Origin of the sequence: Parabacteroides chongii (genome assembly GCF_029581355.1) — a bacterium.
GTDB lineage: Bacteria > Bacteroidota > Bacteroidia > Bacteroidales > Tannerellaceae > Parabacteroides > Parabacteroides chongii.
In genome coordinates this window covers 1759963-1817633 of the sequence record NZ_CP120849.1, presented here as the reverse complement: position 1 = coordinate 1817633, position 57671 = coordinate 1759963, and the positions used below count along the sequence as shown (strand labels likewise).

Here is a 57671-nt window from a genome sequence, read left to right as displayed (position 1 = left end):
ACTGAGCTATGGTCCGCGCGTACCGAACACGCCGCTGTCATTTCCGCTGGTACAAAACACCTTGCCCTTCTTCAACTGCAAATCGTATCTGGACTGGCCTGAATGGGGTTACAAACGTGTCAAAGGATTCGGTCATGTGAAACGTGACGATATCGTCGTGTTCAACTTCCCGGCAGGCGACACGGTTGCCCTGAAACAACAGAATCCGAGTTACGACGAACTGGTCGCCATGTACGGACGCGACCGGATCTGGATGGATAAAAACACATTCGGAGAGGTGATCTACCGTCCCGTAGACAAACGCGAGAATTATGTAAAACGCTGTATCGGTTTACCCGGCGACACGATCGAATTACGAAATAACCAGGTATACATCGACGGCAAACCTGCCAAGAATCCGGAAAACCTGCAGTTCAACTACTTTGTTGAAACGGACGGTTCTCCCATCACGGAGGAACAGTTCCGCCTGATGGAGGTAAGTAAAGATGATCGCATACTGGCTACGAACAGTGGATTTTATCAGGACCTGATGTCTTTCCTCGGCTTTAAGCCGAATGAAAGCGGACAGTTCAACCCGGTTTACCACATGCCTCTGACCAAGAAAGCGCTTGCCATTGCCGAGAAACTACCGTCTGTGAAAAAGATCGTTATCGAACCGGATGCCTGGGCTGGAAATACGTATCCGGCATGGTACGAAACAGGCTGGTCACGCGATAATTTCGGTCCGCTGTGGATTCCGAAAAAAGGAGCGACCATCCCGCTGAACGAACGTAACATCGCCTTGTATGGCCGTTGCATCAAAAACTACGAGAACAACACACTGGAAGTAAAAGACGGAACCTATTATATCAACGGCAAGCCGGAAACAGACTATACATTCAAATATGATTACTATTGGATGATGGGGGACAACCGTCACAACAGTGCCGACAGTCGTTCGTGGGGATTCGTTCCGGAAGATCATATCGTCGGAAAACCGATCCTGATCTGGTTGTCACTGGATAAAGACCGCAGTCTGTTTGACGGTGGTATCCGCTGGAACCGTCTGTTCCGCATGGTACACCCTGATTAAAAGTTGACAGTTGACAAGGGACAGTTGAAAGTTTGATAAATTCGAAGCTCATCTGTCCCCCGTCAACTGTCATTTGTCAACTTGAATAATATGGCAAAACGCTCCTTTATATCTGCAGTAAGATGGCTGGCAACGATCGTGTTGCTGGCAGGAGGCGTTATGGCAGTCCGCCACTTTTGTGTGGAGTCTTTCCATGTTTCGACCAATTCTATGGAGACGGCGTTGCATAAAGGCGATTATATCCTGGTCAACAAGTTACCTCTGAAAGATAATCCCGGGCGCAACAGGGTGGTTTTATTTACCAGTCCGTTACTGAAAGATTCCGTTTCGACTCCTTTATTCCTGAGCCGTTGTATCGGTATGCCGGGCGATACGATCCGTGTCGCAAGCGACGGCTATCTGGTCAACGGAAAGCTCATCCCCCATTCGCCGCAATCACTTAACCGGTATATGGTGACAAAGGCAGGGCAGGACGAATTTTCGGCTATACAGAAGAAGCTGAACATCCCCGTCAGGGAAATGAAAGAGGAGGAATTTGGGCTCTCTCTCTATCTCACCTCTTTTGAAGAGTATCAGATCAGGGAGGAATTATCGGAAGAAGCCGATATCCGTTTTATAAAAGACCGGACAGACAGTTATGAGCTGATCGTTCCCCAAAAAGGAAGAGCTCATCGGCTCGATGCTGCCGCATTGACCGCCTGCCGTGAAGCGATCTTGGCCGAGGCTGGAGAAAAGGCTGTTTTCCGTAACGGAAAGCTATATTTAGACGGAAGGGAAACTACGTTTTTTTTCTTCAACCAGGATTATTACTGGATGCTTTCAGATAATACCAACGATGCGGTAGACTCCCGCCATCTCGGATTCATTCCGCACGACCATATCATAGGAAACGCCTGGTTCAGCTGGTACAGTCCGGACAGGCAACGAATCTTTAAACCCATAAACTGATCATGCAATCTGTATATATATCATCGGCCTATCTGGGTCCGGTACAACAGTACTGTAAACTTTTCCAATTTGAGAAAGTATGGATAGAGACAGCAGAGAACTATCTGAAACAAACCTACCGCAACCGCTGTACGATCGCAGCCGCCAACGGTCCGTTATCCCTCTCCGTCCCCATCGTCAAACCGGACACATTGAAATGCCCGACAAAAGATATCCGTATATCCGACCACGGGAACTGGCGCCATCTTCATTGGAATGCGCTGGTCTCGGCTTATAATATGAGTCCGTTCTTTGAATATTATGAGGAAGACTTCGCTCCGTTCTATGAAAAGAAATTTGAGTTCCTGTTCGATTTTAATGAGGAGCTACGCATGTTGGTTTGCCGGTTACTGGACTTGCAGCCGAACATTGCCTATACAGAAACTTATACACCGGAGGTAGAAAACGATTTCCGGGAGATCATCCGCCCGAAACACGAAGGGGAAGATCCTGACTTCATCCCGCAACCCTATTACCAGGTATTCCGGGATAAATTCGGATTCCTCCCCAACTTAAGTATTGTAGACTTGCTATTCAACACAGGACCGGAAGGAATACTCGTTCTGCGCGACTCCATCCGCCCTGCATAGCAGTTACTTGTTCAGATCTTCAAAAAGGAATTTACCGACGCTGAATTTCACACTCAGACGCTTCGGAATAATAACAACCTCTCCTGTCTTGGGGTTGCGGGCCGGACGACTATTTTGCTCTCTGGGAGAAAGAGTACCAAATCCTTTCAAGACTATCGGATCTCTTTGACGAAGTGCATCAGTCGCAACAGAACAAAATGCTTCGAGCATTGCATCTACATCTTTCTTACTACAACCACTTTCAGCAGCTATAGCTGCAATTAAATCTGACCGTTTCATTTGTTTTTATTAATTAAAGTACAACTTTGTAAAAAAATCTCTCTGATAAAAATTTCAGATTAGTTGAAAATTAACGGATACAAACGTAATCAAAATAATTTATTATACGCAGCTTTTATTTACTTATTTTACTCTCCGGACACAAAAAAGTAGACTTATTCCAGCCTTAATGGTAAAAAATAACCAAAGTGTGTATAAAACAACGCTTTTATTGATATAAACCGTTTTTTTTATTTAGTAAAGAGTATCTTTGCAAAACTGTATTTTAGGACCCAATAGCATTTACCTAACACTAGTATGCCTAAATTTATTTCAATATTATTACTTACTGTAATAACCGGTTTATCTTCCCGCCCACATTTGCAGGCACAAACAAACGATAGCCGGAAAGACAGCTTGCATACTATTTTGAAGAATATCAAAGAGCCATCAGAAAAGCTGCCGGTCTTACTCGAATTATCCCGTAGTTATTGGCAACAACCCGAAGAAGCTACGTTGTTGAAAGAACTTATCGATTTATCCGTACAACTCGATACTCTAAATTATATCGGTGAAAGCTACTCAAGATTATGCCGGTACTATTATAATGAATCTCAATTGGATAGTTTGATTTACTGGAAAAATCAACTGGATTCGATCTACCGCCGACATGCAATAACACCACCGGCTTTTTTCCAGACAAGACTATTGCTATGCAAATATTATCAGGGAATATTGAATTACGAACTAGCCATCAGTGAAGCTTTCAAACTGTTGAACGACGCTAAAAAGGCACAGGATGACTATGGCCTGATGCTGGCCAACCAATGTATCGGATTTGCATACCAAGGTATGGGGCGAAATAAAGAAGCGACCACTGCTTATAAGGAAGGTTTAATCTATCTGAAAAAGCTAAACTCCAACCCGGTTTATGAAATACAATATGTATCGGAAATTATTCCGTCATTCCTGGACGAGAACCTGCTAGATGAATCTCTCCAATTAATAAACAGATATAAAGAGCTGTATCAGATTGTATATAAAATTTACGCAGATAAAGGAGTTTCTTATCAGTCGATATGGCATAAATGGCTATTCAACAGTTATTATGCGGAATTGTACATGAAAAAAGGACAACTCGATAAAGCTGGAAAATATATTAAAGAGGCAGATAAATATATCGATCAGTCGACAGAAGAGAATATGAAATATCCATATTACCGCATAAAAGCCCTGTACTGCTATAAAAATAAAGACTACACTAATGCCCTCAAAGCCATTAATAGAGGACTGGATATCGAAGTTCAACCCCATTATTTAAAGCTGAAAATAGATATCCTGACAGCCGACGGACAAAAAGCAAAAGCCATTGCAACCTATGAAGAATTGTTTGCATTGAATAGCCGTATGAAAAAAGAAGCCTTCGAACGTCAGATACAACAACTCCGGTTACTGAATGATCTGAACGATCAGGAACGGCAGACTTACGAACTGCAGCGTCAAAACGATCAACTGGCCTTACGGACACAATGGGTAAGGATGGGATTAGGTATCTCTCTGTTATTACTCATATTGTTATTTATACGAATCCGTTATTATTTACGCTCCAATAAACTGAAAAATGCTTTGGAGTGTGAAAAGGAAGCATTGGTTAAATCAGAAAAAGAATCACGGCTGGCCAAAGAGAAAGCAGAAGAGGCCAACCGACAAAAGACTGATTTTATCGCAAAGATCAGTCATGAAATACGTACTCCATTAAATGCCATTGTCGGTTTTTCCAAACTATTAAGTGAGGATGAGGATTCATTCTCTGACGAAGAGAAAAAAGAATTTACAGACTTAATTAAAGAAAACTCCAAATTGCTGATGAATATCGTAAACAACATACTCGATCTTGCCCTGGTCGATGCCGGTAGGTTCAGCCTGAATATAAAAGCCTACGATGTGATAGCCTGTTGCCGGGAAGTCATCAGCGAAATCAACCCCTTTATGCAGCCAAATGTCAGACTAGTTTTTGAACCTCCGGTAGAAAAATACATGCTAAATACAGACCGGAACCGCTTCATGCAAGTCCTGAGGAATCTATTGGAAAATGCAGCTAAATTTACACGGGAAGGAGAAATAAATCTTACATTCGAAGAAGAAGAACATCTAATCCGAGTGTCGGTCACTGATACAGGATGTGGGATCTCCCCTGAAAAACAATCACATATATTCCATCGGTTTGAAAAGGTAAACGAGTTTGTCCAGGGTGTAGGTCTTGGATTAGCTATCAGCTCACATATCTCCGAACAATTTAAAGGGAGTTTATTTATAGATTCTGCTTATACAACAGGAGCCCGTTTTATTTTTACGCATTCAACGGAGCTGATAAACAACAAACAATCATGAAAAGACAGCATCTATCTTTTACATATCATGTCAGGATTTGGGCACTTATGATAAGGTTACTCCTACTTTTTCCCCTATCGGCACTGGCCATCAACTCACATATGGCAGAAATCGATAGTCTGAAAGCCATTTTGCCGGAGCAATCCGAACCACAGGAAAAAATTCCGGTATTATACCGTCTTTCTCTTCTCCATGAACAAAAACCAGAACAGATCGAATACCTGAAAAGATCGATAAAAGAAGCTGAAAAGATTGATTCTGTCCAAGCTGTTTATACAGCATTGTCGGACATTGCCACCTACTATTATAACCTGGATAAAAGTGACAGTCTGGCTTACTGGATGCACACGATCGACTCTATCGCCCGTGAACGCAATGAATATCCGGATGCCTTATTCAGGGCAAGAGCATTATACTGCCAGGATCTGTTATGGCACAGGAATTATGAAGAAGCAATGAACAATACTCATAATCTATACCAATTGGCTATAAACACGAAACAAAGTTACGGACTCTTGCGCAGTTCGGAATGCCTGGGCCAGATTTATCAAGCCATCCGTCGTGATAGCGATGCCGTGATCGCTTTCCAGGACGGACTCGACCGTCTGAAACAACAGGGAGGCGACAATGACACCGAATTACGTCTGATCGCTTACCAAATAGAGTCGAGCCTGCGGACCGATTCATATAAAAAGACCTTGGAAATGCTCGCGGATTATAAGCAGTTGATAGACAAATTAGATGGATTGAATAAAACACAAAACGGTTTATTCCCCGTCAACCGGGAATACTGGCTTTTATATTGTTTCTATACCGATCTGTATCTGAAAGAGAATGAATTGGACAAAGCCAGGGAATCCATCGAAATGGCCAGTCGCTTCGAAGGAAGTGAATTCGTAGAGGGAGACTATGCAGGAAAAGTATATCTGGCTGTCAAATCCCATTATTATGCCCGAACAGGTAATTTTACACTCGCTTTACATTACATTGACAAACTTTTAGAAAAACAGCGTTTACCGGAAGATTTACAATTAAAAGCCGATATACTGAAAAAACAAGGGAAAGAAAACGAAGTCCTGAAGCTTTATGAAGAGATCAGCGCCTATAATGACAAAAGTAACAACGAAATGTTTCTGCGTCAAGTGAACCAACTGCGTACATTACATGATATCAATTTCGATATCATGCAAAAAGACCAGATGAAGAATAACCAAAAGCAAATTATACAGAAACAAAATCAGTTGCTATTCTTCCTGTCTGTAATTATCATATTACTAATAACACTCTATATCCTATATATTTACAGCAACAGGACACAACGGTTGAAGAATTATTTACAACAGGAAAAAGAGGCTTTACTAAAATCAAAAGAAAAACTGATACTCGAAACGATACGAGCAGATGAAGCCAATCGCCTGCAAAGTTCTTTCATTGCAGATATGAGTCATGAAATACGTACTCCTCTGAATGCAATTGTCGGTTTTTCCGAGTTGCTGACAGAAAAGGGAACAACTCCAGAAGAGAAAAGAGAATATTCCGGAATCATTCAGAATAATACCGATTTGATGCTGACGTTAATAAATGATGTACTCAACCTGTCAATGATGAAAACGGGTGACATGAGCTTCAATTTGCAAAAAGTATTATTGAAAGATTGCTGCCGAAAAGCTCTCAACAGCATCCGGCAACATGTACGTGAAGGAGTGGTATTAACTTTTTCCCCTGCCTCAGAACAAGTGATTATCAATACAGACACTATACGCCTGCAACAATTACTAACCAACCTGCTAACCAATGCGGCCAAATTTACGGAAAAAGGAGAAATCAACCTGGCTTATACGTTGGAAGCAGATAAAAAGCACGTACGGATAACGGTCACCGATACCGGAACGGGTATTCCAAAAGAAAAGCAGGAAGAAATATTTAAACGTTTCGAAAAGTCGGACAACTACCAATCAGGCACAGGTCTCGGTCTCCATATATGCAGTTATATAGCAGAACATTTAAGCGGGCCGGACAGCATATTCCTGGATACATCATATACTGCCGGAGCCCGCTTTGTATTCATTCATCCTTGTGAGTCAGACAATGCCGTCAACGGATAGATGTCTGTTTGATCGCTTCCAGCAAATTCTCCATATCCTGAGGGAAAACATCCCCGATATTCCCGATACGGAAAGTGTCGGCATCCGAGATCTTTCCGGGATAAATCACAAAACCTTTTTGTTTCAGTGCTTCATAAAAAGCATGGAAATCAAAATCAGCATGAGGATACAGGAAAGATGTGATGATCGGACCCTGCGAAGCATCCGGCAATAACGTCTTGAATCCCAATGCACGCATGCCGTCTACCAATATACGGTGATTCTTCTTATAGCGTTCGTAGCGGGCTGCGATGCCACCTTCTTCATTCAGTTCCTTCATTGCCTGGTAGAAAGCGCGGACCACATGCGTAGGTGACGTAAAACGCCATTTACCTCCGCCTTTTTCCATCGTTTCCCATTGTGCATAGATATCCAGGGACAACGAACGGGCAACTCCTTTACAGGCCATCAGCTTTTCCTTCCTGGCGATGACGAAGCCAAAACCGGGAACTCCCTGAATACATTTATTGGCACTGCTCACCAAAAAATCGATATTCAGCTTCTTCACATCGATAGGCACGCCTCCAAAGCTGCTCATGGCATCTACGATAAACGTGATTCCCTTGCCACGGATCACTTCCGCCACTTCTTCGATCGGATTCAGCAGACCGGTCGTTGTTTCACTGTGCACCATAGAGAGATGGGTGATGCCCGGATTCGCTTCCAGTGCCTTGCGGGCAACTTCTCCTGTGATCAGCTCCGTTTCATGCAGAGAGACCAGCACATGATCGATATGATAATATTCAGCAATCTGCGCCATACGCTTACCGTATGCGCCATTGGCAAGGATAAGCAGTTTATCGGTCGGTTTCACGGCAGCTCCGATCGTTGCTTCCACGCAGTAAGTACCGCTTCCCTGCAAAAGTACGTCGGTATATTCGTTCTCATCCAGTCCGGCAATGGCCAGCAAGCCTTTACGGATCGGAGTTACAATTCCTTCGTTATAATCTTTATCCCAGGTGCACCAATCCTGAAGCATGGCCTCGCGTACTGTCTGTGAAGTACTTAACGGGCCGGGAGTCAGTAAAAGATAATTTCTCATTTCAATGGATATGTTATGTCTTTATTTTATCGGTTAATTTTCTCAATGCAAGCAGGCAGTTCGGTAATGTTATCCAATACGAAATGAGCACCTGCAGCCAGCATACGTTCGCGTACTTCGCGCTTCAGTTCAGCTAGTTCGTCGGCAGAGCGATGGTTGTATTCTTCTTCAGTAATTCCCATCTCGTTACTTCCCGTTACGATACCGATGCTCCAAACTTTCGCATTCAGGCCTTCTTTGATGTCGGCAATCGTATCGCCTACTTTCACAACATTATCTACAGACGGAATAGCCAAATCGATCATATTTTTATAGATCATATAAGGAGCAGGACGACCGGCAGGAACATCGTCGGGAGTGACCAGATTGTCGACCTCATAGCCTTTGGCAGCGGCATCGGGACGGACCACGTCCATCATAGCCTGTGTATAGCCGGTTGTAGAACCGATCTTTATGCCGTTCTCACGCAACAGTTTCATTGTTTCCAATACACCGGGTATCGGCGTGGTAAAGTTTTTCAGCGAGGCGAACAGATGTTTCTCAAAACTCTGATACATCTCGTTCACATCATCCATGTTCCAGTCGCGGCCATAACGGGCACGGAACTTATCACTGACTTCCGGCATATTCAGAATAGCCTTGATATGATCGATCTTGAGGAGTCCCATCGGCTCACGTGCCTGGCGGTACGTAATATCGATCCCTTTTTCTTCCGAGAAAACTTTCAGGAAAGCGTTCAATGGGGCAAAACAACCGAAATCGACAGCTGTTCCCGCCCAGTCCATAATTACACACGAAATCTTCTTCATAACTTCATTTATATACTGATTATTCTTTATATTCCGATATATCAAATTCAGGCAACGGTGATGGCATTCTGCGGAACGGCTTCAAGTGTCTCTTCCCTGGCGGCTGTCACACCTGTTTCTCTACGGAAACGCTGGTGCAAATATACAAAAGAACAAGCAAAAAGGATGCAACAAAAGATACCGACATAACCTGCCAGCTGGTTATAAAACAAAGCCCAATCGATATTGGGGTTGCAAAACTCCTTCAGGACAAGCACAACGACGGTTCCGGTATATCCCAGAAAGTCTGTCGTCACAATAAAGAAACCGACATTCCCGCGAATTCTGAAGCAAGCGATGAAACGGTCGAAAAAGATAGTCTGGAATGTCAGGTAGGTGATATACAGGCACAAACTCTGGATAAACAACCATGCAACAGGCGAAAGCCGGAACTGTTCCTGCCCGAAAGAGACGACCGACATCACCACCATTCCCGACATGATCAGGACAAACAATACAGACAGTGCCTTCAAATTGTCTTTCACGAAGACCATCAGACCGAATATCCCCAGGATAATCAATGTCACGATGCTGTCTATCTGGGCAAAGAGCCACGGCGAGTAACTGGATACATCTATTATATTCACCAGGAAGTCTTCCTTTATATCTCGCAAAACGACAATCGCGATATTGGCCACGAAAAGCATACTCAGAAAAGGCATATAGCTTTTGAAGAGCTCCCGCCGCTGTCTTCCGTTCAGGGTTTCGCGTTCGGACTTCATGGCGATATCCTCTTGGGTCGGCTTGGGAAGCCTGTTAAGTGCCCAACCCAGCAGGAGCAACAGGGGAAGTGCCACTGCACCGATCAGTGCAGGCATCCAAAACTCGCTTACATGCAGATGATTCATGACATACAATCCGACCGACTTCGCCGTCCCCGAACTGACCACCATACTGACACCCAGCAGACTCGCCAGAATATCCGTTACCCGCCGTCCTTCGATAAAGCTGAAAATCACTCCCCACATACATCCCAAAGAAAGACCGTTGAGGAACATCGCAGCCACATTGAACGGCGTTGAAAGCAATCCGAAAAGGATCAACGACGCTTCCGCCAGCAAGACGGATGTCAGAATAAACTTAAACCGCTCCTCCGCTTTCAACTCAGAGATCAGTTTGATACCGATAAACTTGGAGATCACATATCCCAGTATCTGGGAGATCGTCACCACCACCTTATAATCCAGGTCGAAAAATTCCGCATTCTCGAAAGAGGCTGCGGTGAACGGTTTACGGAGTGCATAAACCAAGGAATAAGAGAGCAAAGCGGCTCCTCCCGCCCAAAGGATAAAAAGGAAGTCGGAAAGGCGTTTCCGGGTCGTTTCATTTATCTGTAACAAATTGTTCATCTTTGTTGTCGTTTTATTTCCGGCAACAAAAATACCCTCGCGATATGACGAGGGTATTTCTATAATGTGACCAATCTGTTTAGATTTTGTTACAAATATGTTTCAGCCGACGATTGTATTTCATTCTTTCTGAAATTTACGGCTTACCTTGATCAGATTCGCGGTAAAAGATACGATATTCTGCGCCTCCTGTACCATGTTCAGGTAAACCATACTTACCTTGGTGCTGCCGCTTTGTCCCTGAATACGTTTCAGCTCGCCTTTCTTCAAAGCTGTAAGCTGGTTCGTCAAATCCACCGATTCGGCGATCACATCGTCCAAGCGATGATAATCGTTCTTCTCGATCATAGTCGCACAGCGTTTCAGATAAGTAACGATACTTTCCGTCATCTTACTGAAATCTTCTTTCTGGATATCGTTGAGCGGACTGAAGTTATTATCCACATGTTCCTTGCTCGGCTCCGTCATACGGCGGACACTGAATATGATCTCACTGGCGAAATCATTTCCCTGGTAATAATATAACCCCTTTTCAACGGCTATATCATGATCCAAATGAGTGACACCAAGAGTTCCGACTCGTTTTACCTGCTTCAGGTGGATTTTCTTTTCTTCCACGGCACTCAGGACCTTACGCAGTTCACGGAGATTCTCATTCATAAATCCGTGAACCGATCTATCCAGCATATCCGCAGTGAAGAGCAGGACAGATTCCAATTCTTCGCGACTATGTTCGCGGAACAAAGAAAGCGCTTCGCGTCCGTCGGTTGTTTCACGCAGTTTCGCAACCGTCGTATTGACTTCTTCTTTCAAAGCCTCTTTCTTCAGTTTCTTCTTATAGGCAATCTGATTACGGATCAGCATATAAACCGCTACACCGACCATGGCAACCATGGCGGCAATACCGCCGAAATAAATCAGCAAAGCAACCAGGAAACAAATGGTAAATGCTGCACCCGCCGTGATGAACCATCCTCCGATCACGGACAACACACCGGTAATACGGTAAACGGCACTCTCACGTCCCCAGGCACGGTCCGCCAGCGAACTACCCATTGCCACCATGAACGCAACATAAGTAGTAGACAGAGGCAATTTCAAAGAAGTACCCAGTGCAATCAACAAGCCGGACAACACAACATTGACCGAAGCTCTGACCAGGTCAAAACTGGCTTTATTTTCCAGGATGATCTCGTCATTATTGAAACGGCTGTCTATCCAGTCTTTTACGCGGGGAGGAACCACACTCAGCAGCGTACTGGCTGTGTTGTTGCATGTCCGGACCAGCACACGGGCAACAGGTGAAGTTCCGAAATTTTCATTTCCTTCCGTCTGACGGGACAAATCCAGCGAAGTCTTGATTACGCTCTGTGCCTTTTTGGATGTAGCCAATGCAATCACCATCACCAGCCCCGATCCTACCAGGAAATACCAGGGTGTCTGTGCCGGTTCGAGCAAGGAAGACATCAGGAACGTATCCGTCGTAGTCGTTCCCCCCTGTGCCATCAAATCTATATAAGAAGAATAGCCAGCCAAAGGAACACCGATAAAGTTCACCAAATCATTGCCCGCAAAAGCCAGCGCCAGGGCAAACGTACCCATCAACACCACTACTTTGAACACATTCACTTTCAGCCAGTGAAGAATCTGCATCAGGATCGTGAAACCGATAAAGGCACACCAGACAATCGTCTCCGTATTGCCATATACAGCTTCTTTCAATCCACTTGTCATGAAAGAACTTTCTTTCAATCCTTTTATCAGCATAAAATATAAAATGGAAGTAGCAGCCAGACCACCGAACAGAGCGATAAAGTATTTGGTATGTTTCTTATAATTAAAGGTAAAGATCAGACGAGAGATGTACTGCACTACGGAACCGAAGAAAAAGGCGATCGCGACGGACAGGAATATCGCCAGAATAACGGTAAATGCCTTATCCGTATTCAGCAGGTCTCCCAATTGCAAAGCCCCGTCGGAATGGGCTATTTTAATCAGAGCAAGTGCAACAGTACCTCCTAAGAGTTCAAATACAAGAGAAACAGTTGTAGAAGTCGGCATACCTAACGAGTTAAATACATCCAACAGAACAACATCCGTAAGCATAACGGCAAACAGAATGCACATTATTTCCGAAAAATAGAAGTGCTGGGGCTGATAGATCCCATGCCGGGCAATATCCATCATTCCGTTTGACAATGAAGCGCCGACAAAAATACCGATTGCGGCGATGACCATAATTACTTTAAATGATGCGGCCCTCGAACCGATTGCAGAATTAAGGAAGTTTACTGCGTCATTACTGACTCCGACCGACAGGTCGAACACCGCCAGCACAAAGAGGAAAATTACGAGGAACAGATAAAATGTTTCCATAAATGAGTGTTACATATTCGACGGCAAAGTTCTGAAACAAATATTTCACATGTGTTACACAGATGTTACAAACATGTTACAATCGTTAAAACACCCTCGTATTATTAAAAACCGTAAGAAAATAAAGTTATCACACTAAGGGTTTTTCCTTTCAAATACGACTATATTAATAAAGTTGTTAACTTTCAACTATTGAACGACTATAAAGAAGACATAGCAAAATGGATATGTGAAATGGCTTTGCACGATTCACAAATGGCCTTTAAATCGTTATACTTCACTTATTTTCGAAGGATGATGCGATTTACAACTCTTTATGTCTCCTCTGCGGTAGAAGCCGAAGAAATAGTATCAGATACTTTTCTCGCTGTATGGAACAACAGGAAATCTTTATTGAAAATAGCCAACTTTGATGCTTACATTTATTCTATAGCCAGACACAAAGCTATTAGTTATTACCGTACTATACATATGGAACAGATAGAACTAAATGAAATCTCAATCGATCTTTTCACATATACAGAAACAACTCCAGAGGATGACCTTATCTCTAAAGAGAGAATCAACCAACTAAATAAAGCCATCGATGCCCTTCCTGCTAAATGCAAAGCAGCTTTCAAACTGGTTCGTGAAGATAAACTTAAATATAAAGAAGTAGCAACTATATTAGACATATCCGTAAAAACACTAGAAGCCCATCTCTCTACTGCCATCAAAAAACTACGCGAATCACTCAAACAGGATAAATAAGTTACTAACTTCTCAAAAATAGTCTCAGACCGAAACTTATTATTCCAATTGGCACTCTTTTTAAAACGAGCAGCAATACAGAGTCTATTTTGTATCGGTCATAGAACTACAGATCGTAATCTAGAATGAAATTTGACTGGACACAGAATTAATTTGCTTGATTTACGAAACAAATCATCCTAACAAATCATATACATTTGTTACATAAAACTTATTGGGAAATAAGGGGGTCGGTTAAGTAAGAGAGGGGAAGAGCTGGAATTAAACCCAGACTTTCCCTTTCATTTTTTATATTTATCAGAACTAGAATATTTTCCTTTCTCCAATAGGGGTATTCACGGAATTCATGTCTTATTAATAAAAATACATACTTGGTCTATAACCAATATCTTTACAATATCACTTCAATTTTTTCCATTTTTTCGTACCTTTATAGTTTTATACTGTAAAGGTACGATTTTCATAATACATAATCCGGATCAACGATGAACAAGTATCCATTATCAGGAAAATGCAGAATCAGATACAATTTTTTACTATTCGCATAATATTTTTCCATCTGTAACTAAGGGTTTTTCTCCAAGGTTGCGACTATTTTAATAGAAGCAACAAAGATGGATAACAAAATAGATCATATTATAACAAAGGTTCTGACAGAAAATGCTTCAGCTGAAGATATTCTAGTCATCAGTAATTGGATAAATGAAAAAGAGGAGAATCGTCAAACATTCTATCTGCTGAAAAGTTATTGGAATGCAGATATTTCATCTAATCTATATGTAAATCCTTCTATTTCATTAGAGAAGTTGCAAGATAAAATAAATATACATCCAATTCCCAGGAAACAGTATTTACTATCAATCCTTCTCCCAATTGTAGCTTCTATTATTTTGATTATTGGCATTTCGTCTTTTTTTATTATAACCCATACAAATGAGAAAAATACGAAATATTATACTTATCTTACCAATAACAATAAATCAGAGTTCACCCTCAATGATGGTACAAAAGTCACATTAAATAAAAATAGTACACTCACTTATACAGACGCTTATGGTAAAGTTAACCGATCGGTTAAACTGGAAGGAGAAGCCCTTTTTGAAGTTACCAAAAACTCTGATAACCCATTTAAAGTTTCCTTTGAGGTAGGTAATCAACACAAAGGTACTATTAAAGTTTTAGGTACGGTGTTCAATGCTAAAATTGATACTGAATCAGAAAAAATCATTGCCACATTAATAGAAGGGGGGATATCTTTCGAAGGATCCGGACAAAAAGTTAAATTATATCCCAACCAACAACTGGCATTCGACTATTCAACCAGTAACATCGATGTATATGAAGTAGATATAGAAAAAGAAATTTCCTGGAAAGATGGCTTGATAAAATATAAAATGATCTCGTTCAGCAAATTAATAAAAGAACTTGAGAAGAAATACAATGTACAAATTATTATCGAAAACAAGCAATTAATGAAACCATCCATTACCATATCCGGTAGTTTTAGCGAAGAACAAACGCTAGATAAAATATTAGAAATAATTTCACGAAGCCTCCCTATAAAATGGAAAAAAAAGAATAATACATATTACATCAGATAAATCTTTATTAACGAAAACAGAAAGCCTATGGAGTATTAATAATGTTAACCTACAAAAACCGGCTATACTGATATAACCGGTTTATCGCAAAAATTTAATCCGCTTCAGTCGCTCCGCGACCAAACATTGTGACTGAAGCTATTATAAATCTTTTATCTACGCAAAATTATGGAAAATGTTTCTTACTACAGATCTTTTTTATCTAAAGATCTAAAAAAAATCATTCAGATTATGAAGATCACAGTCGTTCTACTATTTGTGACCCTGTTTCAGGCTGTTGCAATGGATTCTTATTCGCAGAATACGAAGGTTTCAGTTAATGCTGGACAAATCAAACTTTCCGAAGTTTTTTCTACAATTGAGAAACAAAGTGAATTCCTTTTCTTTTATGTTGACTCTGATATTAATGGCATTTATGTCAATGTCAATGCTCAGAATAAACAAATCAGTGATGTGTTAAATCAGGCACTAAAAGAGACAGATCTGACTTACACCATCAATGACCGCCACATAAACATAATGAAAAAACCACAAACTTCCCCAAAAACAAAACGAGTACGTGGGACAATTACAGATCAGAGTGGACAACCCGTAATTGGAGCCAATGTTCTTGAAAAAGGAACCGGTAATGGTACAATTACAGATATAGATGGAAAATACAGCCTGGATGTCGCGGAGTCAGCCATAATCGTCATTTCATTTATCGGCTATAACTCACAGGAAATACCAGTCGCAAATAAAAACAATATTGATAACTATTAGAAGATACTCAAGCTCTGGATGAAGTTGTAGTAGTCGGATATGGAGTACAGAAAAAGGTAAACTTGACAGGGGCTGTAGCACAAGTCACTGCCAAAGAATTAGAAAACCGTCCGGTATCAAACGCAACTCAGATCCTGCAAGGAACAATGCCAAACGTTAATATCACCTTCTCCACTGGTGAACCAGGAGCCGGAGGTTCTATTAATGTGCGTGGACAAGCTTCCATAAACGGAGGGGAACCACTGGTTCTCATCGACGGAGTTCCGGGAGATATAAACCGCGTAAACCCCAGAGATATTGAATCTGTATCCGTTTTAAAAGATGCTGCAGCATCTGCCATCTATGGAGCACGAGGTGCATTCGGGGTAATTTTGGTAACCACTAAAAATGCAAAGGCTGGGAAAATGAGTATCACATACGGGACCTTCTTCGCATCTTCGAAACCTACTGTACGAACTGATTTCATGACCACCGGATACGATGCCGTCATGTTGAACGACGAAGCATTCCGCAGAGCAACAGGAAACACCTACACCCGATATACAGATGAGGATATGGAAGAACTGAAAGCACGCCGCTACGACAATACTGAAAATCCGGAACGCCCTTGGGTTGTTGTTAAAAACGTGAACGGAAAAGACATTTATAACTATTACGGAAACTACGACTGGTGGAAGACCGTATTTAACGACCACCAGCCATCACAATCACATAGTATTAATTTATCGGGAGGAACCGAAAAAGTAAATTTCCTTCTATCCGGTAATTTTTATACTAAAGATGGCATCATGAAAATTAATACGGATAAATTTACATCTTTCAATTTCCGCAGTAAAATCAATGCCCAGTTATTCCCATTCCTGAAGGTCTCCAACAACACTTCTTATTATGATAAAAGTTACAAATACTATGGAAGAGAAGGAGGAGGAAATCCAAACTTCGTATATGTAACCGTACATGCATTACCATGTTATGCCCCTATCAATCCAGACGGAACTGCAACTTACAATACTCTAAAAAATAACTACTCAATCGGAGATGGACTTTATGCCATGTTACTTGATGGAGGTTCGCGTGGTCAAAAAGGGATACATGAATTCACGACAACAACCAGTATGGCATTAGATATAACCAAGAATATAAAATTAAATGCAGATTATACTTATTCATTTTACATTGCAGATGACTGGTACCGTTCGACAGTAGCACATTATTCTATTGAACCAGGCATTATACAAGAAGTCCCCAACTACAATACAGACCAGTTTAAAAAGACAATGTGGTTCGATCCGATGCATGTAGCAAACATTTATGCTAATTATAATCAAACATTTAGCAAACATACCGTCGGATTAACGGCCGGTATAAATTATGAAAATAAAAAACATTCACGGATGATGGCTTCCCGTAAAAATCTTATATCAGAATCTCTAAATGACTTGAATTTGGGCACAGGAGACATGTTGGTTGAGGGCGGAGCTTATGATTATGCTTTATTTGGAGCATTTTTCCGTGCAAACTACGATTTCAACGACAGATATCTCATTGAAGTGAACGGCCGATACGATGGAACATCCCGTTTCAAAAAAGGAATGCGTTATGGTTTCTTTCCTTCCGTATCGGGAGGATGGAGATTAAGCGAAGAAGCCTTTTTCGATAAAGCAAAAGAAGTCGTAAACAATCTGAAGATCCGTGCATCTTATGGTTCACTGGGGAATCAGGCAGTCAACAGTAAAAGTCCTAATTATTATCCATATATCTCTACGATGGGAATGGAACTTTCTAATTGGTTGATCGATGGACAAAAAACTCAGAATGTAAGTTCTCCCAACCCGATCATAGATAACCTGACATGGGAAAAAGCAACAACAATCAATGCTGGTATTGACCTGGGATTCCTAGATAACAGATTAAATATATCTGCTGATGCATATGTACGTAATACTACAGATATGCTTGTGCCAGGAAAAACATTACCTGCCGTATTCGGAGCCGCTTCTCCACAGCAAAATGCAGGAGACTTAAGAACCAAAGGTTATGAAATCGTAATAAACTGGAAAGATGAATTTTCTTTGAAAGGAAAGCCTTTTAATTATGGAGTATCTTTCGTTCTCGGAGATGCCGTATCCGAAATAACCAGATATGACAATCCTAATAAATTACTTGCAAACCATTATGTAGGTGAACGTTTCGGAGAAATATGGGGTTACAGACTAGATGGATTCTTTCAAACAGACGAAGAGGCTGCCAACTGGAAAATAGACCAAAAGCTGGTGAATACTCAAATCCAAAAAGCACCCGGTGAATGGGGAAAACTACGTGCTGGAGACCTGAAATTCAGAGATCTGAATAATGACGGAATAATCAGTCCAGGGAAAAAGACCGCTGATGATCCCGGAGATATGGAAATCATAGGAAACTCCGAACCCCGTTACAATTACGGCATAAATTTGAATGCTAACTGGAATGGTCTTGACTTATCTGTATTCTTTCAGGGAATTGGTCGCAGAGACTGGTATCCTAGTAATAATGCAGACAAGTTTTGGGGACCTTATTCACGTCCATATTTCTCTTTTACTCCAAAGAATTTCAATGACCTAGTCTGGACAGAAGATAACCCAAATGCCTATTTTCCGGTATTACGAGGTTACACAGCCTTAAACAGCGGCGGTTGTTTAAGAGACCCCAATGATAAGTATATACAGAATATAGGTTATTTACGACTCAAAAATCTGGTAATAGGATATACTCTTCCGGAAAAATGGATGAAAAAGATTGCAGTTCAACACTGTCGTCTCTATCTTAGTGGAGAAAACCTAATAACATGGACACCTTTTGTAACGGATTATATCGATCCGGAACAACCTGTAGCCGATTCCAACGGACGAAGTTATCCGTTATCAAAAACTTTCTCTATTGGATTGGATATCACATTCTAATTAATCATTTAAAGGAATTATCGTTATGAAAAATATCATTTACATATTAATCGCAAGTTGCTGTTTTTCTGCTTGTGAAATGGAAAAATATCCATTGGATGCTATCTCTCCAAACACATTCTTTAATACAGGAAACGACCTCAGGCTTTACACAAATTCTTTCTATAAAACACTACCTAATGCAGAAGGTGTATATAATGAAGCGGTAGACAATATTATAAAGATGGACTTAGCCGATGAATTAAGAGGTACACGCATCGTTCCGACCAGCGGTGGAAACTGGGTTTGGGAAGATTTGAGAAACATTAATTTCTATCTGGAGAACTCTGTTAAATGTAGTGATGAGAAATCGCGGTTACGTTATGATGCTATTGCTTATTTCTTCCGTGCTTTCTTCTATTTTGATAAAGTAAAGCGTTTTGGAGATGTTCCTTGGTATGATAAAGTCATTAATGATCAGGATACGGAAGCATTGGAAAAAGCCAGGAGTCCCCGTACGGAAATCATGGAACATATATTGGAAGACATCAACAAAGCTATTGAACATTTACCAACAGAAAAAACAGTGAACGAATTGTCTAAATGGACAGCATTGGCTTTAAAAGCACGTATATGTCTTCATGAAGGTACTTTCCGCAAATATCATACAGAATTTAACTTGCCGGATGCCGATAAATTCTTAAAAGAGGCAGTAAATGCTTCTGAAGAATTGATCTCGCAAAGCGGATATAAAATTTATTCTACGGGTAACCCGGATAAAGATTATCTCAATTTCTTTGCATCCCATGAAGCCATTCCTGCCGAGGTGATACTTGCAAGAGGGTATAGTGATGAATTTCAGGTATATCACAACCTGAATTATTATACAATGACAGCTTCCTACGGACGCCCGGGACTTGAAAAAAGATTGGTAAACAGCTATCTGATGAGAGATGGAAAACGTTTTACAGATATACCAGGGCATGAAACCATGTTTTTTACCGATGAAACTAAAAACAGAGATCCTCGCCTAAGCCAAACCATACGTACACCGGGGTATACTCGTATTGATGAGACAGAAACTCTTGTACAGGAATTCGGCTCTACAGTAACAGGTTACCAATTGATAAAATTTGTAACAGAGAGAAAGTGGGATACAAATCAGAAGGATATTAACGACATGCCCATTTTCCGTTTTGCAGAAGCACTTTTAATCTATGCTGAAGCAAAAGCCGAATTAGGGATTCTTACTCAAAATGATCTTGATATCTCCATCAAACCAATCAGAGACCGGGTTGGAATGCCTAATATAGATCTGACAAAAGCCAACTCAAATCCGGATCCATACTTAGAAAAGCAATACCCACATGTATCAGGTTCCAATAAAGGTGTCATTCTGGAAATAAGAAGAGAGAGACGTATAGAACTTGTTATGGAAAGTTTCCGCTGGGATGATATGATGCGCTGGAAAGAAGGGGCTACATTCACAGAACAGTTTAAAGGAATGTATTTTCCAAGCATAGGTTCTTTCGATCTGGATGGAGATGGGAATATCGATATACATATTTACAAAGACTCAAAACCATCATTAGATGGTAAATCAATTCAATATCTAAAACTGAATAGTGATATTACGTTGGAAAACGGAGAAAGTGGATGTATTGTTGTTAATCCCCATCTCAAAAAAGTATGGGATGAAAATAAAGACTATTTATATCCTATACCAATTCAGGAACGCTTATTAAATACGAATCTGACTCAAAATCCAGGTTGGAACGATGGGTTATAATTATTTTCATACAGCCATGAAGAAATATTTTTTACTAATCACCGGCTTGTTGCTGGGGCTAGCCGTTCATGCTCGAAATGACATAGAACCGAAAGAAGAAAACTCGTTACGTATAATGAGTTACAATGTACGAAACTGCCGAGGGATGGATGATATTATAAATTACCAAAGAGTTGCCGATATTATCAATCGAGTAAATCCGGATGTGGTAGCTGTACAGGAACTCGATAGTGTAACGGAGAGGAACCAAGGTGTATTTGCATTAAAAGAGTTGTCAGAAAGGACACTCATGCATTACGTTTATGGTGCTTCCATAGACTATCAAGGGGGGAAATATGGTATTGGTATTCTTTCTAAAGAAAAACCTTTAAATTACAAGACAGTAAAACTACCCGGACGTGAAGAAAATCGGTTGCTACTAATAACAGAATTTGAAAAATATATTCTTTGTTGCAGCCATTTCTCTTTGACCAAGGAAGATCAAATCTTGTCAGTCCCTATAATCTTTGAAGAATTAAAAGGTATAACAAAACCATTATTTCTTGCGGGAGATATGAATTCTGTCCAGGGATCACCGACACAAGTCGCCTTGCAAGAAAAGTTTATACCGTTGAATAATTATAAGGTAAACACTATTCCGGTGGTTAATCCAAACAGATGTATTGATTTTATATATGGATATAATAATGGGAACTCATACAGTGTTTTACAGCGTCAAGTACTTCAGGAAGAACAAACAGCTTCCGATCATCTGCCTTTATTCGTCGATGTACGTCTAAAAGCAAATGTTATTGACATTTTTCGGACAAAACCATATTTACAGAACCCAACAGGAAACGGTATCACCGTTTCCTGGCTGACCCATGTTCCGGTTCACAGTTGGGTCGAATATGGTACAGATCTGAATCTGAGAAACCGGGAAGAAAACATTGTTGACGGACAGATTATATGCAATAATAAGCATCATAAAATAAGGCTGGCTAATTTACAGCCTGGAAAAATCTACTATTATCGTGTATGTTCGCAAGAAATCACTTTATATGAAGCTTACAAAAAAGAATTTGGCAATACTGCTTATTCTGATATTTACTCTTTCACTGTTCCTGCAAAAGATACATCTGATTTCACGGCAATCATCTTAAATGATCTTCACAAAAACAACCAAGTTTTAGAAATGCTAACAGAACAAGTAAAAGATATAAACTATGACTTCGTTCTATTTAACGGAGACTGCATTGATGATCCGTATAACGAAGAACAAGCGGTTCGTTTTTTGTCCTATTTAAATGAAAAGGTGGGCGCAGAAAATACTCCGGTCTTTTATTTACGAGGTAATCACGAAATACGTAATGCCTATTCCATACAACTACGCGAACTATTCGACTATGTGGGAGATAAAACTTATGGAGCCTTCAACTGGGGAGATACACGTTTCATAATGTTGGACTGCGGTGAAGATAAACCTGACACAACATGGGTATATTATAATCTGAATAATTTTGATAAGTTACGCTCTGAACAAATCAATTTCCTAAAAAACGAACTAAAAGGAAAAGAGTTCAAGAAAGCCTCAAAAAAAGTTCTGATCCATCATATACCATTATATGGAATGCCCGAAAAAGCCTATCTTCCTTGTCGGGAGTTATGGGAAAATCTTCTTTCAAATGCATCTTTTGATATATGTATCAATGCACATATACATCGCTTTGCATATTACCCTAAAAATAGTAAGGAGAATAATTTCCCGGTAATTATCGGTGGAGGAAACAAACCGGAAAATGCAACAATCATGATCCTGGCTAAAAAAGGGAAAGAAATGCTTCTTACTGTTTTAGATACTAAAGGACAAATAATTAAAAAAATCAATCTATAAAATATCTCAAATACAAAGCAACATAATAAAAACTGACTCCAAAGATACTTAAAAAAGATCGAGACTAGCAATCATACAACAGCACTGGTCTTTTTAGTTACTTATTTAGTAAAGAATGTAAGCTCGGTCTATAACCAATATCTTTACAATATCACTTCAATTTTTTCCATTTTTTTGTACCTTTACGGTTTCATACTGTAAAGGTACATTTTTCATGAAACATATAGCAACCTTATTTCTGATTCTACTTATAACTTTACCTGTTTTCGCAACGCCCGACTCCTCTCCTATCAACTGGAAGCTATCCGGACGTTTACTTTTGGATGGCGGTGTCTATATTCATTCGCCTGAAGCATTGCACGCAGGTGCACATATTTCGGATGTACGACTAGCGGCAAAAGTCCGTATCTATTCCTGCTGGTATACCAAGATCGATGTCGGTTTTGCTAACAATAAGGTCACCTTGAAAGATGCCTTTACCGAATACGGGAAAGACGGAAACTACTTTCGTGCCGGCTATATGCTCGGTTATTACAGCATAGACCAATCGACCAGCACGAACGATCTTATCTTCAACACAGCCTCCAACGTATCCGAAACGTTCTACCCGGACCGCCGGATCGGTGTATCCTATACGCGTTCCCTCCCTTCATATTATTTATCTGCAGGCGCATTCTGCGGCGACGGCCTCAGCTTCACCGAAACAACCAAACCCGGTTACAACTTCTCAGGGCGTATCGTATGGCGGCCGATCAATTCGTCCGGACAATTATTTCATATCGGAACCGGTGCCTTATTCAAAGTACCGGACGAAGATACGGAAACACAGGCTCAACAAATCCGGTTAAAAAGTAAAGGTGTCACCTATATCCCTTCCCCGCGGACGTTAGAGCTGACTGTCGGAGAGGCGAGAAACCAGGTCCAGTCTAACGTGGAATGCCTGTTCTTCCGCCATAAATGGCTGCTTCAGACCGAGTTTTTATATACGAATATCCACCGTAAGAACCATAAGCCCTCCTATTCCGCTCATGGCGGCTATATTATGGGAGGTTTCCTGCTGAAAGGCACAAAGTACGCTTACGACACCCTCGATGCCGTACCGGTCATGCCGGAAGAACCCCACTCGATCCTGCTCGCCTGCCGCTATAATTACACCAATCTGAATGACTTCAGCAGCAACATGACAGGAGGAAGCCAGCACGACCTGTCGATCGGCATCAACTACTATTTCAACAAGTACATTTCCTCCCGCCTGAATTACGCACATCTCTGGATGGATAAATACTCGACATTAGGAAAATGCGAAATTAACATGATGCAACTGCGGCTACAGGTCCGGTTCTGATTGATTACTTCCTCCTATTGCAAGGCAAATACGTCTTTTACATCGCAATCCTACATAAAGTTTTAGAAAAGTATCTGCCATCTGTCACCCATCTTTGTAATAATCAGACATCCAGCAGATAAAGGCGTTGCAGATACTTTTTTTATCTGCAACAGAGTCTGTCATCTGTCACAGTAACCCTAACAAACTATCTGTTAAAAGGCAGACAACTACCTGTTAAGTCCCTACAAACTAACACAAAAGTCCCGACCTGCTAAAACCACCCTGTACAGGGTAGCCGACCAGGGTGTAGAGGCTGCCCGCACAGGGTGTACAGGGTAATCCGGCAGGGTGTAGAGGGTAGCAACAAAAGGTAAAGATTTAACACATAGTATCTCCCTGATTAACAATTAAGAGGTACAAGGGCTTCTTTTAATTCATTCTTTGACATACGGAAGGAGTCCGACTGTTTTTACATAATAACCGGCAACTCCCCAAAATATAACGTTTGCATACTTTTATTGCCTAAGTAAGCATAAAGATATTAAATAAAAAACTACTTTTGCGCCCGATTTGGTGATGCCGGTTCATTCTGTACCTGCATAAAAGGGAATTCGGTGACAATCCGAAGCAGTGCCCGCTACTGTAATACCCGTATCCGAAGAAAAGTTTCTTATGCCACTGTTTCGTTTATAAGAAATGGGAAGGTGCTTTTCAGGGTTAAGCCAGGAAACCTGCCAGATCAGACAAATAATCAAGCTTTCCCGGGCCAGGAAAGTGAATTATTAATTCTTATACAAACAATTTCGATGAAAAAGAAATGTTTACTCACAGCTGCTATCAGTTGGATAGTAGTATCTATGTTCGCTCAAACCGCCCTGAAAGGGAAAGTCGTAAACGCTGAAACCAACGAACCTGTCGTAGGAGCCAATATCCGCATAGACCATAGCCTGGCAGGATGCACAACCAATGGTAAAGGAGAATTCAATATCAGCAACCTGCCGGAAGGTGAACATACGCTGAGTGTAACACATGTTAGTTTCCTTCCCCAGAAATATACCGCAGACAGCCAGGATGAAAATATCCTGATCAAGATGAACGAAAGCTATATCAACCTGGGACAAGTCGTTATAACCGGTACGGGAACCCACCGCCGCATGACCAACTCTCCTGTCCCCATACAGGTGATCACAGCCAAAGACCTGGGAAATGCCAACGTAACCAACCTGGAAGATGCCCTGGTCAAACTGACTCCGAATGTAACAACCATGACAAACGGAATGGGAACGACACTGAGCCTGAACGGCATGAACGAAGACTATATGCTACTGCTGGAAAACGGTAAACGCCTGACCGGTGACGACCGTTATACACGTATCAATATCGCCAATATAAAGCGTATCGAAATCCTGAGCGGGGCAGCTTCCGCCCTTTACGGCAGCGATGCAATCGGCGGCGTTATCAATATTATTACAGATGATACCAAGAATGCAGTGAATGTATCCAACTACACCCATTATACCAGTAAAGGACGGTTCAGCGAAAATATAAATGTAGACGTAAATGCCGGTAAATTTTCATCTTATACTTCATACCAGCGTAGGGAAGCGGATAACTGGCAAGTGAATGATCTCGACGAAAACGGTTATAAAACAGGCCGCCCGATGTCTACCGGATTCCTCTCCGACAATATCAGCCAACGTTTTGCTTACAATGCAACCGACCGCTTATCTTTCTACGTACGTGGTAATTACTATGACTATAACACACGCCGACCGGAAACAGCTACGTATTTTAAGAAAGGAAAAAAGAAAGACGAAAACGGCAACCCGATCTATGAAGAGACACAGGCCTATACCTATAACATGGCGCATGAAACCTACACCTATGGTGCCGGTGCCAAATATATGATCAACAAATCCGCTTACATCGATGCCGACTTCTTTGCCGACAATTACACCTCAAAATATGACTATTTCCTCAAAACCGGTGATTTCAAGCGAGGCGATAAAGAAACCCGTAAAGAAACGACTTATTACGATGCAACCGTAAAAGGTATTTTCAAACCTAACACGTGGAATAAAGTATCCACAGGTATCGAGTATATCAATGAAAACTTCAGAAGCCAATCGGATAACATCAGCTTCAAGAGCATGTACACGATTGCACTTTTTGCACAGGATGAAATTACGATACTAAGAAACCTACAGGCAGTCTTGGGCGTGCGCTATCTCTACAATGAGAATTTTAAAAACTATGCCACTCCGAATGTCGCCCTTATGTACAAACTCAAAGGATTTAATTTCCGTGCATCGTACGCAACAGGCTTCCGTTCGCCTACATTGTCCCAACTATACGCAACGGACGAGTCGAAAACTTCAAACCGTTATACGGTTGGAAACCCCGACCTGAAACCGGAAAAGAGTAATTTCTTTTCACTGAACGGCGAATATACATGCTCACGTTTTTCAATATCGGCCACCGGATTCTACAACGATATTAAAGACATGATCGATTACCGCGTATTAAGCGATGAAGAGATTCACCAGATGGGACTGGATGAGCTGCATGAGAAATTCTCTACCATCCGCCAGCGCGACAATGTGAACCGGGCTAAAATCAAAGGGATCAGTGTAAACGCAAATATCTACGCAGGAGCCGGATTCACCGTAGGCGGAGGTTATATCTACACAGACAGCGAAGCAAAGACATTGGAACACGACAGCAAAACCGGAGCTGATATTGTCGTAATTACCCCTGTCGATAAAAGCGTAAAGAATGCTGCCAATATACATGCGCGTTGGGATCATGACTGGAACAACTACCACCTGAATGTAAACCTGAGCGGACATATCCAGGGCGAACGCTATTCCAGCACATACGGCTACGCCCCAAAATACCAGCAATGGGATTTGAACACCCGCCACTCATTCAACCTGGACGCATTTATCCTGGAACCGGGAATCGGTATCGAAAACTTATTTAACAACCGCGACGACCGCCCCTGGAACAGTAATTTCTCCACGATAAACCCCGGACGGGCTGTTTACATTAGTCTGGCTGTGAAATTTAAAAAGTAAAACAAATAGAAATCAAGGACATAGATACTACATTTTTTTAGTAAAAGAATCATATAATAAAATAATGTAGTATCTTTGCACTCGTGATTTAGTAATCGGTTTGTTTCGCAGACTGATTCAAGGGAATCCGGTGTAAATCCGGAGCTGTACCTGCAGCTGTAAATCCTCATTATGTTGGTTAGAAGTTCTAATGCCACTGTTTCAATAATCGAAATGGGAAGGTTTCTAACCAGAGGAAAGCCAGAATACCTGCTAAATTTATTTATAATAAACACCAAGCTTCCAGGTTCAGAAGTCTGTGTCCATTCGATTATACGTTCACCCACGTAAAAGCTTTTGTGACATTTCTTTTAAAAAAGAGAAACTTGATGTTTTATTTATTAAACTAAATAAAACACGATATGAAGTATCTGCTATCGGCTTTCATTCTACTATGTAGCATGCAATCTGCCTATGCGCAAAGTATCCTGAGTAAAGACGGGAAAGAACTGACGGTACAGTTGGACGAAGTCGTCATAACCGGTACCGGCACCGAGCATTATCTGAAAGATGCCCCCGTACAGACAGAGGTCATTACCAGCAAAGCGCTGGAACAATACCAGGCCCGCAGCATGGAAGACCTGCTGGGCGGCCTTTGCCCTTCGCTAACCTTCAATGAAGGCGATATGGGCGGACACTTGCAGATGAATGGTCTTGACAACGACTATATTCTGATCCTTATAAACGGAAAACGCATGAACGGGGATGTAGGCGGCCAGAAGGATCTGAACCGGATCAATATTGCCGACATCGAACGCGTCGAGATTGTAAAAGGGGCCTCTTCTTCTTTATATGGAAGCGACGCCATCGCAGGTGTCATCAACATTATCACCAAACGAAACAGGGAAGCGGTGAACGTCTCCAACACAACCCGTGTCGGTGAATATGGAGACATCCGCCAGAACAATACGGTCGGCATTCAAATCGGCAAGCTAAATTCGACTACTTCTTTCAGCTACAAGCATACGGACGGATGGAGAAACACAGACAAGGAATGGGACCAGCACCAGCTCAAGTCCGGTTCAGTCAGCAAGACAGTCAACCGTTCCGATAATTATACAATCAACGAATTTCTGTCATATAAGGTCAACGACAAACTGGAACTGACAGCTGAAGGTTCACATTACGAACGTTGGATGTACCGTACGTTCGGAGCCTATAAATATTATCCTTACAATTATTATTATCGAAACTATACATTCGCAGGAGGAGCCAAATGGAATATGAAAGGACGGAACTATCTGGCTTTTGATGTCGATTACGGCCGGTTCGGCTATTTCTACGACTACACGCACAATGCTTATACCGACTATTTCATCGACGGTAAGCGCGTGACCTTCTACGCCGGACAACGCCTCAAACAAAAGATACAAAAGCAACTGACCGGACAGGCAAAAGGCGTTTTCTATTTCGGTGATAACCATACGTTGAATACCGGTTTGGAATATCTGTGGGAAAACCTCGAATCGCCGCATCATATGGACAACCGCACCTCAGCCTCCGTCTATACGCTTTCTGCCTATGCACAAGACGAATGGCTCCTGACAGACCGCTTCATCGTGACAGCCGGCCTGCGAGGAGTATATCATAAAGAGTTCGCAGCCAAGCTAACCCCCAAAGTGTCCGCTCTCTATAAACTGAACGACTTCAACCTGCGCGGAACCTGGTCGCTCGGCTTCAAAGCCCCCACCACGCAGGAGCTATATTACGACTATATCGGCACCATGATGGGCAAATTAAAAGCCTATTACGGCAACAGCGACCTGAAGCCGCAGACCTCGCAATATGTTTCGCTGGGTGCTGAATACATCATCAATAAGTTTCAAATCAGCGTTACGGGTTATCATAACGCAATCCGTAACATGATTGCCCTGACTACAGTCCCGACCTCTGCCGAAAACAAGCTACAGGAAGTAGAGGAAACAAAGCAATACAAGAACCTGTCGAAAGCCAGAGTGTACGGCGCCGACATCTCATTTACCTACAACATCACCAAGGCTCTTTCCCTGGGTGGCGGATACAGCTACACCGACGCAAAGGCATTGTATGTAGAAGATGAATACGACACGCGCTACATGCAATATATCCCCATCGACGCCACTTCCCATCACAATGCTACGCTCAACGCGACCTGGAAGCATACCTGGAAGCGTTATCGACTGGGCATCGGGGTATACGGAAAATATCAGTCCAAGCGCTTCTATATGTCGGACAATAATGCAGACGGATACAACATCTGGCGCATCAACACAAGCCACTCTTTCCTGAAACTCAAACATTGGGACCTGACGGGAAATGTCGGTGTAGACAATATCTTCAATTATATCGACCGCACTCCTTTCGGACGCAATCGTGGAACGACCAGCCCCGGACGCAATTTCTATGCATCCATCACGGTGAAATTCCACAACAAGAACAAATAGGTCAACATCTTTTTAAATTTTATAAGTATGAACAAGTTTAAGTATTGCCTTATGGCAGCCGCTTTAATGACGGCAACAAGCGTAGGATTCACTTCTTGTAGTGACGACGACGATGTGGAAAGCACACAGAACCCCGCCGAAGAGTATGTAAAATCAGTAAAAAGCAAGGATACAGCTATCCTTCTCTGCTCTTTCGGAAGTACCTACAACGAAGCAACTCACATCTACGACGATATTGTTGATGAATTTAAGGCCGCTTTCCCCGATGCAGACGTTTATCTGTCTTTCTCTTCAAACACTTGCATCGGCCGTCTGGAAGCTACACGCGACAGCGCTTTCTACCACGTAGATACTTGGTTGAATGCCTTCGCCGAAGCCGGATACCCGAAAATTGCCGTACAGTCTCTGCACGTTATCCCGGGTGAAGAATATCTTGCCGTTATGAACGGTACTGTAAAAAAGGACTTCATGATACGCGACTATCCCAGTGTAAACGTCCTGAGAAGCGCCAACCTGCTTTCTACTGACGATGACACGGAGGCAGTTGCAACGACTTTGTACAACCATTACAAAACATCATTAGCAGACAAGCATAATGTCTTATTATTGATGGGACATGGTAATCCGGACGACAACTACAATGCCAACCAAAAATATGTTGACACCGAAGAAGCCATGCAGGCCAAAACGGAATTTGACAACGTATTCGTAGGTACTGTTGACTATGGTAAGATGTTGTTCTGGCCGTTGAACGAAGAAACTGGACAGCCTTTGGATACTCCCAACCCGGAATGTATCTACTCTAAGTTGATGAACTATTGCAAAACAAACAATCTGAAACCGGAAGAAGTAACCGTATTCCTGGCTCCGTTCATGTCTATCGCCGGTGACCACGCTCACAACGACCTTTGGGGTCTGGAAGAAGGTGAAGACTCAAGCAATGCCGCTCCTCAGTCGGACAGCTGCTGGCGTCTGAAACTGCAAAACATGGGCTTCAAGGTAGACCAGACTGAAACGCACCCGAGTGATCAGGCTGATGCCGACCACGGTATCGAAAACGGATGTAACATCAAAGCTCTGGGTGACTTCCCCGAAATCCGTCAGATCTGGATCAACCACCTGAAAGAAAACTGGAACAATCCGGATGCATGGCAAAACGGTGAAGATTATCAACCGGAATAAAGACAAAAACGAAAAGCAGGATAATTATTCCTGCTTTTCGTTTTTATAATATATATCTATGCCCCTTCTGCTCCTTACTTACAATAGTTCAGCACCTCTACATTCTTAATCGTACTCTTGAAATCACCTGTTTTCTCTAAAGGAAAGACCAATGTCCGTACATAACTCATAGAATCTTTTCCACCATTAAAGAAACGTTTCTGAATATTCAGTTCTTCTTTCAGGTCTCCGTTAATATACAAACGTGTTGTTTTTTCATCACCACTGATTGCTACGGATGCTTCCTCTTCGGGATAGAACTGATAATTGAATGTATTCAGATAACCGTCACGGGCAAAACCTAATTTACCGCTGACTGGATCGGACAAATAAAATACGGCATCGGGAGAACGGAATAGTTCTGTTCCGGGTTCCTCTTTAACGGACTGGACATCAAATGAAACTGTATAATGATAACCGATCTCTTTCAGCCCCGTCTTTGTATTCGGTTTTAAAACATCCTGGTTGTAGACAGCACGAGGCTTGTTTCCCATGCGTCCGGCAATATTTACACCGGGACCTTCGCCCAATGCGGTACGCTTCGTATTAAAGGTCTCGTAAGGAACCTTACAGTCTTTGCCCGTCCACATCTTAACAGCCAATGTCTGCATCGCCGGGAATACACGGTAGTGAATATCTTTCGTACTGATTCCGTTGCCTGCATGGTCGTTCCACACGGCAAACATTCCACCTTTGATCTGTTTGTGTCTCTCAGGGAAAACTTCTTTACCGATATGTGCCGGTGTCCAGTCTTTATATAATTTCTCCGTATTCAGATAATCGTAATAATAACCGGCAGCCGGAACGATATACAAATAACCGTCGGGAACACTGACCAGGTCATATCCCTGTTTGATCATCTCCTTCGGATCTGCATAGCCGTTATACCAGGCACTCATCAAAACGTTTTCAGACTTAACGGGAGTATCGCCGTTTGCATGGGTCAAAGCTCCCCAGACACAGGCCTGCTTGCCGAAGCCTTCTACAAAACGGATATAATGATCGGTGAATTCACGGAATTTCTCTACTACATCTTTCTTTTTATTCGAATATTCATCGGTTCCGATATGTACTCGTTTTCCGATAAAGACCGGATTTCGTCCTTCCAGATATTCACGGAACAGGCTATCGACAAACTGGTAGGTTTCCGGTTTGAACAAATCCAGGTGATCCATACCATATTCTTCGCTACCGATCTCCGGACGATACTGCGTCAGTGCCAATGAATGGGCGGGAACATCTATTTCCGGAATGATCTCGACTCCGAGGCTATCGGCCATCAGCTGAAAATCAATAAATTCTTTCTTTGTATAATAACCGTCACGGGCAGTCAGTCCAGGGAAAAATTCACTTTCCAGGCGGAATGCGGCATAGGTTTTATTCCAGTCATGTTCGAAATACTGTTTAAATGCATTGTCGTTCAGATGGATCTGAAAAGTATTCATCTTATAATAAGCCATCATCTTTACATAATCGCGCAGAAAATCCATCGGAATGAATTTTCGTCCGCAATCCATCATAAAGCCACGGATCGCATAGTCGGGATAATCGCGCATCGAACCTTTAGGCAATGCCTGATCACTGTTTTGTTCGGTCATTTGCAGGAGTGTACGGGTCGCCCAGTATAAACCTTTTGCTTTAGGAGCGGATACGTTTACACGGTCTGCAATCCGGACAGCATATCCTTCTTCACCCAATTGCCGGTCGCCGGACAAAGAAAAAACAAAATCACCGGCAGAAGCTCTGCCCTGTACAACAGTCAGTTTACGCCCGAACATCGTCTCATAATCTTCTGCAAACTGATTGGCTACACGGGCTACAGCCGAATCTTTCCCCTGCCAAACGATACGGGAAGTTGCCGAGGGTGTAAACATTCCCTGAGCACCTCTCCATTCCTGTAATTCCGGTATCACGAACGGTTTCTCATTATTGGCAGCAAAACTTTTCCCTAAAAAGAGAGTACATGCTGCAAAAAGCATCAAATAGCGTCTTATCTTCATCGTATTTTAAATTTAAGCGCACAATATTACTGCTTTTTAATCATCCGGACAAGCCTAAAATAAAGGAATAGTTAAAAGATGACTAATAAAAAGGCGGTTTCTGATTGATTTATTACTTTTGTGCTCAAAAACATATTAATGAGTTACAATTGGAACACACGGACGGAACTTTTACTCGGTGCCGAACGGATGGAGTACTTATCACATTGCCATGTGCTGGTTGTAGGATTGGGAGGTGTCGGAGCGTATGCAGCCGAGCAGATCTGCCGGGCCGGAATCGGACATATGACCATTGTCGATGCGGATACGGTAAATGAAAGCAATATCAACCGGCAATTGCCTGCTTTGCATTCTACATTGGGGATGCAGAAAGCTGAAGTCGTCGGCCGACGTCTACTCGATATCAATCCCAGGTTAAAGCTGACAATACTCAATGAATTCCTGCGCGACGAACGGACGGATGAAGTTCTTTCTTCTCAAAAATACGATTTCATCGTGGATGCCATCGATTCGCTCAGCCCGAAAGTGTACCTGTTGGCTTATGCCAACAAACATGATATTCCAATTGTTTCCTCTATGGGAGCCGGTGCCAAGCTCGATCCGTCGCAGGTGAAGATAGCCGATATTTCCAAGAGCTACAACTGCACATTGGCAAGGGCGGTACGCAAACGTCTTCACCATTTGGGTGTGAACAAAGGCATTCCGGTCGTCTTCTCTACCGAGTTCGCCGATCCGAACGCAATCGTAGAGGTGGAAAACGAACAATGCAAGCGGACAACCACCGGAACGGTCGCATATATGCCCGCCATTTTCGGTTGTTATCTGGCTTCCTATGTAATAAGAAATATCTAATATGATACAGACACAAGGCATTACCAAAAGTTTCGGGAATTTACAGGTGCTGAAAGGCATTGACCTGACCATTAATAAGAGTGAGGTTGTAGCGATTGTCGGTCCCAGCGGAGCGGGAAAAACAACGCTGCTTCAGATTATCGGTACGCTGGATACACCGGATAACGGACAATTGTTCATCAACGGGACCGAAACCGGCAAATTATCTGAAAAAGAACTGGCTTCTTTCCGCAATAAGAATATCGGTTTTGTTTTTCAGTTCCATCAGCTATTACCAGAGTTCACGGCACTGGAAAATGTCATGATCCCTGCTCTGATTGCACATGAAAAGGCTTCCGATGCAGAAAGAAGGGCGAAAGAGATTCTTGATTTCATGAAACTATCAGACCGTATGACTCACAAGCCGGCAGAATTATCCGGAGGAGAAAAACAGCGGGTTGCCGTAGCACGTGCGTTGATCAATAACCCGTCAGTGATCCTGGCAGACGAACCTTCCGGTAGTTTGGATACCAAAAATAAAGAAGAATTACACAGCCTTTTCTTTGAGCTACGTGACCAGATGCATCAGACATTTGTCATCGTAACCCACGATGAACAACTGGCGGCAAACACAGACCGCGTGATACATATCAAAGACGGGGTCGTTTTACAATAAAAAGAAAGAGTATAAATCAGTTATGGCAAATAAAGAGAGAGTCACTTTTGGTAGCAAAATCGGAGTAATATTAGCAACCGTCGGATGCGCAGTAGGTTTAGGGAGCATCTGGCGTTTCCCTTATATGGTAGGATCGAATGGCGGAGGTGCTTTCCTGTTGGTTTTCATGATATGTACTGTCTTGCTCGGACTTCCCATCATGATTACTGAATTTTTTATCGGCCGGCATTCACGCAGAAATGCAGCCGGAGCTTTCAAGGAGCTGGCACCGGGTACAAAATGGTCGCTGATCGGTTATAACGGTGTCCTGGCGGCTTTTCTTATATTAGGTTTTTATGCGGTGGTTTCCGGCTGGACGCTGGAATATATATGGCAGGCGATGACCGGTTCGCTGTCAGGAAAGACAACGGCAGAGTTTACATCAGACTTCGAGGCGTTTTCGTCAAGTGCCCTGCGACCCATTATGTGGACGATTGTCTTTATCGGACTGACGCATTTCATCATTGTTTCGGGTGTAGAAAAAGGGATTGAAAGGGCTTCCAAGATTATGATGCCAGCCTTGTTTATCATATTATTGGTCTTGTGTATCCGTTCTGTCACCTTACCGGGAGTGGATGAAGGATTGGCATTCCTGTTCAAGCCTGACTTCGACAAGATCACCTCTTCCGTCGTTCTGAGTGCGATGGGACAAACTTTCTTTTCACTGAGTATCGGTATGGGGTGTCTGATTACCTATTCTTCTTATTTCGGGAAAGAGACCAATCTGCAATTAACGGCGGTGCAGGTAACTGTTCTGAATACTTTCGTAGCATTGCTGGCAGGTATTATGGTATTTCCTGCCGTGTTCAGTTTCGGTATCGAACCGACTGCAGGTCCGGAGCTGGTATTCATCACTCTGCCCAATATTTTCGAACAACTGCCGTTTGGAAATATCTGGTCACTCATTTTCTTTATTTTACTGGCTTTGGCAGCATTGACCTCTACGATTTCTTTACACGAGGTCGCTACCGCTTATGTACATGAAGAATATCACATGACCCGAAAAAAAGCCGCCTGGATTGTCTCCATAGGGGTTGCCGTCATCGGCGCTTTGAGTTCATTATCTTTCGGCCTGCTTAAAGAATACACGATCGGAGGCATGATCCTTTTCGATGCACTGGATTATCTGACAGCCAAAATAATGATGCCTATCGGAGGTATGATGATCTGTATCTTCGTCGGCCTGCGGATTGAAAAGAAAGTTCTGAAAGAGGAATTGACAAACAAAGGGACAATCACTTTTTATTTCTTCAACACATATGCTTTCTTTATCAAATACATCGCTCCTGCAGCGATCGGACTTATTTTCCTGAACGAATTGGGACTGGTCAAAAAGATAACCGTTTTGTTTTGAAAAATAAACGATATAAGTTACTTGTTTATTGGCAGTAACTTATATCTTTGCAACAGAAACAGACGAAATATCAAACCATAATCTTTATAAACTATGAACTGGCGGGATTTACTTTATTTTTCAAAAGGGGAACGCAGGGCCCTTACTCTCCTACTCTGCCTGATCTCTATATCCTGGATCATTTTGTTGCTGACAGACAACAAACCTGCATATTTTGCCGATGAAAATAAAAAGGCAGCGGAACTGGTCCCAATGACTTCAGATACAACTGTAAACAGACCTGATTCCGGGAAGCGGCAAATACCCTCATCCGATAGTAAAAATAATTTCTCCCGAGAGAAAAAAGAATTTCATCCGAGAGAAACTAAAAATACATCCGAAAGGAAGTATTTTCCCCCAACAGAAAAATATCCCGTCGGAACTATCGTCGAGCTCAATACCGCCGATACGACAATTCTAAAAAAAGTACCCGGCATCGGAAGCACATTCGCCCGCCGGATTGTTAAATACAGAGAATTGTTAGGAGGCTTCTATTCCGTATCCCAACTTTGTGAAGTATATGGGATCGACGAGGAACGATATAATGCGATGAAATCGTGGTTTTCGGTAGACAAGTCAGCTATTTGTAAATTATTTGTAAACCGAGTTTACATCCAAGACCTCTACAGACATCCTTATATAAACAAGCAGCAAGCCCGCATTATCGAACAATTACGAAAACAAAAGGGGAAACTGACCGGTTGGGAGAATTTTCAGTTACTGGAAGAATTTACCGATACCGACAAGGAAAGGCTGACACCCTATCTGTCGTTTGAATAAGCAAAGAAGTTTATATACATTTGTAAAAAAGAAAGCTATGATTTACCTCAAACAAGTAAAACTGACCAATCCGGCAGAAGTGGAAGGACCGGTAGAAGACTTAAAATACCCGTTCCGCGCTGCAGCCGTACGCTATATCGAATCAATCGTTTTCCGTAAACCGGTTACTTTTCTGGTCGGTGAAAACGGTGCAGGCAAATCGACCCTGCTGGAAGGTATCATGTTCAAATATGAAGAACGCGACGAAGATCAACAAGGAATGCTTTATGACGGTGTTGAAGCATGGAAATCATACTCAAACGTTCTGCCACAGTGCATTCGCCTGATTGAAGAGCGGAAACCTTTCGACCACTTCTTTTTCCGCGCTGAATCCTTTTTCGATCATGCTGCCGAAATCGATGCCAAGTCGATGAAAGACATTCTGAAGTATGGACGTGATTATTCGATGGGAGCCTACGGCGGACGACGCTTACTGGAACAATCGCACGGGGAAAGCTTTCTCAGCACTTTCCTGAATTACGCAGGAAGAAACACTCTCTTTATCCTCGATGAACCGGAGGCGGCCCTCTCCCCTCAACGCCAACTGGCTTTGCTGGTACGCATCCATGAACTCGTCGCACAAGGCTGTCAGTTGATCATTTCTACCCACTCGCCGATCATCATGGCTTACCCGGATGCAGACATCTACTCGATCGACGAAGACGGGGCAAAAATTACTCCGTATGAGGAAACACAACATTATCAATTGACGAAGTATTTCTTAACTCATACGGAGCAAATGCTTAGGGAACTCGGATTAAGGTAAAATCACTTTTCCCAGGCATTCAGTATTTCTGCCACATATACATTATGCGGATTACCTGCCATCGCGCTATACCATTTTTCATACAAAGCCGGATCGACAAAGCAATTCTTATCCATCTTTGTCACATAGAGCGTCTTACACTCAAGTGTCAACCGCGACTCTTCAAAACAGGGGTTTCCTTGCTCAGTAAAATAGGGAGTCAACCCGGTTGCGGCAACTTTGTCAATATCACGTCCGGATTTAGAACCACAGATTTTATGTGCCGCTTTGTGTTCTTCTCCCAGGAAAGAGAGCGTAAAACATCCCTTTTCATCGACAAATTCACGGGTATATCGTTCCGGACGGATGAATACGAATACGACAGGTTTATTCCAAAGAAAACCTACGCCTCCCCAACTGGCCGTCATCATGTTAAACTTCTCCTTGTCGCCGGCACTTACCAGCATCCACTCTTTACCGATCATCTCAATAAAGTTGTCCTTGATCAGACTGGGTTCAATTGCTTTCATACATTATACGCTTTAATTTTTTTCAAAGGTACAAAGAATATCATTTACCCGTACTCATTACACCGGAGTCGTTATCTGCATTGTTCAGACGTTTCTGACCAGCCTTATAAGTTCGACCGAATGAGAAATTATAAGTCAATGAGACAACGAACAGACGCGAGCTTTCTTTGATATACATCGCTTTTTTATAAGATGCATACTGGTTCCAATTTTCTGTCTTCACCTTATAATTATCAGAGAACGGGTTAATTGCCCCTACTCCCAGCGACAGATTCTTATGACTGTAGCGCACCATTAACATCTGAATATTCTCACCGCCTTCCAAAGTTTCACCCCAAAACCAGTTCCAGTTCGTATTCATCTGATACATCAGCATGAACTTTTTCCAGGTGAGAGATGCCTGTGCTTCACAATACCAGTTCGTATAGCGGTGGGAATAAGTGTTTCCGTTGCTGATATAATGATTCACACCACCAGTAAACGAGAACTGCAGAATGTCTTTGATCGGTCCGATACGGAACATAGCCGAACCGGTCAGGCGTTGCCAGTTCTTTTGGTTATTCCAGGTCTGGATGATCTTATTGCCTTCCTGATATTTCTCGTCCATAATAGAATTGGGAAGATATTCATAGGCTCCGTCCAAATTGGTATAAAAGATACCTTTCTGATATTCATAAGTTAGTGCCAGGCGATAGCGCATATAAGCCTCCAGTTGCGGATTACCGCGTTGCAGCTGCAAAGAATCGATTACCTGCTCGATAGCACTCAAATTCCCCAATGAAGGAGAAGAATTACCGACAAAACCTCTCAAACGGATAAACGATTGTCCGGGTAAAGCATATTGTAATGTAAAACGAGGATTGAACGTATAATATTGGTAAGAATCATCTGTTCCATCCTGTTTGTAATAGGAACGCGACACACCAACCCCTAGCGTATAATCCAGCTTCCGGGCTTTTCCTTTGAATTCTCCGTAGAGATAACTTTCTGACTGATTCATACGAGTATTATAATCGTGCCCGTTGCGATATTCATTATTGGAAAACGACTGTGTATGGCGAATACCGGTACTCAAACGGTTCCCATTCTCCAGCTTTTTCTCATAAATACCTTCACCGATCACCGAATATTTATTTCCCGAAACACGATTATCGATATCCGTCAGCAGATCCTCACCACGACTTTCCTGATAAAAACGATGGGAAGAAGTACGGTTGTAGGTTCCAACCACATTAAAAACCAGCGTCTGATCGTTTTTCAAATTACGCTGATAATATAAGTCTAATGCAGGAACCTGATTATCTGAACTATTCAGGTCTACCATATTTACATAGTCCGACAAATTTTCCTGATTGGATAAAACACCGCGGTAATCCCAATGCGGTTGATGGTTATTCCAATAGCGGAATGTAGCATTGAATAAATACTTCTCGGGATCCTGTACGCTATAATTCAGGTTCAGATTATGCATGAACATACGGCCATGAGCCGGTTCACCTTCTTCTTTCCGGTGCAAAACCGTTCCGTCACCCAAATGAAAGATTTCTTCATTATCCCTGGAAAGACCATAAAAATCGCGCGGACCGATCCGATAGGAAGCACCGAACTCCGATTTCTTATGATTGATCTTCCCGGAAACCCGATGTTCTCCCCATAGGGCATTTACTCCCTGACTCATATCCACGCTGAAACTTCCCCCCGTCTCCGGACGACGAACAATATAATCGAGTACCACTTCCGCATTACCGTAACGTAATCCGGGATTATCATGATATTCAATACGGATGATATCAGAAGGCAACAACGATTTGATTTCATCCAGCTCCACTTTCACCCCGTTTATACGAAGCTGAACTTCACCGTTTCCCGGCACTTTAATTTCGCTTGACAACGGATTCACCTGTATCTTCGGCAGCATCAGTTGTTGCAACAGATCCATACCGTTGGTTGAAGCCTTTACCTGCCGATCGGACGGAAAAACCAGTTTCCGGTCGGAACGGCTGCTCGTATTGGATGCACTGACTGTAACACCATCCAAAGAGACCGCCGCATCCTCCATCGGAATATCACCCAACGTCACACTTTTATTAAATCCTTTTAAAGAAACATACTGCGTCTCATATCCCAAGCTGGAGATAGCCAGCAGATAATCACCGGATTTCACTTTATCTAAAACAAAATACCCCTTTCCATCGGTAGTTGTTCCAGTAATAAACGTAGAATCCATCGTTTGCAGAACGACATTGGCAAACTCAAGAGGTTCTTTGTTCCGACCATCTTTCACCAAACCTTTTATCCCTAAATTTTGAGCAAAAACTCCCTGTACCATGCAGCCAAGCAGCATGATCCCGAATATTATCCGTTTCATAAGTTTATTGTTTATTTCAATCTGCAGGGTGGCCTTCCCCGCTTTCTTGTTTGTTTCTGTTAGTAAGACGAAGCAACTCGAAAAAAGGTTACACAGAAGAAGCAAAAAAATAAAAACTCGGCAGAGAGCCCAAATCTCGTTTTTTCGTTTATAAACATATCCCACACGAAAATTCAAGAAAACCTGTATCTTTGAAACAAAACGAACAAAACACATGGATATATTAAACTCCTGGATCAGCGCCATCAACGATGTTTTATGGTCTTATATATTAATAATCATGCTATTGGGTTGTGCGATATGGTTTACCTTCAAAACCCGCTTCGTACAGTTCCGTATGATTAAAGAAATGATAAAATTGCTTGGCGACTCCACCGAAAAAACTAAAAACGGTGAAAAACATATCTCCTCCTTTCAGGCTTTTGCCGTATCATTAGCCAGTCGCGTAGGGACGGGTAATCTGGCCGGAGTAGCTACTGCCATCGCAGTCGGTGGTCCGGGTGCCGTATTCTGGATGTGGATAATTGCTCTGCTGGGAGCTTCCAGTGCCTTTGTAGAATCCACATTGGCGCAATTATATAAAAGAAGAGGGAAAGACTCTTTTATCGGAGGTCCTGCCTATTACATGGAACGTGGACTTGGATTACGGTGGATGGGAGTATTTTTTGCCGTATTGATCTCTATTACCTTCGGTTTTGCTTTCAATTCCGTACAAAGTAATACGATTTGTGCTGCGTGGGAAGGGGCATTCGGATTCGATCACAGGATTATTGGCGGGATATTGACCGTATTGACCATTCTGATCATTTTCGGAGGCATTCAGCGGATCGCCAAAGTAAGTAGTATCATTGTTCCGGTCATGGCTCTCGGATATGTAGCACTGGCATTGGGCATCGTACTTTTCAATATCGGGAAACTTCCTGCCGTATTGGAGTTGATCATTAATAATGCCTTCGGATGGGAACAAGCCATTGGCGGCAGCATCGGCGCAGCTCTGATGCAAGGTATCAAGCGAGGATTGTTCAGCAATGAGGCCGGTATGGGTTCCGCTCCGAATGTAGCCGCCACGGCTGATGTTTCTCACCCGGTAAAACAAGGTTTGATCCAGACACTAGGCGTTTTCACCGATACATTGATTATATGTACCTGTACAGCTTTCATTATTCTTTTTAGTGGTGCACCGCTCGACGGGTCAGTTAACGGCGTACAGCTTACGCAACATGCACTAACCAATGAAGTAGGAAGCGTGGGAAGTATCTTTGTCGCCATAGCAATTCTGTTGTTTGCTTTCAGCAGTATCATCGGTAACTATTATTATGGCGAAGCAAACATACGGTTTGTTACCCAAAAGAGGAGCGTATTGTTTACATACCGCCTGTTAGTCGGTGGAATGGTGATGTTCGGTGCATTGGCAAGCCTTGACCTGGCATGGAGCCTGGCTGATATAACCATGGGACTGATGACCATTTGCAACCTGATTGCCATCTCCCTGCTCAGTCGCCAGGCATTCCTTTTACTGAAAGATTATATTGCCCAGAAGCAAAAAGGAATAATAAGTCCTGTTTTCGATAAAAACAGTATCCCGGAACTTACCGACAAAGCAGAATGTTGGTAAAAGCATCATACATTTTGTATGATACAAAATGTATGATGAAAATATTAAATAGCCCGAAAACTGTTATTGATAAATCAAACTAAACAACCGTTCCGGAGCAAAAACCTCGTTTGCTACTTCCTGAATATCTTTTATGGTAAGGGCTTCAATACGGGCAAAAACCTCCGGAAGCGTGTCATAACGGTTATAATGCAGGAAGCTCTTCCCCAATCCCAGGAAAAGCCCTTCCTTATTATCACCGGAAACACCTAACTGCCCGATCACCTGTTTCTTGGCTGCTGCCAGCTGCGTTGCGGATAAACTATTATCCCGCAATTTATCCAGCTCTTTATAAACCAGGCGTAAAGCTTTCTCCATATTTTTCGGGTCTGTTCCGAAATAAATACTGGCCAATCCGGTATCCGTATAAGAAGTGACATTCGATTCGACATTATAGACCAACCCGTGCTTTTCCCGAAGCGAGACATTCAAACGGTTGTTCATACCCGGTCCGCCCAACATATTATTAAGCAGGAACAAAGGTATTCGTTTTTCATCATGCATGCTATAAGCACGGCTACCAATCAATACATGTGCCTGATGTGTATCCTTATGAACCTTCCTAACACAAGGTTCAATTGCACTGGGAACAATACGGTTACGCGGAGCTACCGGAAAAGCAATATCCGACAAAAAACCTTCGGCCATCTTCACGATCTTATTGAAATCAATCCGCCCCATCGAAAAGAATACCATATTCTCCGGTGCATAAAAACGACGCATGAAAGAACGACCAGACTCAGAGTTAAATGTCAGAAGAGAGGCTTCATCCCCCAAGATATTATGTCCCAAAGCGTGCCCGTCATAAAGTAAATTCTCGAATTCATCGAAGATAAGTTCAGATGGACTATCCTCATACGAATTGATTTCATCCAGAATGACATCCACTTCTTTCTCTATTTCCTGCTGCGGAAATTGAGAATGGAAGATTAGGTCAGTCAACAATTCCAGGGCACGCTGATAGTGCTCTTCCATGAAGATGGAATAAACAAAAGTCTCTTCTTTGGTCGTATAGGCATTCAACTCGCCGCCAACATTCTCCATCCGGTTCAGTATATGCCATGCTTTCCGTTTTTCTGTACCTTTAAACATCATGTGCTCCACGAAATGTGCCAGGCCAAACTCGTTCGCCTCTTCATCACGCGTTCCGGCATTCACCGCAAAACCACAGTACGAAACCGGTGATTCCATCGGCAAGTGTACCATACGAAGACCATTGGGTAAAATATGTGAGAAGTAATGCATTGTTTTCTTTTTACGTTACAAACGCACAAAGGTAAAACAAAATACCCGCTTTGGTTAATCACCTGAGTCAGATTTTTCAAATTTCAGACAAAGATCAAGGATTTAGGATAGATTTATATTGATAAGTATTATTTCTTCGTACTCTAACCCTCAACAAAAAATATCCCTATCTGTTTATCAAAACTTCTTTTTACCCCATTCTCTTCTCAAAGAGATATATCCTGACAAACATACACACAGACCTGATCCTATAAATGCCATATCACCTTTAGAGAATGGATCCTCTAGCAAATTATTAGCAGCTATAATCATAATGACCAACTCTATGATCATAATCACTCCCCAAGCAATCATTGAAAGAGTCAGATTCCACCTTGTCAAATTATTTCTCATATCATAAAGCATTTAATCTTCCGTCCTATCAATAAGACGATATTTCTGTAATTCACCAAACCTGACAGTCATTTTCATAAGTAAAAATCCTCCCTTCTTTTCCACAAGCATGGTTATGAAGTAAAAGTAATGAATTTTCCGGAACATTATCACATGTCAGCCAATAATTTTCAGAGAGTTTCTTCCCCTAATGACTTCCAGCCGCCATTCCTGTAAAATTTTTCCTTCACCACCTCTTCACCAGTAAACGATTAGGTCCGCCATTTAAATGTCCCATAAACCTTTTCCAAAAACACTGCCTCTGTATAATATTTCCATTCGATCATTCATTCGTTTGACATATATCAAACGAATAAAGCATATATGTGTTCTTTTCATTTGATAATTATGCTTCTTTCATTCGATAACAATAAAACGATACTTTGTATGGGAGAAAAATAGAATCTCCAACTATCAAAATATAATTACCCTACCCGTATTTTAGATTTCTATACCGGGTGTTGGATGGGAGAAGACCAGGAAAACAATATATTAATAGGAATACCTATCTAACCAACCGATTAAAATAGTATTTTTGCAAACTGTTAGAGATAATTGTATAAATAATAAAGTAGCTATGTCACACGAAGTAATCGCGAGCATCCTGCAACAGGAAGCTGAAGCAGTCCTGAATATCCCGGTAACCTCCGGCTATGAAGATGCAGTAACTCTTATTGTCAAATATGTCCATGAACTCGGCGGAAAGCTGATCACCAGCGGAATGGGGAAAGCCGGTCAGATCGCGATGAATATTGCTACCACATTCAGTTCTACCGGAACGCCTGCTTTCTTCCTGCATCCCAGCGAAGCACAACACGGCGACCTGGGTATCGTACGTGACAACGATATCATGCTCCTGATCTCCAATTCCGGAAAGACCCGTGAACTGCTGGAACTGGTCGACCTGACACGCGGACTGGTGCCCGATATGAAATTTATCGTTATCACCAGCAATTCGGAAAGCTCATTGGCTAAAGATGCTGATGTATGCCTGCTTACCGGAGCACCGAACGAGGTCTGTCCGCTCGGTCTCACACCGACTACATCCACTACGGTGATGACCGTTATCGGAGATATCCTGGTTGTCGGTACGATGAAAAGGATCAATTTCAACAATAAAGACTATGCCAAACGGCATCATGGCGGTTATCTCGGATCAAAAAGCCGCGAGCAGAGCAAGAACGAATAGATTATAAACAGACCATTTATATATGAGAAAAGTTATTGGCATCGGAGAAACCATTCTCGACATCATCTTTAAGGACAACCAGCCCCATGCAGCCGTACCGGGCGGATCAGTATTCAACGGATTGGTGTCGCTCGGCCGTCTGGACGTTCCGGTTTCTTTCATCAGCGAGGTTGGAAACGACCGCGTAGGCGATATTATCCGCAAATTCATGGAAGAGAATCATATTTCCACGGAACTGGTAGACCGTTTCCCCGATGGGAAAAGTCCCATATCGCTGGCTTTCCTCGACAATGAGAACAATGCCAATTACATCTTTTATAAAGATTACCCCAAACAACGGTTGGAAGTACCGATGCCGGTCATCAATCAGGACGATATCCTCATATTCGGTTCCTATTATTCACTGAACCCAGCCTTGCGGGAACGAATGGTCGAGTTCCTGGAGTATGCCAAAGAACGGAAAGCGATCATCTATTATGACCCTAATTTCCGGAAAGCACATGCACATGAGGCGATATACCTCACTCCCACGATCCTGGAGAACCTGGAATATGCAGATATCGTACGCGGATCGGACGAAGATTTTCTCAATATCTTTGGAAAGACAGACGTAAACAGGGTCTATTCCGATCATATCAAGTTCTATTGCGAACGGTTCATCTCCACACACGGAGCAAACGGAGTCAATCTATACACAAATAAATTATCCGAACATTTCGATACGGACCCGATCGATCCCGTCAGCACCATTGGGGCCGGCGACAATTTCAATGCCGGCATCATTTACGGACTGCTTAAATACAATATCGGATATCATGATCTTCCTACCTTAAGCAAAGAGACATGGGAAAAGATCATCCGTTGCGGCATGGATCTGGCATCTGAGGTATGCCAAAGCTATGATAATTACATTTCTAAAGAATTTGCGGCTTCATATCGCAAGTAGTCTTAAATATCATTAACTCCCGTACGATAAAGAACAGGATTTATTATCTTTGTGATGTATGTATGCTAGAAAAACAATGTTAGTAAAGATTTTCTCTCTGTTTGCTTGTGTTGCACTATTCACGGGTTGTTCTTCCAACAATCCTGAAATACGGGCGATATGTCTGCGCGATGATATAGGTAATTATATCCTGAAATGGGAGACGGAACCACAAATAGAAGGTATACTTAAAATGTATGTTTCCGACAATCCCGAAACATTCAACAAATCCCTGCCCGCAGGATACGCCAACATCAAAGACGGCGTGACGACTTATATCACCAACGACAACATGTCGCGTAAATATTTTTTGTTGTCTTTCAACGATAAATATTTTAAGACGCTCGGAGCCCGCTCCGTAGCCATGGACAGCATACAGAACGTACGTGAAATCGGGGGCTACGGCACTTCCCATAACCATCAGACCACCCGCTGGGGAAAGGTATTCCGCTCCGGACAACTCAGTTCGCTGAGCGAATGGGATTCGATCCGCCTGAACAATCTGCATATCAAAACAGTTATAGACCTGCGCGGGAATGATGAACTGGCAGTTAGTCCGCTACGTTATTCCAATGCAAATATTATACATATCCCTATTCCGATCAAGAATATGGACAATGTAGTCGCCCGGATACAGGAAGACCGGATGCGCAAAGGAGACGGACTCCTGTTCATGCAGGATACCTATCTGCAATACGTGACCGATTACAGCGAACAGTTTGCCAAAGCGCTCGATGTTTTTCTAGAAGAGGATAACTATCCGATCCTGATCAACTGCTCGATGGGAAAAGACCGTACAGGTTATCTGACAGCCATGCTGTTGTTTGCCCTCGGCATACCGGAAGAAACTATTGTAAGAGATTACATGGCTTCCAATGAAAACATCAATATCGGACACCTGGCCTATATGGCGCGCGACCTGAGCACGAATGCACAGGAAACGATCACCACGCTGGTCACTGTCAACGAAGGGTTGATCGACCTGGTTCTGAAACGGATCCGGAAAGATTACGGCTCGGTAGACAAATATCTGTCAAAAGGCTTAGGACTGACAGAAAAGAAACGGAACGCGTTAAAAGATATTTTGTTATATTAATGTGAATCCGAATTATTTATCTACCTTTGTACCCTCTGAATTTATTATATATACACATATCACATTTTGAAAACATTTGAAGAATTAGGAGTTGCCGCCCCCATATTGAAGGCAATCCAGGAAATGGGTTACGAATCGCCCATGCCGGTACAGGAAGAAGTGATTCCTTTCTTACTGGGAGAAGACAACGACGTAATTGCATTGGCACAAACAGGAACAGGAAAAACAGCCGCTTTCGGGCTGCCCATCCTGCAGAAGATCGATGTGACAAGATATCAGCCTCAAGCACTCATACTTTGTCCCACCAGGGAACTTTGCCTGCAAATTGCAGACGACCTGAATGATTACTCCAAATATATCGACAACCTGAAGGTGCTGCCGGTATACGGAGGTTCGAGCATTGAAAGTCAGATCAAGACACTGAAACGCGGTGTACACGTAGTAGTCGCTACACCGGGCCGTCTGTTGGACTTGATGAACCGTAAGACAGTCGATCTGAGTACGGTAAAGAACGTGATCCTCGACGAAGCGGACGAAATGCTGAACATGGGTTTCACCGACAGTATCAACGCGATCCTGGCTGAAGTACCGCCCGCTCGTAACATGTTACTTTTCTCCGCTACCATGCCGCAGGGCATTGCCAGCATCATGAAGAAGTACATGAAGAACCCGAAAGAAATCGTTATCGGGAACAAGAACGAAGGTAACAAGAATATCAAGGATATTTATTATATGGTTCGTGCGCAGGACAAATACCTGGCACTGAAACGTATTGCCGACTATTATCCGAATATCTACGGTATCGTTTTCTGCCGTACCCGTAAAGAAACGCAGGAGATTGCCGACAAACTGATACAGGACGGCTACAATGCAGACTCGCTGCACGGCGAACTGAGCCAGGCACAGCGTGACTACGTGATGCAGAAATTCCGCGTAAAAAATATCCAGCTGTTAGTTGCTACCGACGTAGCTGCCCGCGGACTGGACGTGGACGACCTGACGCACGTGATCAACTACGGTCTGCCCGATGAGGTAGAATCGTATACCCATCGCCGCGGACGTACGGGACGTGCCGGAAAGACGGGGATTTCCATCTCTATCTGCCACGTAAAGGAAAAAGGAAAAATCCGCTTGATCGAGAATATCATCAAGAAGAAATTCGAGAAGGGTGAAATGCCCAGCGGACACGATATCTGTGAAAAGCAGCTTTTCAACCTCGTAGACCAGATCGAAAAAGTAAAGGTAGACGAAGAAGAGATTGCCACACTGATGCCGCAGATTTACCGTAAACTGGAATGGCTGGACAAGGAAGACATCATCAAACGTGTTGTTTCGCTGGAATTTAACCGTATGATCGACTATTATAAAGATGCTGACGAAATTCAGGAAGTAGACGAACGTGCAGCCCGCAGTGAACGTGGAGAGCGCGGAGAACGTCGCAGCCATGCGGCTGAAGAAGGTTTCTCACGCTTCTTCCTCAACTTCGGTAAAACAGACGGTCTATATCCGAACCAGCTGATCGAACTGGTCAACAAATGTGTTCCGGGCAAGGTTCGCATCGGTAAGATCGACCTGCGCGACAACTTCTCATTCTTCGAAGTAGAAGAAGGCGAAGCACAGCGTGTCATGGACAGCATGAACGGTTTCGAAGTTGACGGCAAACGTATTTCCGTAGAACCTGCCCAGGGTAAAGGCGAAGGCGGTGGCAGCAGAGGCGGTCGTGGCGGCTTCAGCCGTGGCGGAGGTAACACACGCGGCGGAGGCAGTGGTTCAAGAGGCGGTTACAAAGGTGGCGGAGGCTACAAAGGCAGACGTGATGGTGGTTTCAGCGGCAGCACTACCGACAGACGTAACAGCGAGAAACCCTGGAGACGCGAAACTTCAGACCGTAACGCACGTAAGAAGAAATATTAACCTTTTATATATCAATCAAAAAGGGCGGAACCGTTATCGATTCCGCCCTTTTTTTATTTCACATCAACCATTCTGCAATACATCTTCTTTAGCCGGAGCATCCGGTTCGGGAGTAGATGCCGGATTGAACGGATCGAAGTAATAGATACCTAATGTCTTCAGGTAATCCAGGAAATACGGTAATTTCTTCATGAACAGACTGCATTCCTTTTCTTTGGCAGGTGTCCAACCGTCTTCCGCCACAGCAACCAAGCGCGGGAAAGTCATAAAATCCAGACGTTTCGTATCCGCCACACGTTCCGTCCACAAAGAGAACTGCAAACCCATCACCTGGTCTTCATAATCTTTTGTCAGATGGATAATAGGTTCGGGGAAACGGTACACATCTTCGATCGTATTATAACCATTCCACAGACGACCGACATTGTGTTCTCCGTATTGAACGAAATCCGCATAGAACGGACGGCGCGGAGTCATAATCACCTGGTAGCCATTCTCAAGAGCCTTTACCAGCTGATGTTTGCGATCATGACGCCACCACATAACCACTGCCTTGCCCGGAGAAACACCGGCATCGATGATTTCGTCCCAACCGATCATCGTCTTTCCTTTGGAAGCTACGATATCAGCGGCACGGTTCACGAAATAATGTTCCAGCCCCGTTTCATTCTGTAACTTCTTATCCTTGATGAATTGCTGGATTTCCGGATCGGTAAACCAGCTCTGATTGCCGTAATGGACCTCATCTCCACCGATATGAATATAAGGAGAAGGAAATAAAGAAACGATTTCATCGAGCACATCGCTGATGAACCGGTAAGTCGTTTCCTTGCAGGGATGGAAGGTGAAACCATCCCATTTGCCTTCACCGCCACCGGATAATTCCGGATAGGAACGGCTGACAGCAGTCGCATGTCCGGGCATATCAAATTCGGGAACGACCATAATATGACGTTCTGCCGCATAGGCTACGATTTCCTTAATCTCTTCCTGCGTATAGAATGTAGCGGGAGCTTTCGGATCATGCCAGTTGCCGATAGCACCGACAGAGGTCAGTTTCGGATATTTCTTGATCTCGATACGCCAGCCCGGCTCGTCGGTCAGATGCCAGTGAAAGACGTTCATACGAAGGGAAGCCATGATATCCAGATACTGTTTCACCTTCTCTTTTCCGAAGAAATGGCGGCTTTCGTCCAGCATGAAACCCCGCCAGCCATAACGCGGCTGATCGGTGATCTTACAAGCCCGCACTGTTCCTTTGCCGAAACGTGCCAGTTGTTTCAAAGCTTCTTTCGCATAAAACAGGCCGGATTCGGAAGAGGCTTCCAATAAAACCGACTCGGGAGTAACAGTCAATGCATACGCCTCGTCCGGCATACGCAGTTTCTCATCCAGTACCAGGCGAATCGTTCCCTGTGAAGGAGTGCCCGACAATCCCAGTCCTTTCAGTTCGGACGGAAGTTTTTTAGCCAGTTGATCGGCATATCCTCCGTTTCCGGTTACCAGGGATGCAATACCTACTGTAAAGGAACCTTTTCCCCCCGACACCTTCGCGGGAGTGGGAAACAAGGTAAGCTGAGCCAATGCCGGTAAGGTCAGGAATACCAGCAATGCGACGATAGAAAATAGTTTTCTCATGGATTATAATTGTTATGTTATCGTACACATCTTAGATTTGGGCAAATATATGGATTTATTCCGATACAGTTTGTATCTTTAGGCACTAAATCAAATGACAAACACATGAACAGATTGTTTATCCTTATTCTTACACTTATCTGCCACTGTCTCATCACCACTGCGCAGGAAATAGAATATGCCCGGCCGGTCAATACACCGGAGAGCTGTACAAGTATTATGGTCGGCAAAAAAGCGTCGACGGACGGTTCGGTCATGACGAGCCACACCTGTGACGGAAACTACCGCACCTGGATGGAAATCGTCCCGGCAGCCACTTACGACCGCGACACAACCGTTGCCATCTACAACGGACGGATGCACACCGAATATCCGAATGACCTGACAAATGTGGAACTGAAAGGGAATATTCCCCAGGCACGCTCCACCTATCAGTTCCTGAATACCTCTTACCCTTGTCTGAACGAAAAGCAGCTGGGTATCGGTGAAACCACGATTTCCGGACGGAAAGAGCTGGTAAACAAGAACGGTATGTTCATGATCGAAGAACTGGAAAAGATCGTCCTGCAACGTTGTTCGACAGCCCGCGACGCCATCCGCCTGATGGGTAAACTGGTGAAAGAATACGGTTACGGTGATTCCGGCGAATGTCTGACCATCGCCGACCCGAACGAAGTGTGGATATTCGAGATATTCGGAGAAGGCCCCGACAAGATCGGCGGTGTGTGGGCTGCAGTTCGTATACCGGACGACCATGTCAGCGTTTCGGCGAATATTTCCCGCATCTCCACGCTCGATTTAAAGGATAAAGACAATTATATGGCTTCGGATAACGTGTTCGAAGTCGCTAAAAAGATGGAATTATGGGATGGAAAAGAGCCGTTCCGCTTCTGGAAGGCTTACAGTGGCGGAAATTATTTCGGCGAACCGAAATCTTTCAGCCTGCGTGAGTTCTTTATCCTGAACAGCCTGGCTCCTTCCCTGAAACTGGCTTACGATTCGGAAGAGCTTCCGTTGAGCGTCAAGCCGGATAAACCGGTTGCCGCCACCGATGTAATGGCGCTTTTGCGTGCTACCTACGAAGGGACGGACTGGAATACGACGAAGAATCTGAAAATCCTCGCCAAAAAGAAAGACAGTACGGAGAAAGACACGATAACAAGTCCGGCAGCCAATCCCTGGATGACGACAGACATGATCAATATGCTGAACGGTGTCAAAGACGGTACTGTGGACCGTAACCGCCTGGTAGCTGTTCCGCAATGTTCTTATTCGCATGTGATCCAGTTGCGCAGCTGGCTACCTGATGCTGTAGGTGGTGTTGCCTGGTTATCTTTCGATAATCCGGGACAGAGTCCCCGTATTCCTATTTTCTCCGGAACCACCGCACTTCCGCCCAGCTTCGGTATCTGCGGGCAGCACCGTCACCGGAAAGATGCAGCCATCTGGTCGTTCCGTGAAGCCAACAAACTGGCAACTGTCCGCTGGGGACTGACAAAAGAGAAAATGCAGGCAGCCATCACCCATTTCGAGGAGAAAGGACAGCGGGAATTACCTTTTGTCGAAAGCCAGTACCAAGAGATACAGCAGGCAAAAGGCAGCGAAGCCGCCAATACTTTCCTGACCGGCTATACTTCCGACTTTGCCGGAGCAACCATGCAGCGCTGGGAAGATATGGCAGACGAGTTCTGGAAGATGTTCGCAAGAGGGTTTTAAATACTGAATTATATACATATCATTAAATCATATCTTATGAAAGCACTATTTATCTCTTGTGCCTTGCTGCTTTCCACTTTCAGCGCGTTTGCACAAGGTTATCAGTTTACCGAAGTGGTGACCGTTCCGGCTACCCCGGTAAAGAACCAGGCTGCTACCGGTACTTGCTGGTGTTTCGCCACTACCTCATTCATGGAGTCGGAGCTATTACGTATGGGTAAAGGCGAATACGACCTGTCCGAAATGTTCATTGTCCGCCAGAAATACATGAACCAGTTACAGGATAATTACCTGCGTCGTGGTGATGGGAATATCGGACAGGGTAGCCTTTCGCATACTTTCATGAACGCCTACCGCCAGGTCGGTATCGTTCCGGAAGAAGTTTATAAAGGAATCAATTATGATTCCGACCGCCACAACCACGGTGAAATGGTTCAATATATGAAAGCTATTGCCGATGTTGCCGTAAAAAACAAAAAACGTAGTCCTGAATACGACAAACTGATCAAGAACCTGTTCGATACCTATCTGGGAGAACTGCCGGCAAAATTCACATACAAAGGAAAAGAATACACTCCCAAGTCGTTTGCCGAATCATTAGGATTAAATATGGATGATTATATCGAACTGACAAGTTTCACCCATCATCCTTATTATAAAAAATTCGATGTGGAAGTACCGGACAACTGGGAACATTCCCTGATGTACAACCTGCCGCTCGACGAGATGATCGAAACGGTAGATTATGCCTTAAACAACGGTTTCACCGTATGTTGGGACGGTGACGTAAGCGAAAAAGGCTTCTCTTTCAAGAATGGCGTAGCCATCAACCCGGAAGTAAAGAAGGTGGAAGACTTCTCCAATACCGACCGTGCCCGTTTCGAGAAGATGGACGAGAAAGAACGTCTGGAAGAAGTGTATAAATTCGAGCAGCCTTACCCCGAAATCAAAGTAACTCCTGAGATTCGTCAAGAAGGTTTCGAAGCATTCGTCACTACCGACGACCATCTGATGCATCTGACCGGTATCGCCAAAGACCAGAACGGTACAAAATATTACATCACCAAAAACTCCTGGGGCACAGACCGCAATAAGTTCGGTGGTTATCTGAATATGTCAGAAAGCTTCGTCCGCGCCAAGACCATTTATGTAATGGTACACAAGGACGCAATCCCGAAAGCGATCCGAACAAAATTAAGTTTATAAGGGAATATCATTCATTGAGTTCATTTAGTAACCACACATCTTATAAATCAAACGGGGAACAGGTGAATGCAACAAGTGTTTTTGCATTCACCTGTTACTTGTTTACATCAAACCATATCCGCAAAATCACAAAACAAGGGTAAAAAGAGAGCTAATATGGAACAAAATGAGGGTAAATATATAAAAAGTGCGCCGGACGTTTAGAATAAACACCGAAAATGTTGCACCGGTTTATCCGTAGAGGAAATCAACAAATTATAATTCCTATTTATCGCCCAAACAGGGGAATATGTTGCATAAATCGTGTTGTTTCGTTCTATAAAACACCTATTTCGGAAAAATATGAGGTTTTTTACTTGTTGATTCAGAAAAGCTCTTTACCTTTGCAACGATTCCGTAGTGGGCAGCGGCTCACGATAAAGCGGTTTCAATTACATATTGCAAGCATTTTACGAAGATTATTCTTGTTCAGAAATCTAGCAAATTTTTAGTACAACGGAATAATGGACAGTAAATGCTTGCGCTGATTACGTATAAGTGTATCCACCATTTTTATGGGAGGATTGTTATTATATCGTATAGGCGCGAGCTGTTGTTCTATTATTGTTGTACGGGCTTTGCTAGAGCCTCTGAGCAAATAATAGACACGCCCGCGCCTTTTTTATGCCCGTTCATAATCATTCGCGGGGGTGTTCCCCCCTTCGTAAAATTAATTGTTAGACGTTTTTTTACTCTATTTTATAAACAATTAATTTTAAGATTATGAACAAAAAGTTTTCTACTTTATTGACCTTCGGGCTGCTGGTGGGTGGCTCGTTGGTAAGTGTAGCAAATGCGGCTGGCGAAACAAAATTGCCGTTGGGAAATCCTATTTCCGTATTCAAAAATGGGACCTACTTTGTAGTGCAGGATGAGGATAATTCTAACGATGCTTCAGTCGATGACATTGTAATGGGATTTTCAAAAGGAGCTACCGATGCTGAAATAACCGCAAATGCCACTAAAGCATTGGCGAGTGTAGATAATGACTTGGGAGTAGTTTTTGAAAGTGGAGACACAGAAAAGAACTACATCTGGAAAGTGACACAAACTAAGGCTGGTAAAGCTGATGCCTATACTTACACTTACACTTTCGAGAATTTAGGAACAGGTAAAAAATTGACGTTGCAAAGTGATAAAGCAACTCTTTTAACTAACTATTCTGACATCAACGGGACTTTCTCTAATTTCGCATGTGCTAATGACATGAAAGCCCCTTATAGTTTAGGGACAGTCTTTACTATTAATGGTGCAACCGAAGCCACCGGAGGTTTAAAACTAGCAGACAAAAGCATAACATTCTCTGATGCTAAAAATGGAGGCGGTAAATTTATCCTTTATTCAATTGCCCCAACCTCAGTAACTGCATCCAACCTGAACAACGCAGCTAAAGGCGCTTTCACTTTGAAGTATGACAAATCGACAAACAATCCGTTTGCAGGTGCGCTGAAAGCGTTTAATGTGGACACAAGGAAAGTAACTGGGTCAACAGAAGGTGTTTACTTTGCAACCAGTTGGCCAAAGTCATTGGATGAGAAGGACGTGATTGATAATTTAGCTGATTTCAAGAGCTGTACATTCATCGCTGCTGATCCGAAGTCAAACTACAAGATTAATGATTTGAACATAGATGCCGGTGAAGGTTTCGGTTTTGTGAACGTAAAGGGTTCTATGTTGTTGACTACACCTGATTTAACGGCAATAAAGAAAGGATATGTATTGAGCAACAATGCCGCTTTCAGCGTAGAGTTGGAATACAACAATACAACAGACTATCAATTGTCATTGACAGGCGCTAGTTTCGTTTCAAAAGACGGAAAATCTGTTAAAACAATTGCCGGTGAATTGATCATCGCAGCCTTGAACGACCAGCAGGGTAAATATGTAACAACCGTACTGGAAAGCAATGCAAACTTCGACAGCTACACTTCAACTTGTACTATCGATGCTGCTAACCTGCAAACAATAGACAAACTGTTATCTACAGATAAAGCATCTGTATTCAATATCAAGTTCTTAAGCAAGAATGCAGGTAACAAAGATGCTACTGTATCTGAATACAACAAGTATCTGGGTGTGAACGGTAAAACGGAAGTGTTCTTCGCTCAGGGTGCTGATTTCGTAAACCTGGATGCTCCGGAAAACCAGTGGATTATTGTTGATGCTGACAAGGATGCCAACAGCTTCACATTCCAGAACAGAGACTTGGCCGACCAGAAATTTACTGTTCAGTTGGTTAAGATTGCAGGTAAAGATAATCAGTATGAGGTGATTGAAAATGCTGATAAAACATTCGGTTATGCTTGGGTAGACAAGGATTCTAAAGAATATGAAACATCTTCGACTGCTGCTGATCTGGACGGCACAACCATCGAACTGACAGAAGCAACTGTTAACCCGACAGCCGGTTTCGTGACAGACGAACTGGATAACTCAGGTTTGATGAAGTTCGTTGCCACTTCAAGCAATCCGCTGATTGCTGACAAATTGTATCTGGGTAAAGGTACAACTGCACCTACTTTAGCAATGCACAAAGACGTAGCTGATACTTATCTGTGGACTGTCGTTAAGTCTGAAGTAAAACCTTTTGTTGCTTACAACGACTATGCATACTACAATGCAACAGACAAGAAAGTAGAATACAAACTGAACGGTGATACAATCAAAGTTTCTCTTTTCAGCTTCAAACAGTATGGCGTAGATAAAACTTATTTGGATGTTGATGCTACTAATGCTGATCCTGCCAGCACTTTGCAAACAGAAGAATGCGAAGATGCAGCAGATGCTCAGTTGTTCTTGATCAAAGCGAACAAGAACGGCACTTATTCGTTGATCGAAGTAAAAGATGGTAATACTGAATATCGCGATGTTGTTGCAGACGAAAATGTTAAGACATTCTCTGTCAATGGAACTAAAGCAACTGTTGATAACGATGCTAACGGTGTTTCCGTATTCTACGATTACACTGCTGACTATGCTCTGACAATCGAACCGGAAGAACTGACTCCGAGCTTGAAGCATGAACCTAACTACGTAGCACTGAACGCCAGCAATAGAGGTTATGTAGCTATGGATTCTACTCTGTATGAAGGTATCATCGCTCCGGTTAGCACACTGAAATCGGCTTACAACGCAGAACAGCTGACTTTCAAGTTGGATACTGCTGACACTGACGCTATTGTACCTGCATTCTATATCTCTCACAAAGGTAACTTCATGTACAATGCAAAAGACTCTGCCGACTACTATAACAATGGTACTGCAAGCGCTGAAGGCAACAGAAATTACCTGTTGAAAGACGGTGAAAATGAATATGCAAAAGCTATCTTCCGTGCTGCTACGCTGGTTGCTTCCGATACATTGGCTACAACTGTAGGCGGAAAAGATGCTGCTGTAACAGTAAACAAGACTAAAGAAACTCTGGGCGGTCTGAACAACTTCAAGTTCAATATCGTACAGCAGACTAAAGAATCTGAAGGCGAATACGTAATCAAGAGCGTAAACGACAGAGAGTATCTGTTCAACCTGAACGGCTTCTTAGGCTTCACTGCCGATGCTGCCAAGGCTTTGGTTGTAAACGTAGAACAGTCTGAAGCTCCTGTAGCTAACGAATCTATCGAAGCTGCTTCTTCTGTTAAGGTTATCGCTACAAACGGTGCCGTAATCGTTAAGGGTGCAGCCGGTAAGAAAGTTGCTATCAGCAACGTACTTGGTCAGACAGTTGCTAACACAGTAATCGCTTCAGACGAAGCTACAATTGCTGCTCCGGCAGGTGTAGTTGTAGTAGCCATTGAAGGCGAAGCTGCTGTTAAAGCAATTGTAAAATAAGTAACTATTTATAATCAATAAATTTAAATTGACCGCGCATCGTCAGGGCGGGGTTTACCCGCCCCCTGATAATTACCCCGCGAGGGCGAACAAGCGATCAGTATTAATACTAAAGTAATGAAATAAAGTTCTTCTGTTCTACCTCTGCGAAGAGCAAAAACAGGCAAAAAAAGCCCGACTGGTTTATTCCGGCCGGGCTTTCTTTATTCGCTCCCCCCCTACAAGGAGTTTTTTTTACACTGCAGGATTGTCCATTCCTACATTCATTTTGCATTCATCGGTGGGTTTCATTTCCATTCACCCCTTTATTTGTGTATGTTGCAACAGATAAAGTTCTTTTTGTCTTTCTATCTCCCGTCGCAACTGTTCTTCGGTGGGGAGATAGAGTTTGTATTTAGTCGCGAATATCTGCTCGTTGCCTTTCAGTATTGAATAGCGCGCAATGTCTGCGTCTGTTTCCGAACAGAGAACAATTCCAATGGTCGGATTAT

General features: G+C 42.9%; 40 protein-coding genes and 2 riboswitches (2 of these 42 only partly in view). Of the genes, 28 read left to right on the top strand and 12 right to left on the bottom strand.

Annotated features, from left to right (window positions below; genetic code table 11):
* The 3 genes from lepB (P3L47_RS06865) to P3L47_RS06855 all read left to right on the top strand — a co-directional run.
* On the top strand, nt 1-1072 hold the 3' portion of the coding sequence (gene lepB, locus P3L47_RS06865; protein ID WP_122361873.1) for a signal peptidase I. 326 nt of this gene lie to the left of the window's left edge; only the last 1072 of its 1398 coding nucleotides appear in the window; the start codon falls outside the window, past its left edge; its stop codon occupies nt 1070-1072.
* A gap of 90 nt (nt 1073-1162) precedes the next feature.
* Nucleotides 1163-2020: a signal peptidase I gene (gene lepB / locus P3L47_RS06860; protein ID WP_277783119.1), complete on the top strand. Its 858-nt coding sequence runs from the start codon at nt 1163-1165 to the stop codon at nt 2018-2020.
* A gap of 2 nt (nt 2021-2022) precedes the next feature.
* Nucleotides 2023-2649 carry a WbqC family protein gene (locus tag P3L47_RS06855; RefSeq protein ID WP_122361877.1) on the top strand — a complete coding sequence of 209 codons (627 nt, stop codon included), beginning with the start codon at nt 2023-2025 and terminating at the stop codon, nt 2647-2649.
* Between the two features lie 3 nt (nt 2650-2652).
* On the opposite strand, the gene P3L47_RS06850 is transcribed toward P3L47_RS06855, so the two are convergent.
* Nucleotides 2653-2928, bottom strand: a complete 276-nt coding sequence (locus P3L47_RS06850; RefSeq protein WP_122361879.1) for an HU family DNA-binding protein — start codon at nt 2926-2928, stop codon at nt 2653-2655.
* Nucleotides 2929-3225: 297 nt separating this feature from the next.
* Between P3L47_RS06850 and P3L47_RS06845 the strand changes: the two genes are divergently transcribed.
* Together P3L47_RS06845 and P3L47_RS06840 are read left to right on the top strand one after the other, a co-directional pair.
* Nucleotides 3226-5298, top strand: a complete 2073-nt coding sequence (locus tag P3L47_RS06845; protein WP_277783118.1) for an ATP-binding protein — start codon at nt 3226-3228, stop codon at nt 5296-5298.
* Complete coding sequence (locus P3L47_RS06840) at nt 5295-7403, top strand: sensor histidine kinase (RefSeq protein ID WP_277783117.1); 2109 nt, start codon at nt 5295-5297, stop codon at nt 7401-7403. The genes P3L47_RS06845 and P3L47_RS06840 overlap by 4 nt, the downstream gene beginning before the upstream one ends.
* On the opposite strand, the gene phnW is transcribed toward P3L47_RS06840, so the two are convergent.
* The 4 genes from phnW to P3L47_RS06820 form a co-directional block, all read right to left on the bottom strand.
* Nucleotides 7393-8484 (bottom strand): 2-aminoethylphosphonate--pyruvate transaminase, encoded by a 1092-nt coding sequence (gene phnW, locus P3L47_RS06835; protein ID WP_277783116.1) that lies wholly within the window; start codon nt 8482-8484, stop codon nt 7393-7395. The two genes, P3L47_RS06840 and phnW, sit on opposite strands and share 11 nt — an antisense overlap.
* A gap of 26 nt (nt 8485-8510) precedes the next feature.
* The gene (gene phnX / locus P3L47_RS06830) at nt 8511-9293 is read right to left on the bottom strand and encodes a phosphonoacetaldehyde hydrolase (protein ID WP_277783115.1); all 783 of its coding nucleotides are present in this window, start codon (nt 9291-9293) and stop codon (nt 8511-8513) included.
* Nucleotides 9294-9340: 47 nt separating this feature from the next.
* Nucleotides 9341-10681, bottom strand: coding sequence for a DUF5690 family protein (locus P3L47_RS06825; protein WP_122361889.1), 1341 nt, complete (start codon nt 10679-10681; stop codon nt 9341-9343).
* A gap of 120 nt (nt 10682-10801) precedes the next feature.
* Entirely contained in the window at nt 10802-13057 is a 2256-nt protein-coding gene (locus tag P3L47_RS06820) for an inorganic phosphate transporter (RefSeq protein ID WP_277783114.1), read from the bottom strand.
* A 234-nt stretch (nt 13058-13291) separates the two neighbouring features.
* On the opposite strand from P3L47_RS06820, the gene P3L47_RS06815 reads away from it, so the two are divergent.
* The 10 genes from P3L47_RS06815 to P3L47_RS06770 all read left to right on the top strand — a co-directional run bounded on the left by P3L47_RS06815 (nt 13292) and on the right by P3L47_RS06770 (nt 30798).
* Complete coding sequence (locus P3L47_RS06815) at nt 13292-13807, top strand: RNA polymerase sigma-70 factor (RefSeq protein ID WP_199715659.1); 516 nt, start codon at nt 13292-13294, stop codon at nt 13805-13807.
* Between the two features lie 614 nt (nt 13808-14421).
* Nucleotides 14422-15408, top strand: coding sequence for a FecR family protein (locus P3L47_RS06810; RefSeq protein ID WP_122361895.1), 987 nt, complete (start codon nt 14422-14424; stop codon nt 15406-15408).
* 231 nt (nt 15409-15639) lie between these two features.
* Nucleotides 15640-16170 (top strand): STN domain-containing protein, encoded by a 531-nt coding sequence (locus P3L47_RS06805; RefSeq protein WP_277783113.1) that lies wholly within the window; start codon nt 15640-15642, stop codon nt 16168-16170.
* A gap of 14 nt (nt 16171-16184) precedes the next feature.
* Entirely contained in the window at nt 16185-19109 is a 2925-nt protein-coding gene (locus tag P3L47_RS06800) for a SusC/RagA family TonB-linked outer membrane protein (protein WP_277783675.1), read from the top strand.
* Nucleotides 19110-19134: 25 nt separating this feature from the next.
* Nucleotides 19135-20877, top strand: coding sequence for a RagB/SusD family nutrient uptake outer membrane protein (locus tag P3L47_RS06795; RefSeq protein ID WP_277783112.1), 1743 nt, complete (start codon nt 19135-19137; stop codon nt 20875-20877).
* Nucleotides 20878-20893: 16 nt separating this feature from the next.
* Nucleotides 20894-22750 carry a metallophosphoesterase gene (locus P3L47_RS06790; RefSeq protein ID WP_277783111.1) on the top strand — a complete coding sequence of 619 codons (1857 nt, stop codon included), beginning with the start codon at nt 20894-20896 and terminating at the stop codon, nt 22748-22750.
* 214 nt (nt 22751-22964) lie between these two features.
* Nucleotides 22965-24095 carry an OprO/OprP family phosphate-selective porin gene (locus tag P3L47_RS06785; protein WP_277783110.1) on the top strand — a complete coding sequence of 377 codons (1131 nt, stop codon included), beginning with the start codon at nt 22965-22967 and terminating at the stop codon, nt 24093-24095.
* A 536-nt stretch (nt 24096-24631) separates the two neighbouring features.
* Nucleotides 24632-24830: riboswitch (cobalamin riboswitch) on the top strand.
* Between the two features lie 53 nt (nt 24831-24883).
* Entirely contained in the window at nt 24884-27154 is a 2271-nt protein-coding gene (locus P3L47_RS06780; RefSeq protein WP_277783109.1) for a TonB-dependent receptor, read from the top strand.
* Nucleotides 27155-27226: 72 nt separating this feature from the next.
* Nucleotides 27227-27425, top strand: a riboswitch (cobalamin riboswitch).
* Nucleotides 27426-27555: 130 nt separating this feature from the next.
* Nucleotides 27556-29616, top strand: a complete 2061-nt coding sequence (locus tag P3L47_RS06775; protein ID WP_277783108.1) for a TonB-dependent receptor plug domain-containing protein — start codon at nt 27556-27558, stop codon at nt 29614-29616.
* A 27-nt stretch (nt 29617-29643) separates the two neighbouring features.
* On the top strand, nt 29644-30798 hold the full coding sequence (locus P3L47_RS06770; protein WP_277783107.1) for a sirohydrochlorin cobaltochelatase: 1155 nt from the start codon (nt 29644-29646) through the stop codon (nt 30796-30798).
* Nucleotides 30799-30872: 74 nt separating this feature from the next.
* Here P3L47_RS06770 and P3L47_RS06765 read toward each other — a convergent pair whose 3' ends face one another.
* Entirely contained in the window at nt 30873-32837 is a 1965-nt protein-coding gene (locus P3L47_RS06765; RefSeq protein ID WP_277783106.1) for a family 20 glycosylhydrolase, read from the bottom strand.
* 138 nt (nt 32838-32975) lie between these two features.
* On the opposite strand from P3L47_RS06765, the gene P3L47_RS06760 reads away from it, so the two are divergent.
* The 5 genes from P3L47_RS06760 to P3L47_RS06740 all read left to right on the top strand — a co-directional run bounded on the left by P3L47_RS06760 (nt 32976) and on the right by P3L47_RS06740 (nt 37361).
* Complete coding sequence (locus P3L47_RS06760; protein ID WP_277783105.1) at nt 32976-33689, top strand: tRNA threonylcarbamoyladenosine dehydratase; 714 nt, start codon at nt 32976-32978, stop codon at nt 33687-33689.
* Nucleotide 33690: 1 nt separating this feature from the next.
* Nucleotides 33691-34344: an ABC transporter ATP-binding protein gene (locus P3L47_RS06755; RefSeq protein ID WP_277783104.1), complete on the top strand. Its 654-nt coding sequence runs from the start codon at nt 33691-33693 to the stop codon at nt 34342-34344.
* Nucleotides 34345-34366: 22 nt separating this feature from the next.
* Nucleotides 34367-35737: a sodium-dependent transporter gene (locus tag P3L47_RS06750; protein ID WP_277783103.1), complete on the top strand. Its 1371-nt coding sequence runs from the start codon at nt 34367-34369 to the stop codon at nt 35735-35737.
* A gap of 93 nt (nt 35738-35830) precedes the next feature.
* Nucleotides 35831-36556, top strand: a complete 726-nt coding sequence (locus tag P3L47_RS06745; RefSeq protein ID WP_277783102.1) for a ComEA family DNA-binding protein — start codon at nt 35831-35833, stop codon at nt 36554-36556.
* Between the two features lie 37 nt (nt 36557-36593).
* The gene (locus P3L47_RS06740) at nt 36594-37361 is read left to right on the top strand and encodes an AAA family ATPase (protein WP_277783101.1); all 768 of its coding nucleotides are present in this window, start codon (nt 36594-36596) and stop codon (nt 37359-37361) included.
* A 2-nt stretch (nt 37362-37363) separates the two neighbouring features.
* On the opposite strand, the gene P3L47_RS06735 is transcribed toward P3L47_RS06740, so the two are convergent.
* Together P3L47_RS06735 and P3L47_RS06730 are read right to left on the bottom strand one after the other, a co-directional pair.
* Nucleotides 37364-37870, bottom strand: coding sequence for a flavin reductase family protein (locus tag P3L47_RS06735; protein ID WP_277783100.1), 507 nt, complete (start codon nt 37868-37870; stop codon nt 37364-37366).
* Between the two features lie 40 nt (nt 37871-37910).
* Nucleotides 37911-40238, bottom strand: coding sequence for a TonB-dependent receptor (locus tag P3L47_RS06730; RefSeq protein WP_277783099.1), 2328 nt, complete (start codon nt 40236-40238; stop codon nt 37911-37913).
* Nucleotides 40239-40452: 214 nt separating this feature from the next.
* Here P3L47_RS06730 and P3L47_RS06725 point away from each other — a divergent pair, with 214 nt between their 5' ends.
* The gene (locus P3L47_RS06725; RefSeq protein ID WP_129730653.1) at nt 40453-41853 is read left to right on the top strand and encodes an alanine/glycine:cation symporter family protein; all 1401 of its coding nucleotides are present in this window, start codon (nt 40453-40455) and stop codon (nt 41851-41853) included.
* Between the two features lie 63 nt (nt 41854-41916).
* Here P3L47_RS06725 and P3L47_RS06720 read toward each other — a convergent pair whose 3' ends face one another.
* Nucleotides 41917-43137 (bottom strand): M16 family metallopeptidase, encoded by a 1221-nt coding sequence (locus tag P3L47_RS06720; RefSeq protein WP_129730655.1) that lies wholly within the window; start codon nt 43135-43137, stop codon nt 41917-41919.
* Nucleotides 43138-43314: 177 nt separating this feature from the next.
* On the bottom strand, nt 43315-43530 hold the full coding sequence (locus tag P3L47_RS06715; RefSeq protein WP_277783098.1) for a hypothetical protein: 216 nt from the start codon (nt 43528-43530) through the stop codon (nt 43315-43317).
* A 616-nt stretch (nt 43531-44146) separates the two neighbouring features.
* On the opposite strand from P3L47_RS06715, the gene P3L47_RS06710 reads away from it, so the two are divergent.
* From P3L47_RS06710 to P3L47_RS06695, 4 genes are all read left to right on the top strand, one after another.
* Nucleotides 44147-44758 (top strand): SIS domain-containing protein, encoded by a 612-nt coding sequence (locus tag P3L47_RS06710; RefSeq protein WP_277783097.1) that lies wholly within the window; start codon nt 44147-44149, stop codon nt 44756-44758.
* A 22-nt stretch (nt 44759-44780) separates the two neighbouring features.
* Nucleotides 44781-45704 (top strand): carbohydrate kinase family protein, encoded by a 924-nt coding sequence (locus tag P3L47_RS06705; protein ID WP_122361925.1) that lies wholly within the window; start codon nt 44781-44783, stop codon nt 45702-45704.
* Between the two features lie 76 nt (nt 45705-45780).
* On the top strand, nt 45781-46839 hold the full coding sequence (locus P3L47_RS06700) for a tyrosine-protein phosphatase (protein WP_122361927.1): 1059 nt from the start codon (nt 45781-45783) through the stop codon (nt 46837-46839).
* A 123-nt stretch (nt 46840-46962) separates the two neighbouring features.
* Complete coding sequence (locus tag P3L47_RS06695; RefSeq protein WP_122362073.1) at nt 46963-48753, top strand: DEAD/DEAH box helicase; 1791 nt, start codon at nt 46963-46965, stop codon at nt 48751-48753.
* Nucleotides 48754-48816: 63 nt separating this feature from the next.
* On the opposite strand, the gene P3L47_RS06690 is transcribed toward P3L47_RS06695, so the two are convergent.
* Nucleotides 48817-50391 (bottom strand): beta-N-acetylhexosaminidase, encoded by a 1575-nt coding sequence (locus P3L47_RS06690; protein WP_277783096.1) that lies wholly within the window; start codon nt 50389-50391, stop codon nt 48817-48819.
* A 105-nt stretch (nt 50392-50496) separates the two neighbouring features.
* Between P3L47_RS06690 and P3L47_RS06685 the strand changes: the two genes are divergently transcribed.
* The 3 genes from P3L47_RS06685 (at nt 50497) to P3L47_RS06675 (ending at nt 57180) form a co-directional block, all read left to right on the top strand.
* A complete protein-coding gene (locus P3L47_RS06685; protein ID WP_277783095.1) occupies nt 50497-52107 on the top strand; it encodes a dipeptidase in 1611 nt (536 codons plus the stop codon).
* Nucleotides 52108-52143: 36 nt separating this feature from the next.
* The gene (locus P3L47_RS06680; RefSeq protein ID WP_277783094.1) at nt 52144-53313 is read left to right on the top strand and encodes a C1 family peptidase; all 1170 of its coding nucleotides are present in this window, start codon (nt 52144-52146) and stop codon (nt 53311-53313) included.
* A 762-nt stretch (nt 53314-54075) separates the two neighbouring features.
* Nucleotides 54076-57180 (top strand): DUF6383 domain-containing protein, encoded by a 3105-nt coding sequence (locus P3L47_RS06675; protein WP_277783093.1) that lies wholly within the window; start codon nt 54076-54078, stop codon nt 57178-57180.
* Nucleotides 57181-57477: 297 nt separating this feature from the next.
* Here the strand turns inward: P3L47_RS06675 and P3L47_RS06670 are convergent, their stop codons facing one another.
* Nucleotides 57478-57671, bottom strand: the 3' portion of a protein-coding gene (locus P3L47_RS06670; protein WP_277783092.1) for a PDDEXK nuclease domain-containing protein. Its footprint extends 874 nt past the window's final position; only the last 194 of its 1068 coding nucleotides appear in the window; its start codon lies beyond the right edge, outside the window — the gene reads right to left on this strand; the stop codon is at nt 57478-57480.

What these genes read in the sequence shown, in the direction of transcription:
- lepB (WP_277783119.1), top strand. Translation starts at nt 1,163, where the DNA reads ATGGCAAAACGCTCCTTTATATCTGCAGTAAGATGGCTGGCAACGATC.
- P3L47_RS06855 (WP_122361877.1), top strand. Translation starts at nt 2,023, where the DNA reads ATGCAATCTGTATATATATCATCGGCCTATCTGGGTCCGGTACAACAG.
- P3L47_RS06850 (WP_122361879.1), bottom strand. Translation starts at nt 2,928, where the DNA reads ATGAAACGGTCAGATTTAATTGCAGCTATAGCTGCTGAAAGTGGTTGT.
- P3L47_RS06845 (WP_277783118.1), top strand. Translation starts at nt 3,226, where the DNA reads ATGCCTAAATTTATTTCAATATTATTACTTACTGTAATAACCGGTTTA.
- P3L47_RS06840 (WP_277783117.1), top strand. Translation starts at nt 5,295, where the DNA reads ATGAAAAGACAGCATCTATCTTTTACATATCATGTCAGGATTTGGGCA.
- phnW (WP_277783116.1), bottom strand. Translation starts at nt 8,484, where the DNA reads ATGAGAAATTATCTTTTACTGACTCCCGGCCCGTTAAGTACTTCACAG.
- phnX (WP_277783115.1), bottom strand. Translation starts at nt 9,293, where the DNA reads ATGAAGAAGATTTCGTGTGTAATTATGGACTGGGCGGGAACAGCTGTC.
- P3L47_RS06825 (WP_122361889.1), bottom strand. Translation starts at nt 10,681, where the DNA reads ATGAACAATTTGTTACAGATAAATGAAACGACCCGGAAACGCCTTTCC.
- P3L47_RS06820 (WP_277783114.1), bottom strand. Translation starts at nt 13,057, where the DNA reads ATGGAAACATTTTATCTGTTCCTCGTAATTTTCCTCTTTGTGCTGGCG.
- P3L47_RS06815 (WP_199715659.1), top strand. Translation starts at nt 13,292, where the DNA reads ATGGCTTTGCACGATTCACAAATGGCCTTTAAATCGTTATACTTCACT.
- P3L47_RS06810 (WP_122361895.1), top strand. Translation starts at nt 14,422, where the DNA reads ATGGATAACAAAATAGATCATATTATAACAAAGGTTCTGACAGAAAAT.
- P3L47_RS06805 (WP_277783113.1), top strand. Translation starts at nt 15,640, where the DNA reads ATGAAGATCACAGTCGTTCTACTATTTGTGACCCTGTTTCAGGCTGTT.
- P3L47_RS06795 (WP_277783112.1), top strand. Translation starts at nt 19,135, where the DNA reads ATGAAAAATATCATTTACATATTAATCGCAAGTTGCTGTTTTTCTGCT.
- P3L47_RS06790 (WP_277783111.1), top strand. Translation starts at nt 20,894, where the DNA reads ATGAAGAAATATTTTTTACTAATCACCGGCTTGTTGCTGGGGCTAGCC.
- P3L47_RS06785 (WP_277783110.1), top strand. Translation starts at nt 22,965, where the DNA reads ATGAAACATATAGCAACCTTATTTCTGATTCTACTTATAACTTTACCT.
- P3L47_RS06780 (WP_277783109.1), top strand. Translation starts at nt 24,884, where the DNA reads ATGAAAAAGAAATGTTTACTCACAGCTGCTATCAGTTGGATAGTAGTA.
- P3L47_RS06775 (WP_277783108.1), top strand. Translation starts at nt 27,556, where the DNA reads ATGAAGTATCTGCTATCGGCTTTCATTCTACTATGTAGCATGCAATCT.
- P3L47_RS06770 (WP_277783107.1), top strand. Translation starts at nt 29,644, where the DNA reads ATGAACAAGTTTAAGTATTGCCTTATGGCAGCCGCTTTAATGACGGCA.
- P3L47_RS06765 (WP_277783106.1), bottom strand. Translation starts at nt 32,837, where the DNA reads ATGAAGATAAGACGCTATTTGATGCTTTTTGCAGCATGTACTCTCTTT.
- P3L47_RS06760 (WP_277783105.1), top strand. Translation starts at nt 32,976, where the DNA reads ATGAGTTACAATTGGAACACACGGACGGAACTTTTACTCGGTGCCGAA.
- P3L47_RS06755 (WP_277783104.1), top strand. Translation starts at nt 33,691, where the DNA reads ATGATACAGACACAAGGCATTACCAAAAGTTTCGGGAATTTACAGGTG.
- P3L47_RS06750 (WP_277783103.1), top strand. Translation starts at nt 34,367, where the DNA reads ATGGCAAATAAAGAGAGAGTCACTTTTGGTAGCAAAATCGGAGTAATA.
- P3L47_RS06745 (WP_277783102.1), top strand. Translation starts at nt 35,831, where the DNA reads ATGAACTGGCGGGATTTACTTTATTTTTCAAAAGGGGAACGCAGGGCC.
- P3L47_RS06740 (WP_277783101.1), top strand. Translation starts at nt 36,594, where the DNA reads ATGATTTACCTCAAACAAGTAAAACTGACCAATCCGGCAGAAGTGGAA.
- P3L47_RS06735 (WP_277783100.1), bottom strand. Translation starts at nt 37,870, where the DNA reads ATGAAAGCAATTGAACCCAGTCTGATCAAGGACAACTTTATTGAGATG.
- P3L47_RS06730 (WP_277783099.1), bottom strand. Translation starts at nt 40,238, where the DNA reads ATGAAACGGATAATATTCGGGATCATGCTGCTTGGCTGCATGGTACAG.
- P3L47_RS06725 (WP_129730653.1), top strand. Translation starts at nt 40,453, where the DNA reads ATGGATATATTAAACTCCTGGATCAGCGCCATCAACGATGTTTTATGG.
- P3L47_RS06720 (WP_129730655.1), bottom strand. Translation starts at nt 43,137, where the DNA reads ATGCATTACTTCTCACATATTTTACCCAATGGTCTTCGTATGGTACAC.
- P3L47_RS06715 (WP_277783098.1), bottom strand. Translation starts at nt 43,530, where the DNA reads ATGAGAAATAATTTGACAAGGTGGAATCTGACTCTTTCAATGATTGCT.
- P3L47_RS06710 (WP_277783097.1), top strand. Translation starts at nt 44,147, where the DNA reads ATGTCACACGAAGTAATCGCGAGCATCCTGCAACAGGAAGCTGAAGCA.
- P3L47_RS06705 (WP_122361925.1), top strand. Translation starts at nt 44,781, where the DNA reads ATGAGAAAAGTTATTGGCATCGGAGAAACCATTCTCGACATCATCTTT.
- P3L47_RS06700 (WP_122361927.1), top strand. Translation starts at nt 45,781, where the DNA reads ATGTTAGTAAAGATTTTCTCTCTGTTTGCTTGTGTTGCACTATTCACG.
- P3L47_RS06695 (WP_122362073.1), top strand. Translation starts at nt 46,963, where the DNA reads ATGGGTTACGAATCGCCCATGCCGGTACAGGAAGAAGTGATTCCTTTC.
- P3L47_RS06690 (WP_277783096.1), bottom strand. Translation starts at nt 50,391, where the DNA reads ATGAGAAAACTATTTTCTATCGTCGCATTGCTGGTATTCCTGACCTTA.
- P3L47_RS06685 (WP_277783095.1), top strand. Translation starts at nt 50,497, where the DNA reads ATGAACAGATTGTTTATCCTTATTCTTACACTTATCTGCCACTGTCTC.
- P3L47_RS06680 (WP_277783094.1), top strand. Translation starts at nt 52,144, where the DNA reads ATGAAAGCACTATTTATCTCTTGTGCCTTGCTGCTTTCCACTTTCAGC.
- P3L47_RS06675 (WP_277783093.1), top strand. Translation starts at nt 54,076, where the DNA reads ATGAACAAAAAGTTTTCTACTTTATTGACCTTCGGGCTGCTGGTGGGT.